The sequence below is a fragment of the Salibaculum halophilum genome, from assembly GCF_002094885.1.
GTDB classification, from domain to species: Bacteria; Pseudomonadota; Alphaproteobacteria; order Rhodobacterales; family Rhodobacteraceae; genus Salibaculum; species Salibaculum halophilum.
This window is the reverse complement of record NZ_MSIT01000017.1, coordinates 1-42739: the sequence shown is the minus strand read 5'-3', so window position 1 is coordinate 42739 and position 42739 is coordinate 1. Positions and strand designations below refer to the sequence as shown.

The window sequence follows — 42739 nt, the reverse complement described above, 5'->3', positions numbered from 1 at the left end:
GAGGGGTCCCGTTTTGGATGCTGCATAGACTGCCCCGATACGGGGACAAATTTTTTCACGGTTCACTGTTTTACCGTCTTTGCCGAGGGGCACCTGGACCGCCTTCCACCCGCTCTTGTAGACACGCAGGTAGAGTCCGTTCCTGTCCGACATGCGTTCCGGGTCAGCCCCTGGCCGTGCCGCCTCGATCTGTTTTGCCGTCGGTCCCATACCGGGTCCTCATGTGCCGAAGGCTGGCGGGACGGTAAGAACGGCGCTGAACTTCTCGAACCGCGCATCCGATCCCGTGGGGATGGCAGGAGGATGAAAGGTATAAATTCCGGTGCCTAACGGGGAGTCTGTGATGGTAACTAAGGGGGCGTAACATTCCGCTGTCTCTCCGCCATCAGTTTCCAACAGAAGTCGTGTTTCCTGCCCGGCGGCGGTCATCCGATAGCTCGGCTGGCGAGATGATCGTAGAGCGTCTCGGCCTCGCGGCGCAGCGCCGCGTCGAAGGGGCTGGCATCCGCCCGGTCGGGGGCGCTGTGAAACCGGCCCTCGAAGGCGGTATCGCCCGGATCGAGGTCCAGCGCGGTACAGAGCCGCGCCATCGTCCGGCCGGGGTTCGCACGCAGGTCGTCCTGCAGCACGATCTCGCAGGTCCCGGCGTGGTCGGCGACATGGCGGAACGCGGCGATCCAGTAGGCCAGCCAGTAATCCGGCGTCGCGGGGTCGCGCCCCGGCTCGTCCATGCCGGGAAACCGCAGCGGCTTGTGGATCTGGCCAAACTCGAAATGGCCGATGTCGCGCATGTAGCGGCGCACGAAGGGATCGCGGGCGTGCTGGTCGAGAAAATTGCGGTGCTGGCGCAACAACGATGTCGCATGGGCCACGGGCCGGCGCAGCGGCACGACAACGCGCGCGTCGGGGAAGGCCTGCGCAAGGAACGGCAGCCGGGCGATGTTGGCGTTGTTCTTGGAACAATAACGGCGGGCCGCGCCCCCTTGCAGGCGGCGGGCGCAGACGACCCGCGCCATGTGGTGGCGCAGCGCGGCCTCGGCGCGGGCGTCGCGATCCCCCGCATCCCAGAGCGCGATGCCGCTGTCCCCGTATTTTCCGGGCCAGTGCATCTGCCAGAGCACTTCTTCAAAGGCCTCTGGCGTGTCGAGGTCGATCTCCAGCCCGTCGCCGTGGGCGCGCTGGTGCCGGGTGACGCGACGGCGCTTGCCGCCCGAGAGCCTGTCCCAGAGGACAGGCGCCGTGAGAAACGGCATGTCGCGGTAGAGATGCGTGGCGATGCCGGGCACCGCGTGCAGGGCGCCCAGCAAGGCGGTGGTGCCGCCGCGCGCCAGCGAGGTCACGAGAATCGGCGCCTGCCCGTCGCCGGGGTCGGGTGCACGGACCAGCCGGTCCTCGGCCCGGCCCGCGGTGCGCAGGACAACGGGCGCGGAAAAAGCGAGGTTGTGAACGATCCTGTCGCCGGCGGAATAGCTGCGGGTCGTCGCCGGCCCCGTCGCCCCGTCCGCGGCCCGGCGGCGCAGGACCGCGCCGAGGCCGATCACGGCCAGGGATATCCCGACGATGAAGTCCCAGCGCACCATCAGGCCCAGCACCCTGTCCGCCGGGACCAGCCCCACGGCATCGGCCAGTAAGATCGGCACGGCAGCCGCACCGAGGGCCAGCGCGATGCGCCAGGCCAACCCGAAAGCCCCCATGATCAGCCGGACCCCGGCCCGGCGCACGGCGCGTTCCTTGGCGTCGTCGTCAAGCTCGCGATCGGTCATGGCCGCGACCCCGGCCTGGGTCTCCCCCAGCAGGGCGCGCGCGGCCGCGGCGATCCCGGTCTGCCAAAGCCCCGCCCCGAAGGCGAGGACGGCCAGGACCGAGATCGCCAGCGCCGGGATCATTTGCCGTTATCGGACCTGTCAGCGGCCCCGTGGGACCGGGCCTTGAACAGCCGCTTGAGCGGGAACCAGACCAGCCCCGCCAGCAACAACACGACGCCCAGGATAAGCGCAGCGGTGACCGCGATGGCCCCGAGGCCCGCCCCGGGGCCGATGTAGGCGGCCGCGGGCGAGGCCGTTGCCACCACCATGGCCATGCTCGCGGCGGCGATTTTCAAGTCGGGCAGTCGGGTCATTGCGTGCACTCCTGCTGTCGGTCGGTAAAGAAGGCGGCATCCATATTGGGCGGCAGGCGCCGGGCCGCGAATGTCCGGCCGTTGCGCCCCGGGCCGACGCGATTGTCATAGCTGAAGGCCAGCGCGCCGGACGGGGTGAATTCGAGGATCCGGCCCCGCGCGCTCTCGTTGACAAGGATGTTGCCGTTGGACAGGCGCTGATGCGTGCCCATGATGTTGGTGAAGAACTGCGTTTCGGGGGTGTCGCCCAGCACCGTGCGGCGGGCCCCGGTGGCTGCGTCGATCTCGACGATGCGGCTGGCGGGCGCGGGCTCGGGGCCGTCGAGTGTGAAATTCTGGTTGTCGAAGATCGAGATCACGTCGCCGGCCATGAAGTCCGGGTCGTGATGGCGCACCACGGCGCCGGTGGTGATGAACTTGACCTCCAGGCTTTGCGGATCGACCACGAGGACAGTGTTGATGTTGCGCAGCGACAGCATCAGGTCGCCCGGCGCGAAGACCGCGGACTCCAGCCCGTCCGGAAAGACCTCCACATCGTTGAGGTGGAGCGTGTCCCCCGACACCGGGAAGGGCGCCGCGTTGCGCAGCGAGGACAGGTAGAGCAGCCCCTCGAGGTCGTTGCGGATCAGGATGTCGATGACCGGAATGTCGCGCAGCACCTCGCCCCCGGGGGAAAGCTGCTGCGCCGTCCAGGAGCGCAGCGGCGCGTCATGCATGGGATACCTCGTTGGCGGCTCGGCGATGTATCGTTCCGCCGACACCCAGATGGTGTCATCCCCGGCCGAGTAATGGGCCGAGTGGTGGCCCAGGTTGTCGCGTTTCCAAACGAGGTTGCCGCAGACATCCATGCGAAAGGTGCTCAGGTGTTCGAAATTGGCAACCAGGTCGCCCCCGGGCAGCAGCGTGACCCCGTGCAGGTACATGCCTGCCTGAGGGCGACGGCCCTCGGGAAACTCGCCCTCGGCCTCGGGCCAGACCTCGGCCCAGGCCAGGTCCCATTGCTGGTGCACGGTGCCCTGTGCGTCAATGACCACGACCCGGGTATCGCGCCCCTGCGAGATGCCTGCGACCAGTGTCAGGCCCGGGGCCATCGCGTCGGGCCGGAGCGGCCGGGCGGCCGGGGCGTCAGGGTCGGGGGCCTCGGTCTCGAGGATGCGGTCCGAGGGGGTCAGGACCTCGGACACCATCTGGTAGAGCCCGGCAAGCGCCGGCACGGGCGGCAGCCGGTTGACACCGGCCGCAACGCCATAGCCAAAAAGTGCCATGGCCGCGACCAGCGCGACACTGACCTGGAAAAGGCGCCTTGCGCGCGCGTGTGGGTCCCTGCTCATGGCACCTGCTCTGCCCGTCTTTTGCAACATACTGGGCGATGCGACCCGATTTACAAGTGCTTTTTGGCCAGCCGCGGCCCCCGAGCCCGCCGGCGTTGCGCCGTTGCGACCCCGCGCGCTGAGATGACACCTCCCGTTGTATCCGTCACTCCGCCGTGGCGCGATAGCCAGTGGCGACGACGAATTTCTCGGAACTGTCCGCGCGCGACGCCGGCGGCTTGACGTTCACCACCCCGGTGAATTTCTGCTTGAGCAGTTTCTGCAAGTCGCCCTCGGCCCCGCCGGCCAGGACCTTGGCCACGAAGGTGCCCCCCTCGTCGAGCACATCGAAGGCAAACTCCGCGGCAAGCTCGCACAGCGCCATGATCCGCAGGTGATCGGTCTGCTTGTGGCCCGAGGCGGCCGCGGCCATGTCGGACATGACAACGTCCGCGGGGCCGTCCAGCCAGGCCTTGACCTGCGCGTCGGCCCCCTCGTCGGTGAAGTCCAGTTGATGCAACTCGGCGCCGGCGATCGGCTCGACCTCCTGCAGGTCGATGCCCAGAAGCCGGCCCTGCGGCTTGCCGGCCCGGTCGCCCAGGGCGTTGATGCGCGGCACGGCCACCTGGCACCAGCCGCCGGGCGCGCAGCCAAGGTCCACGACCCGCGCGCCGGGTTTCAGGAAGCCCAGCTTGTCGTCGAGTTCCATGATCTTGAACGCGGCCCGCCCGCGATAGCCCTCGGCCTGCGCCCGCTTGACGTAGGGATCGTTGAGCTGGCGCTGCAACCACCGGGTCGACGAGTTCTTGCGCCCGCGCGCGGACTTCACCTTGACGGTCAGGTCGCGCTGGCCGCGGCCGCTGGGGGTCCGGTTTCGGGGTGTTCGTGCCATAGCCTGTAGCGTTAGCGATGGCTTGCGCACGCGTAAAGCCGGCAATGCACCGGTCTCCGGGCCGCGCCCTCTTGCAACCGGGGGCGCGGGCGGCCTATCACCCCAGCGCCGAGGGTGCCGCGCTGGTCTGCCGTGCCCGCCCTGCCCTAGCCCGACCGAGGCCCGCATGACGCAAGCCCCTGACACCCTGTCGCTCGTCGCCGATATCGGCGGCACCAACACCCGGGTCGCCCTGGCCGATGGGCGCGCGATCCTGCCGGACACGGTGCGGCGGTATGCCAACGCCGATTACCCGGGGCTCGAAACCGTGCTGCGCCGGTTCATCGAGGACGCGGGCGACGTCGACACCCGCGCCGCCTGCGTTGCCGTGGCCGGGCCGGTGCACGACGGGCGCGCCGCGATGACCAACCTGGACTGGTCCATCGACACCGCCACCGTCGCGCGGGCGACGCGGGCCGAGACGGTCTCGGTACTCAACGACCTGCAGGCGCAGGGCCATGCCCTGGGGCACTTGCCGGCCGCAGCCGTGACCACCGTGATGGCCCGGACGGCCGAGGCGACCCCGGAGCCGGGGGCGCCCCGGCTGGTGGTCGGCGTCGGCACGGGCTTCAACGCGGCCCCGGTGCACGAGACCGGCGCGGCGCGGCTGGTACCGCCCTCGGAATGCGGCCACGCCAACCTGCCAATTCGCAACGAACAGGAGCTGCGCCTGTGCCGCCATGTCTCGACGGCGCATGGCTTTCCGGCGGTCGAGGACGTGCTCTCGGGGCGAGGGCTGGAAAGGGTCTATGCCTTTCTGGGCGAAGAGGCCGGCGCCCCGGCCGAGAGAACCGCCCGGGCCATCATGGAGGACTGCACGGCCGGGACGGACCCGCGGGCAGCCGAGGCGGCGCGGGTCTTCGCGCGGATGCTGGGCACCGTCTGCGGCAACCTGGCGCTGATCCAGTTGCCCTTCGGTGGCATTTATCTCGTGGGCGGTGTGGCGCGGGCCTTCGCGCCGCACCTCGGCGAGCTCGGTTTCGACGAGGCCTTTCGCGACAAGGGCCGGTTCGCGGGTTTCATGGGCAATTTCGCGGTTCATGTCGTTGAGGATGACTATGCCGCGCTGACCGGCTGCGCCGCGCATCTCGTCGATCTCGGCGCCGCCTGACCAGGCCCTTTACCCGTGTGGCCGGCGGCGGGGGCGGTCAGGCTCCGGTTATGCGACGCCCCCCGGGACGTCAGGGCGCGGTCGCCGCGCGCATCTGGTCGTCCACCGTGCGGGTCAGCGCGGTAAGCGAGAAGGGCTTGGGCAGAAAGACCGAATTGGCGATGCGTTTCTGGTCCTCGCCGAAGGTTTCCTCGGCGTAGCCCGAAACGAAGACCACCCGCGCCTCCGGGCGGGCCGTCAGGGCCTCGCGCACCCAGGTGGGGCCGTCCTTGCCCGGCATGATGACGTCCGTAACGAAGAGGTCGACCGAGACCTCGGGATCGTCCAGCAGTTCCAGCGCCGCCTCGGCGCTGTCGGCTTCCAGCACGGTGTAGCCGCGCATCTTCAGCGCCCGCGCCGCGAAGGCGCGCACCGGGGCTTCGTCCTCGACCAGAAGGACCACGCCCTCGGCCCGCTCAAGCGGAAGAACCGGGTCGGCCACACCTCCGGGCTCGGGCAGGTCGACGGGGCCGTCGTGCACGGGAATGTAGATGGAAAACCGCGTGCCCTGCCCAGGTTCGCTGTCCGCGAAGATGAAGCCGCCGGTCTGCTTTACGATGCCATAGGCGGTGGACAGGCCCAGCCCGGTGCCCTCGCCGGTCTTCTTGGTGGTCACGAAAGGCTCGAACATCTTGTCGCGGATCTCGGGCGGGATGCCGCCGCCGGTATCACTGACCGAGAGACAGACATAGCGGCCGGCCGGCACCCGGGCGCGGTCGCGCTCGAGCGGTTCGGACAGGGTGACATTCTCGGTGCGGATGCCGATGTCACCCCCATCGGGCATGGCGTCGCGCGCATTGACCACAAGGTTCATCAGCACCTGCTCCAATTGCTGCCGATCGACCTTCACCGGGTCGAGCCCCGGATCGTGGTCCAGCGTGAGGGTGATCGTCTCGCCGACCAGGCGATTGAGCAGATGCGTGGAGTCCGACAGCGTGTTGCGCAGGTCCAGCACCTCGGGTTGCAGGTTCTGCTTGCGCGAATAGGCCAGCAACTGCCCGACCAGCGCCGCGGCACGATTGGCGTTCTGGCTGATCTGCACGAGGTCGGCGTAATCCGTATCGCCCTGGTCGTGGCGCAGCAGCAGCAGGTCGCAGTGCCCCGAAATCGCCGTCAGCAGATTGTTGAAGTCATGCGCCACGCCGCCGGCGAGTTGCCCGATGGCCTGCATCTTCTGGCTCTGGACGAATTGCTGTTCCAGCGACTTGAACTCGGTCACGTCGTTGAGCACCGCCAGCAGGTAATCGCGATCGGCGTCGCCCGCGGGGTTCAGAGAGACCTGGATGAACTGCTCCTCGGCGCGGCCCTTGACCTGCAGGAATTCCGGCTTGAGCGTGCCCTTGCCGGAGGCCGCCTCCTCGAGCCAATCGACGATCGGCCGGCCCAGCCCCTCGAAGAGATCGGTGACGCGGGTCCGTTCCGCCACGGGCTGATCCAGCAGCAGGCGCGCCTCGCGGTTCGAGCCCAGAACCTCGCCCGAGGGCGCGATCCTGAGCAGCGGCACGGGCAATTCATCGATGGCGTCCCAGGCGCGGGCACTGCCGTCCATCTCGACCGGGGCCGCGCCGACACCTTCGCCGGGAAGAAGGTATATCTCGCGCCGGCCGCCGTGGCTCGGAATCTCGGCCACCAGGCTCTCGATCTCGCCGCGCGCGGCGGCGATCCGGTGCACCTGGCCCGAGACCAGCGGCAGATCATTGAACACGCCGTCAAGGTGCTTGGCCCGTCCGCCCAGCAGGCGGCGAAAGGCGTCGTTCATGTAAAGCACGGTGCCCGAGGGGCCGGCCGTGAGCATGGGCAGGCTGAGCGCATCGGCCGCACGGATGGCCCCGCCCCGGTCGCTCATGTCCTCGAGCCGCCAGAGGTAGCGGTCCTCGTGCAGCTGCGTGACGCAGATCCGCAGGTGTCCGCGCCGGGTGACCACGTCCTCGCGCGCGGCGCCGAGGGCATGGGCCTTGCCTTGCAGCCGGTAGATCACCGCGCCGGGATCGGCGAATAGCTCGCCAAGGGCGAGGCCCAGCGTGCCGGTTCCGGGGGTCGGGAAGCGGGAGTCGGCGGCGGCATTGCGGTTCAGGATACGCCCCTCGGGGTCGCTAATCAGGCTTGCGGCCTCGTCGTTCATGACGATCCGTTCGACTGCCGCGCCGGTAAGGCGCAGCCGCAACCTCCGCCAGGCCTGCCGCGCAGCCACCAGACCCGCGGCCCCGACCAGCGCCGTGCCGAAGACGAGCAAGGACAGCCGCAACGGCGTGTCCGGCTGGACCAGCCCGAGGCCGAGCGCCGCCAGCCCCGGCAGGGCGAGCACCCAGAGCGGCAAGGGCCGGGACCGCGCCGAGCGGGCCGCGCCGCCGGGGCGGGGGCCGGGGGTCTGTCCCGGGCGGACGTCGGGGGCCAGGTCTGTTTGGGTCACGCACCACACCTCTCGATTCGGTGCCCTCCACTTCATGCCAGAAGTCTTAAGGCGGCCTTAAATCCCGCGGCCAGCCTAGCGGTGCCTCGTTCAATTTCAATCTTAACGTGCTAAACGATACCGCTTATCATCGATAGGTAGAACCCATCATGCGACGTGGCAGGGTCCAGTCGCATCCGCTCGACACGCTGCGCGCCCGGCCAGTCGGCCAGCCGGGCCGACACCCTGTCTGCGTTCTCGCGCGTGAAGACGGAACAGGTGGCGTAAGCCAGCCGTCCGCCGGGGGCGAGCAGCCCGGCACCCTGCCGCAGCAGACTGTCCTGCAGGCTGGTCAGCTCGGCCAGCCTCTCCGGGGTCAGGGCCCACTTGGCCTCGGGCGCGCGGCGCCAGGTCCCGCTGCCCGAACAGGGCGCGTCGATCAGCACCAGGTCGAAGCGGCCGGTGATCCGGCCCGGCGCCAGCGTCTCGATCCGCACGCCGGCCCGGGCGGCGCGCGGGGCGATATCGGCCATCCGGCGCGGGGCGATGTCATGGGCCGCGACCTGCACATCGGCCGCGGCGGCCATGGCCAGCGCCTTGCCGCCGCCCCCCGCGCAGAGGTCGAGCACGCGTATCCCGTCGCGCAAGCCCAGCCGGGCGACGGCCATCTGCGAGGCGGGGTCCTGAACCTCGACCAGCCCGTCGGCGAAACTCTGGGTCGCAGTGACACGGCGCGGGTTGGTCCGGACCTCGAGCGCCAGCGGCGCGCCCGCCACCGGGGCAGTCTCGATCCCCTCGACGCGCAGACGCGCCTGCGCCGTTGGCAGGTCGGCCTTGCGCTTGTTGACCCGCAGAAAGACCCCGGCGCGGTGGCGCAGGGTTTCGAGCGCCGCGTCGGGGTCGGCGGGGCCGTCGTCCCAGAGCGGCAGTTGCCAGTCCGGGATGTCCAGCCGCACAGCCCGGGGGGCCGCGTCCAGTGGGGCGCCAACCTCGTGATCCGCGACCGGCGCCGGGCCGAAGCGGCTACCGTCGAAAACCGTCTCGGGCGCGGTCCCGGCGGCGCGGCAGGCCCCCAGCATCAGCCCGCGGCCCGTTTCGGCCCCGCCCAGCCAGGCGAAAGAGCGTTTGCAGCGCAGCGCGTCGAAGACATGGTCGCGGATCGCCGCGCGGTCCTTGGACCCGGCAAAGCGGTTGGCCCGCCCCCAGCGCGACAGCGCCACCTCGGCCGCCTGCCCGGCCAGCACGCTGTCGAGCACCGCGATGGCCGCCGCGACCCGCGCCGCCGGGGTCATCAGGCCATCCGGTAGTTCGGGCTTTCGCGGGTGATCTGGACGTCGTGCACGTGGCTTTCCTTGAGCCCGGCGCCGGTGATCCTCACGAAGTCGGCCTTGTCGCGCATGTCCTCGACCGTGGCGTTGCCGGTATAGCCCATGGCCGCGCGTAGCCCGCCGACCAGTTGATGGATCACCGCCGTCGCCGTGCCCTTGTAGGGGACCTGGCCCTCGATGCCTTCGGGGACCAGCTTGTCGCTGGCCGCATCGGACTGGAAATACCGGTCGGCCGAGCCGCGCGCCATGGCCCCCATTGACCCCATGCCGCGGTAGCTCTTGAAGCTGCGGCCCTGGTAGAGGATCACTTCGCCCGGGCTTTCGTCGGTGCCCGCCAGCATCGAGCCGACCATGGCACAGGAGGCCCCCGCGGCGATGGCCTTGGCGAAGTCGCCCGAGAACTTGATGCCGCCGTCGGCGATCACCGGCGTGTCGCCGGCCGCCTTCGCGCAGTCCATCACAGCCGTCAGCTGCGGCATGCCCACGCCGGCGACCATGCGCGTGGTGCAGATCGAGCCCGGCCCGATCCCCACCTTGACCGCATCCGCGCCGGCGTCGATCAGGGCGCGCGTCGCCTCCGGGGTGGCGACATTGCCGGCGATGATCTGGATCTCGTTGGACAGCGACTTGGCGCGGGTGACGGCCTCGAGCACGCCCTGCGAATGGCCATGCGCGGTATCCACCACGATGATGTCGCAGCCCGCGTCCACCAGCGCCTCGGAGCGCGCGAAGCCCGCCTCGCCCACCGCGGTGGCCGCCGCGACGCGCAAGCGGCCCAGGCGATCCTTGCAGGCCGTGGGATTGAGCACCGCCTGTTCGGTGTCCTTGAGCGTGAGAAGCCCGGTCAGCTTGCCGTTGCCGTCATGGACCAGCAGCTTCTCGATCCGGCGCGCCTGCATCAGCGACTTGGCCTCGGCCCGGTCGGCCGGTTCGGCCAGCATCGCCAGGTTGTCGCTGGTCATGACCGCGCTGACCGGCATGGCGTCGGAGGCCGCGAAGCGCATGTCGCGGTTGGTCAAGATGCCCACGATGCGGCCCGACCCGTCGACAACCGGAAAACCAGTGAAGTTGTAGCGCTCGACCAGGGCGCGGGCATCGGCGATGGTCTGGTCGGCGGTCAGGGTGACGGGGTTGTAAACGATGCCGGACTCGAAGCGCTTGACCCGGCGGACCTCGCGCGCCTGGGTGTCGATGTCCAGGTTCTTGTGGATCACACCGATGCCGCCGGCCTGGGCCATGGTGACGGCCATGCGCGACTCGGTCACCGTGTCCATGGCCGAACTGAGCAGCGGAATGTTCATGTCGATCTGCCGGGTCGCCCGGGTGCGCGTGTCGGCGGTGCTGGGCAGCACGTCGGACGCGGCGGGAACAAGCAGAACATCATCGAAGGTCAGGGCCTCACGAATCTCCATGGCGCACTCCATCGGCAGGCATCGTTTGGCGGGTCCCTATTTCACTTTTGCGGGGACATTGAAAGCCGCAATCTGTCGCGCACCCGGTTGCCACCCCGCCCGCAGATGCCCTGTCAGCAGTTGCGCCCCGGCGCCGGTGTCGTGATCGACGGGCCCGCGAGCCCAGCCCGCGCCGGGGTGATGCCGTTCTTCTCGGTCAAGGTGACGGGAACGGACCTGCCCTGATGCGTGGTGCCCGCTACAGTCGAGCCAGCATGACTGACGGAACCGCACATGACCTCCGATACCACCGATCCCCTGGTCATCTTCACCCCCTCGGGCAAGCGCGGGCGGTTTCCCGCGGGCACCCCGGTGCTGACGGCGGCGCGGCAGCTGGGGGTGGACCTTGACAGCGTCTGCGGCGGCCGGGGCATCTGTTCCAAGTGCCAGGTCACGCCGTCCTACGGGCAGTTCTCCAAGCATGGCGTCACCGTCGCGGACGACGCCCTGTCGGCGTGGAACAGCGTCGAGGACCGCTATGACCGCAAGCGCGGCTTGGCCGCGGGCCGCCGCCTGGGCTGTCAGGCCACGGTGCAGCGCGACGTGGTCATCGACGTGCCCGAGACCAGCCAGGTCCACCGCCAGGTGGTGCGCAAGGCCGCCAGCACGCGCGTCATGGTCATGGACCCGGCGACCAAGCTCTACTACGTGGAAGTGGCCGAGCCGGACATGCACGACCCCTCGGGCGATTTCGAACGCCTCGCCGCGGCACTGGCCGAGCAGTGGGACATCGCCCCGGTCACCGCGCCGCTGTCGGTCATGACCCGGCTGCAAACGGCCCTGCGCAAGGGCAATTGGGCCGTCACGGTGGCCCTGCACCGCGGCCACACCGATGAGCATTACCGCATCCTCGACCTCTACCCCGGCTTCAAAGAGCAGCGTCTGTTCGGACTGGCGATCGACCTTGGCTCGACCACCATCGCCGCGCATCTGACCGACCTGCGCGACGGCACGGTCGCGGCCTCGGCCGGGGTGATGAACCCGCAGATCCGCTTTGGCGAGGACCTGATGAGCCGGGTCAGCTATGCCATGATGAACCCAGGCGGCGACGCGGAAATGACCCGCGCGGTGCGCGCGGCCATCGACGGGCTGGCCGCATCGCTGGCCGAAGAGGCCGGCATCGCCCCCGTTCAGATCATGGAGGCGGTCTTCGTCTGCAACCCGGTGATGCACCACCTGCTTCTGGGCCTGGACCCGGTCGAACTGGGCCAGGCGCCCTTCGCGCTGGCGACCTCGCGCTCGGTTTCGGCCGAGGCGCGAGAGCTTGACCTGTCGGCGCTCAACGCCAACGCCCGGGCCTTCGTGCTGCCCTGCATCGCCGGGCACGTCGGCGCCGATGCCGCCGCCGTCGCCCTGACCGAGCAGCCGGGCGCGCAGGACAAGTTGACCCTGATCGTCGACGTGGGCACCAACGCCGAAATCCTGCTGGGCGACAGAAGCCGCGTGCTGGCCTGCTCCTCGCCCACCGGGCCGGCCTTCGAGGGCGCGCAGATCAGTTCCGGCCAACGCGCCGCCCCGGGCGCCATCGAGCGCGTCGAGATCGACCCGGCCACCAAGGAGCCGCGCTTTCGCGTCATCGGCATCGACCACTGGTCGGACGAACCGGGCTTTGCCGAGGCCGCCGCCGCGACCGGCATCACCGGCATCTGCGGCTCGGGCATCATCGAGGCCGTGGCCGAGATGCGCATGGCCGGCCTCGTGGATGCCTCGGGGCTGATCGGCTCGGCCGATCAGACCGGCACCGCGCGCTGCATCACCGAAGGGCGCACCCACGCCTATGTCCTCCACGACGGCACCGCCGCGGGCGGGCCGCTCATCAGCGTCACGCAGGGCGATATCCGCGCCATCCAGCTGGCCAAGTCGGCGCTTTACGCCGGCGCGCGCCTGTTGATGGACGAGCGCGGCACCGATACCGTAGACCGGGTCGTGCTGGCCGGGGCCTTCGGCGCCCATATCAGCCCCAAGCACGCCATGGTGCTGGGCATGATCCCAGACGCCGCGCTCGACAAGGTCACCGGCGCGGGCAACGCCGCCGGCACCGGGGCGCGAATCGCGCTGTGTTCCGTCGCCGCCCGGGCCGAGATCGAACAGACCGTGCGCGAGATCACCAAGGTCGAAACCGCCATCGCCCCGGCCTTTCAGGCGCATTTCGTCAATGCCAACGCCCTGCCCCACGCCACCGACCCCTTCCCGACGCTGCGTGGCATCGTGCCGCTGCCGGATGTCAGCTATAACACGAGGGGCCAGGACGAGGGCGGCAGCGGACGCAAGCGCCGGCGGCGCGCCTAGCTGTTCGAGGTCCAGGCGCAGCGGTCGAAATCGACGTAGCGCAGCAGGGCCTCGGTGCGGCCCGGGGCCACCAGCCGCGAACAGCCCTCGAGCGCGTCCGCGCCTTCATAGACCGACACGACACCGCGGCCGGAACCCGTACCTTCGGAACACAGCACCTCGCCCGGGCGCAGCGTTTCCACGACGCGGGTCCCGCCCGGGGCCTGGGCGGCGAAAAGAAACGGCTCGTCGGTGCGATTGCCGACGCAGACCTGGTCCGCCGCCGCCGTGGTATCGAGCGCTGCGCGCGTCTCGGCGGCCCCGATCTGCGGGGGTGCCGCCCCAAGCAGGGCGCAGATCAGGATCGGTCGTGGTGTCATGCGGCCCCTCCTCGCGGTGCGCTCTGCCGCAAGAAACCCCCGCGCCGGGCGAAACGCCAATCAAGTCGCGTCACGCGCGGTCAGCAAAAAGTGAGGCATCGTGACGCACCTTCTGAACCGATCTGTGTCAGGGCTGGGGTGTCAAAACAACCGCGAGGGAGAGACCCCATGAGACATCTGATCGCCACCACCGCCATCGTCCTTGCCGCCGGCAGTGCCGTCGCGCAGGACGCGCCCTTCGGCACCGAGGTCGACACCGACTACGCCGCCCAGCTCTGGTCGGTCATGGAAGAGATCGACATGGTCGGGGACGGCATGGTCCAGAGCTATCCCTACCCCGGCGTCGCGCCGCACGGCATGATGCTGGAAACCTTCTACACCGAGGCCACGGTCGAGGGGCACACCGGCGAGTTGATCGTCAAGCGCAACTACGGCCCCGAGGGCGTGACCGAAGGCGACGTCCTGGCCGACCCCGACACCCACCTCGCGGCGATCACCGTGATGTTCCGCCGCGAAGAGGGCTATGACGCCGACAACCAGGACTGGTTCTGGGCCAAGTACCTGCCAGATGGCAGCCTCGACAAGAACCCCAAGGGCATGGAACTGGCCGGCCGCGTTGCCAAGGGCGCCGACCAGGGCTGCATTGCCTGCCACTCGGGCAGCGAGAACTACCTCTTCACCAACGCCAGCATCGGCCAGTGACCGGACCGGGGCCGCGCCGCCGCAAACGGCGCGCGGCCCGCGCCGGCCATCCGTCGCGACCCCCTTGACCTGCCCCGCCGGCCGAGCGTAAACAGCGGCTCCTAAAGCGGGTATGGTGAAAAGGTATCACGCGAGCTTCCCAAGCTTAAGTTACGGGTTCGATTCCCGTTACCCGCTCCAAGTTTACCGACAGTCGGCTTCATAAGCCCGCAGCGTCGACGCTGCGGGACCACGCGATTGCGCAATCGCGTGCGCGCTCCGGTGACGGAGCGCGACCGCGGCCGGTCGACCGGCCGCGCGCCCGGTTACAGCCCGTTGCGCCGCAGAAAGTTCACGAGACCCGCGGTCGAGCCGTCTTTGCCGGCCGCATCGCCGCCCTCGACGACGGGTTGCAAGGCCGTGGCCAGGTCCTTGCCGAGCTCGACACCCCATTGATCGTAGGAGTTGATGCCCAGCACCGCGCCCTCGACGAAGACCCGGTGTTCGTAAAGCGCGATGATCTGGCCCAGCACCTCGGGCGTCAGCTGCGGATAGGCCAGCGTGGTCGAGGGGCGGTTGCCGGAAAACACCCGGTGGCGCGCCTGTCGCTCCAGCTCGTCCCCCTCGAATTTGCCCGCGACCCTGGCTCGCGCCGCGTCCAGGTCGCGGCCGCGCATCAGCGCCTCGGACTGGGCCAGGCAGTTGGCGACGAGCAGCTGATGCTGGTGATGCAACTCGTCCTCGTGCCCGCGCGCGGCCACCATGAATTCGCAGGGCACGACCCGCGTGCCCTGGTGGATCAACTGGTAGAAGGCGTGCTGGCCGTTGGTGCCCGGCTCGCCCCAGACGACAGGCCCGCTGTCGCCCGCCAGGTCGGCACCGTCCATGGTGACGCCCTTGCCGTTGCTCTCCATCTCCAGCTGCTGGAGATAAGCCGGCAGCCGCGCCAGGCGGTTGTCGTAGGGCAGCACGGCGCGCGTGGCATGGCCCAGCACCTGATTGTGCCACAGCCCCACCAGCGCCAGCATCGCCGGCATGTTCTCGGGCCAGTCGGCGGCGACGAAATGCCGGTCCATCGCCTGGCCGCCGCGCAGGAAAGCGCGAAAGGCCGCGGACCCCACGGCGATCATCAGCGACAGCCCGATCGGCCCCCAGACGGAATAGCGCCCGCCGACCCAGTCGGCAAAGCCGAAGACGCGCGCAGGGTCGATGCCGAAATCATCGGTCTTGTCGCGCGCCGTGCTGAGGGCTGCGAACTGGGCCGCCGGATCGGCCACCGCCTCGCCCATCCAGGCCCGGGCGGTGCGGGCGTTGGTCATGGTCTCGATGGTGGTGAAGGTCTTCGAGGCGACGATCACCAGCGTCGTCTCCGGGTCGCAGGCGCGCAGGGCATCGGCGATATCGGCCGGGTCCACGTTCGAGACGAAATGGCACCGAGGCCCGTCGTGGTAAGGGGCCAACGCCTTGACGGCCATGGCCGGACCGAGGTCCGAGCCGCCGATGCCGATGTTGATGACGTCGGTGATCGGCCCCCCCTGCCCGGCGAAACTGCCATCGCGCACCGCACGGGCAAAGTCCTCCATCCGGTCGAGTGTTTCCAGCACGCCCGGCATGACGTCGTCGCCGTCGACCAGAACCGGCCCGCCGTCGAGATTGCGCAGCGCCGTGTGCAGCACCGCGCGGCCCTCGGTTTCGTTGATGGCCTGGCCGTTGACCATCGCATCGCGCTTGACGGCCACATCCGCCCGGTCCAGCAGGTCGATCAGCAGGCCGCGGGCCGTGCTGTCGATGTTGGTCTTGGCATAGTCGAAAAGCAGGTCACCCAGCCGCACCGAGAAGTCCCCGGCCCGGTCGGGATCGTCGAACAGGCTTTCAACGGGGCGGTCGGCCACTTTCGCGGCATGGCGCTTGAGATCATCGAACATGGGTCAGCTTTCCGCCCAGTGCACCGTGGCCCCCGGCAGGACGGCCGCGATCGGGGCCTCCTCGGGGGGAAGGTTGCGGGCCTTTTCCAGGGCTTCGCGTTTCTCGTGGCCGGTGATGACCACGTGGCAATTCATGGCATCCTTGAGCACCCGCGCCGAGAGCGTGACGCGCGCCTCGGGCACGCCGGGCGCGCGCATGGCGTACAGTACCGCGTCACCGCTCAGCGCCGCCTCCAGTTGATCGGCCCCGGGAAAGAGCGAGGCCGTGTGCATGTCCGCCCCCATGCCCAGCAGGCAGACCGAGAGTGGCAGGCAACCGGCCACGCCCTGCGCCAGATCCTCCAGCCTGTCTTCGGGGGCGGCGGCCTCGGCATAGAGCGGCACGTGGCGGGCCGCGGCGGCCTTGTCGATCAGGAGCCGCTCGCGCAACAGCCGCGTGTTCGACCGCGCGTCCGTCTCGGGCACCCAGCGTTCGTCGGTCAGCATGACGTTGACCCGCGCCCAGTCGATCCGCCCGGCCGCGCAGAGCGAATCGAACACCGGCCCGGGTGTGGTGCCGCCGGGTACGGCGAGCGAGGCCGTGTCGTTCTGAAACAGCACGTTCTCAAGCTCGCCCGCGATCCGGTTGGCGAGGTTCATCATCATCATCTCGGAGTCGGGGTATTCAATGAGCTCCATGAGATTACTCCTTGATATCACGCCATTTCCGGCCGTCACGATGCAGCAGCATCAGGGCATCCTCGGGCCCCGAAGACCCTTGGTCATATAGCTTGGGAACATCGCCGCGCGCCACCCAGCCCGCGATGATCGGGTCGGTCCAGGCCCAGGCGGCCTCGACCTCGTCGCCGCGCATGAACAGCGTCTGGTTGCCCCGGATCACGTCCATGATGAGCCGCTCGTAGGCATCCGGCACGCCCTCGGCATCGGGGCCCAGCGCCTCGGCAAAGGTCATGTCCAGCGGCACGTCAACGAGACGCATGCCGCCCGGCCCCGGTTCCTTGATCGTCACTTGCAGCTTGATGCCCTCGTTGGGCTGCAACTGGATCGACAGGATGTTACGGTGGCGCGCCTCGTCGCCCGGAAAGATCGAGTGACCAAGGTCCTTGAAGACCACGGCGATCTCGGAGCTGCGCGCCTTGAGCTTCTTGCCGGTGCGCAGGTAGAAGGGCACGCCCGCCCAGCGCCAGTTGTTGATATGCGCCTTGAGCGCGACGAAGCTCTCGGTATGGCTACGCGGGTCCTCGGCATCGTCGCGATAGCCGGGGCTGGCCCCGGCGGCGTCATACTGGCCGCGCACGATGTGATGGTGATCTACGGGCTGTAGCGCGCGGATCACCTTGAGCTTCTCGTCGCGCACCGCGTCGGCGTCGAACATGCTGGGCGGTTCCATCGCGATCAGGCACAAAAGCTGCATCAGGTGGTTCTGCACCATGTCCCGCATCGCACCGGACTTGTCGTAATAGGCGCCGCGCCCCTCGACGCCCACGGTCTCGGCCACGGTGATCTGGATGTGATCGACGTAGTGATTGTTCCAGAGCGGCTCGAACAGGACATTGCCGAAGCGCACCGCCATGAGGTTCTGGACGGTTTCCTTGCCCAGGTAATGGTCGATCCGGTAGATCTGATCCTCGTTGAAATGCCGCGCCAGTGTGGCGTTGAGCGCGCGGGCCGATCCGAGGTCGCGGCCGAAGGGCTTTTCGACCACCACGCGGCTGTCGGCATCGGCGATCCCGTGGGTCAGCAGCCGCTCGGCAAGGTCACCGAACAGGCCCGGCCCGACCGAGAAATAGAAGGCCTTGATGACACCATCGCGCAACGTGTCGTGCAGCGCCTGCCAGCCGTCCTCGCCTCGGGCGTCCACGGGCACATAGTGCAACCGGGCCAGAAAACGCTCAACCGCCGTGTCGTCGTGCGCCTCGGGGCCGCCGAATTCGGCAATCGCCGCGCGGATCATCTGGCGATAGCCATCGGTATCGGTCTCTGACCGGGCCGCGGCCACGATTCGCGCGCCGTCGGGCACCTGCCCCGACATGCAGCGCCGGTAGAGCCCCGGCAGGATCTTGCGCCGGGCCAGGTCACCCGTACCGCCGAAAATCACGAGGTCGAAATCGTCGACCGGGATGACGCGCGAAACCATGGGCTCTCCTTCTTGGTCTGCGGCGGGGTGGGGTTAGCGCTAACGCTATCGTCCTATCCCCGGGCCGCCGGGAAGTCCAGCGCGGGCCTTACGGGGCGAGCCTGAGTCCGCTGCGGAAAAAACACAACCCCGTATCCCTGCCACGAACGCAAATCGGCTGCCGGGCGCGCGCCGCGGCAGCCGATGGGACGGTAAGAACCGTGGGGTGTTACGCCTCGTCCATCTTGACGGCGTTGACCTGCATATAGCCGGCCTCGCCCAGACGGTCGTAAAGCTCGATCTGGGTTTCGAGGAAGTCGATATGGCCTTCCTCGTCGGCCAGCAGCTCCTCGAAGAGCTTCATGGTCACGTAATCACCGGCGGCGTGGCAGTGTTCGCGCGCCTCCTTGTAAAGCGCGCGCGCCTCCTGCTCGGCGGCCAGGTCGCAATCGAGGGTCTCGCGCGGGGTCTGGCCGATGCGCAGCGGGTCGAGCTTTTGCAGGTTGGGGTGCCCGCCGAGAAAGATGATGCGGTCCACCAGCTTGTCGGCGTGGTGCATCTCCTCGATGCTTTCTTCGCGACTCTTGGCGGCCATGTGCGAGACGCCCCAGTCCTCCTGCAGGCGGTAGTGCAGCCAGTACTGGTTGATCGCTGTCAGCTCGCTCCGCAGGGCGCGGTTGAGATATTCGATGACTTTTTCGTCGCCCTTCATGGCGTGATCCTTTCCTTTCGATCCGCCCACAACTTAGTGAGTTGTCCCAAAGTTTCTAGCCGTCCACCGCGATTTCCCGGGGCGTGCCGTCGTCGTCTTCGCCCCTGCGCAGCCCGGTCAGTTCGACCGGCACCTCGAGGGCGGGGTTGCGGCGCATGGTGTCGAGAAACAGCGGCATGCAGCCACCGCAGTCGGCGGCCTTGCCCAAGGCGCGGTAGACCTTGCCCGGCGTGATCAGCGTCTCCGAATCCGAGCGGCGCATCCAGTCGATGGCAGCGTGGATATCCGTTTCGGTGATGTTCTGACACTGGCAGACGATCATGGCCGCCCCTTTCCCGACTCTTACGCTCAAGATATCGCCACGCCCGCGTGACGCAAGAGAAAACCTCGGACAGGCGACCTGCGGCCGCAGCGGCGGGGTCAGGCCTCCAACTCGCTGTCCCAGTAAAGGAAGTCGAGCCAGGTCTCGTGAAGGTGACCGGGCGGGAAGCGGCGGCCCATGTTGCGCAGTTCCTCGGCACCGGGGCGGCGGGGCGGCTTGCGCAGGGACAGCCCCGAGCGGCGCAGTGACTTGCTGCCCTTCTTGAGGTTGCAGCGCGAACAGGCGGCGACGACGTTTTCCCAGCTGGTCACGCCGCCCGCCGCGCGCGGCACCACGTGATCGAAGGTCAGATCCCCGCGCGAGCCGCAGTACTGGCAGCAGAATTCATCCCTCAGAAAAAGATTGAAGCGCGTGAAGGCCACGCGCTTCTGGGGTTTGACGTAATCCTTTAGGACGACGACCGAGGGTATCCGTATCCGCATCGAGGGACTGCGGGCGACCTCGTCGTATTCGGCGATGATGTCCACCCGGTCGAGAAAGGCCGCCTTGACCGCGTCCTGCCACGGCCAGAGCGACAGCGGGTAATATGACAGCGGCCGGTAATCGGCATTGAGCACCAGCGCCGGGTGCTGTTTCAGCGCCGCCGGTTCCCTGACAAATTCCGTCCTGAAATCGCCGTCCATGGGGGACTCCATCCTCGCCCTGCCTGCCTTGTTGTGTGGCACCAGAGCGGGAGCCCCGCCCCTGCCTGACCCTAACTATATATGGCGATTCCGACTAGGCAAGTCCCATATGTGGTCAAGGCCGCACGCCGGTTAGCTACGCCGATTCCGTAACGGTAGGGTGACAGGCCGGCAGGACCAGCTCACCGTGCTCAGGTGTAGCCCAGCCGATCGCGCATGAAGGCCAGCGCCACCGACAGCCCGTCGTTGGCGATGCCGTGGCCGGTGCCCTTCTGGATGTGGGCATAGACGTCTTGCCAACCGGCGGCCTCCAGCGCCTCGGCGGCGTCGGGCATGGACTGCGCCGGCACCACCTCGTCCTGATCGCCGTGCACCAGCAGGACCGGCGGGCGCACCACGACCTCGTCGGCCAGCAGCTCGGGTTCCAGAAGCCGCCCGGAAAAGGCGCAGAGACCCGCGATGGCATCCTCGCGCCGGGGGATCACGTGCAGCGCCAGCATGGTGCCTTGCGAAAAGCCGAAGACCAGCACCTGTTCGGGCATCAGGTCCTCGTCCACCATCAGCCCGTCGAGAAAGGCATCGAGATCGGCGGAGGCCCGGGCCATGCCCGCCCGCGCCTCTTCCTCGGACGACCCGTCGATCCAGGGGATCGGGAACCATTGCAGCCCTACGGGCGCGGCCGAACAGGTCTCGGGCGCGTCGGGGGCGAAAAATGCCGTGTCGGGCAGGTGTTCGCCCAGCGGCTCGGCCAGGCCCAGAAGATCCTGCCCGTTGGCCCCGTAGCCATGCAGGAAGACCACCGCCGAGCGCATCTCGCCCGAAACAGGTGCCACCCGCCCTGCCTGCAATACCCGTGTCATGCGATGCCCTCTCTGTCCTTGTGGACCCGGTAGTAGGCCCAGAGCAGCCGCGCCGCAACCGCCCGCCAGGGCGACCAGGCCTCGGCCATGCCCCGCAGTTGTCCATCTGTGGGCCGCTCGGGCAGGTCGTATAGCGCGCGCGCCGACTCCTGCAGCGCGAGATCGCCCGCGGCAAAGACATCCCTTCGGCCGAGGCTGAAGGTGGCGTAGATCTCGGCCGTCCAGCGGCCGATACCGGGCACGGCGACCAGCGTGGCGATCACCTGCTCGTCGGGCATGGCGCGCAGGCCGTCATAGTCGATCCCCGCTCCGGCCAGCGCCCGGGCGTAGCGCTGCTTGGGCCGCGACAGGCCAACGGCGCGCAATTCGTCGTCCGCTGCCGCCAGGACGGCCTCGGGCGTCGTCAGCCCCGCCGCTTCGACGCGGCCCCAGATGGCCTGCGCGCTGGCCACGCTGACCTGCTGGCTGACGATGGCCGCGAAAAGCTGCGCGAACCCGTCCGGCTTGCGCCGCAGCGGCAGCGGCCCGGTCTGGCGATAGGCCGCGGCCATGCGCGGGCAGCGGGCCGAAAGCGCGGTGATCCCCGCCTCGAGGTCGGCCGGCCCGTCGATGATCGGTGCTTCATTCATGACGTTTTTCTCATGCGTGCGACCATTCCGGCGCTGGACCTCGGCGGGCGGGGCGGCTACTCCGACGCAATGACCGATATCGCCGCCCCCAGTTCCGACGCGCCAGCCCCCAACGTGGATGACCGGGCCGCCCGGCGCAACGTGATCGTGCTGATCCTGGCCCAGGCCGTGCTGGGTGCGCAGATGCCGATGATCTTCGCCGTGGGCGGGCTGGCCGGGCAGATGCTGGCGCCCAATCCCTGCCTTGCGACGCTGCCGATCTCGCTGATCGTCTTCGGGTCCATGACCACGGCGCCCTGGATCTCGCCGCTGATGCAGGCGCGCGGGCGGCGTCTCGGCTTCCTGGTCGGGGCCTGCGCCGGGGCCGCGGGGGCGCTTGTCGCGGCCTGGGGTCTCTGGATCGGGCAATTCTGGCTGATGCTCGTGGGCTCCTATCTGACGGGCATCTACATGTCCGCGCAGGGCTTCTACCGCTTTGCCGCCAGCGACCGCGCCTCGGATACCTTCCGGCCCAAGGCGATTTCCTACGTCATGGCCGGGGGTCTGCTGGCGGCGATCATCGGGCCGCAGTTCAACAAGCTGGTGATGGACGCTAGCGTCGTGCCCTTTGTGGGCAGCTACCTGGCGGTGGCCGCGCTGAACCTGGCCGGCATGGGGCTGTTCTTCGGGCTGGACCTGTCCAAGGGCACCCGCGCCACCGGCCCCGAGAAACTGACAGGCCCGCCCCCGCGCAGCCGCCGCGCGCTGCTGACGGACCCGCATATCCTGGTAGCGATCGTCGTGGGCATGGTCGCCTATGCGCTGATGAACCTGGTGATGACCTCGACACCGCTGGCAGTGGTCGGCTGCGGCTATTCCGAGGCGCGCGCCAACGACGTCGTCTCGGCCCATGTGCTGGCCATGTATGTGCCCAGCTTCTTTACCGGGCACCTGATCGCGCGCTTCGGGGTGCGGCCAATCATGGCGCTGGGGCTGCTGATCCTCGCCGTTGCCGGGGGAGTCGCCCTGATCGGCGTGCAGCTGGAACATTTCTTCGTCGCGCTGATCCTGCTGGGCGTGGGCTGGAACTTCGGCTTCATCGGCGCCACGACGCTGCTGGCCGCCTCGCACGGACCGCAGGATCGCGGCATGGTGCAGGGCCTCAACGACACCATCGTCTTCGGCTGCGTGACACTGGCCTCGCTGGCCTCGGGCGGGCTGATGAACTGTTCGGGCGGTACGGCCGAGGCCGGCTGGACGGCCGTCAACCTGGCCATGGCGCCCTTCCTGGCCCTGGCAGGCGGGGCGCTGATCTGGCTGTGGCTGCGGCCCGAGGACGCGCGGACGGCCTGAGCGCGTCAGGCCCAGCGCATCAGGCGCAGTTTCTTGCGAAAGGGGCTAAGGGCGACGCGACCCTGGGCCACGCGGGTCGGGTCGGCAGCGATCTGGCGCAGAAGCACCGGCGCCTGCCAGGCCTCCAGCAGACCCGCGCGGGCCTGCCGGGGCACCTGGCGGCGCAGTCTGCGCCAGTCCGGCATGGCCCGAAGGGCGGCGCTGGCCAGCTCGCGGATCGCCGGCGCCCGGCCATCGACCAGCGGAATGCGCCCGCGCGCCTCAAGCTCGGGCACCGCCTGCAGAAACCGCACCAGTCCCGCGCCATAGCCCGTCGCACGCACCTCCGCCGCGATCCCGGCGCCGCCGCCCAGCAGCCGCACGGCCTGCCACGTCAGCTCGGCCGCCGTGGCATCCAGGTGTTCCGCGAAATGCGCGGAATCCTCGAAGGGCTCGCGGTAGATGTCCCAGCGCCGGGCGGCGACCGTCCGATCCAGCGCCCGCGCCGCCTGCGCGTCCAGCACCTCGGCCAGTTGCTGGGTGACCTCGTGGCTGCGCACCGGGCTGTCGGCGGCGATTTCCTCCAGCGCGTCGCGCCACCATTGCAGACGCATCTCGGCGATCATGGGCTCCTCGGTCACCCAGGGCGCGCGGCTGACCTCGATGTTGAAGGCGTAGAGCGGGAACAGCACCGCGCGCGCCGCGGGCGGGGCGGCCATGGTGGCGAGAAAGCGGTCGGGATCGCCGCGCTCGACGATTTCGGCGCAGGCCTGCAAACTCATGCGGCCCCCAAAATTCCAGAATTTTGGGGGCGCGACCGAATTTCTGGAAATTCGGTCATGCCACGGCCTCGTCGCGCAGCAGTTTCCAGACGATCCCCTCGTGCAGCGCGTCGAAGGCGGCATCGACGATATTGGCGCTCACGCCCACCGTGGCCCAGCGGTGCCCCGCGCCATCCTGGTAGTCGATGATCACGCGAGTCACCGCCTCGGTCCCGCCGTTGGTGATGCGCACCTTGAAGTCCACCAGTTTCATGTCGTCGATCATCGCCTGGTAAGGGCCGAGATCGGACTTGAGCGCCTGCCAGAGCGCGTTGACCGGCCCCTCGTCGGACATGTCCTGCGCGTGCTCGTTCTTGAAATAGCTGGTCCGCGCGGTGCCGCGGATGCTGACCGTCACCACGGCCTCGGATTCCACCACGATCTCGCCACGGGCATTGCGGCGGCGTTCGGAAATCACCCGGTAGCGTTCCACGTCGAAAAAGGCCGGCAGCGTGCCCAGTTCGTCGCGCGCCAGCAGTTCGAAACTGGCCTGCGCGGTGTCATAGGCAAAGCCGGCCGATTCCTGCCGCTTGATCCGCTCGAGGATGCGGGCCAGCGCCGGGTCGCCCTTGTCCACCTCGATGCCCGCCCCGGTCAGGCGTTCGCGCAGGTTGGACTGCCCGGCCTGGTTGGACATCGGCACGATGCGCGTGTTGCCCACCAGCGCGGGGTCGATGTGTTCATAGGTCGTGGGGTCCTTGGCGATGGCGCTGGCGTGCAGGCCTGCCTTGTGCGCGAAGGCCGATGTGCCGACATAGGCGGCCTGTTTCATCGGCACGCGGTTGAGGATGTCGTCGAGCAGCCGCGCGGCGCGGGTCAACCCGGTTAGGGCCTGCGCGGTCACGCCCGTCTCGTAGCGGCTGGCGTAGGGCTCCTTCAGCAGCAGCGTCGGGATCAGCGTCGTCAGGTTGGCATTGCCGCAGCGTTCGCCCAGCCCGTTGAGCGTGCCCTGCACCTGACGCGCGCCGGCGTCCACCGCCGCCAGCGTGTTGGCCACCGCGTTCTCGGTGTCGTTGTGGGTGTGGATGCCGACATGGTCGCCCGGCACGCCGGCCGCGATCACCGCTGCCGTGGCCGCGGCCACCTCGTGGGGCAGCGCGCCGCCGTTGGTATCGCAAAGCACCACCCAGCGCGCACCCGCCGCGTAGGCGGCGACGCAGGCCTCCAGCGCATAGGCCGGGTTGGCCTTCCAGCCGTCGAAGAAATGCTCCGCGTCGAACAGCGCCTCGCGCCCCTGCGCGGCGATATGGGCGATGCTGTCGTGGATATTGGCGCGGTTTTCGTCCAGCGTGATCCCCAGCGCCTTTTCCACGTGGAAATCATGCGTCTTGCCGACGATGCAGACGGCCGGTGTGTTCGCGTTCAGTACGGCGGCGAGCACGTCGTCGTTTTCGGCCGACCGCCCCGCGCGCTTGGTCATGCCGAAGGCCGCGAGCGTTGCACCGGTCCGCGGGGCGGCGGCGAAGAAGTCGTTGTCGGTGGGATTGGCGCCGGGCCAGCCGCCCTCAATGTAGTCGAGGCCCAGCTCGTCGAGCACCTCGGCGATGGCCTGCTTGTCGGCGGTGGAGAACTGCACGCCCTGCGTCTGCTGGCCGTCGCGCAGGGTGGTGTCGTAGAGGTAGAGGCGGTCCCGTGTCATGGCGCATCGCTCCCGCGGGGCACCGGGCCGGCACCGCCGGCCAGCGCCCGACCCGCCCCCCCACGGGGCGGGCGCTTCGGTGACGTCTTGCCGACCGGCACCGGGGCGCGCGGAAGTGATGAAAGTCTTTGCGGCAAGGCGCCCCGTGCGGGCCGGGCGCCGGCCTGGGTTTTGGTAACAGGCGTCATTCTAGGCCCTCCAGCTTGGCGGGGTCGAAATTGGGGCCAGGAACAAGCTTTACCCCATCTTTTGTCACCCGGACCTCAACTCCGGCATCCAGCAGATCGGCCTTCTTTTTATCAAAATCAAAAAAATCTCTTTCTTGGAGGGAAATCACCCTGACAACATTCAGTTTTGACTCTAGGATCTTAAGCTTTTCCGAGTGTATAATCGGCAACAGAGTCAGCATACCTGTGCGCCTCTCGAGGAGCCCGAGCAGGTGAGCAGACGCAAGAAACACACCTTTAGCCTCTTCCAGGCTGTCAAACTCTTCCATGTGGTCGATTAGCTTTGAGTCAAACAATAAGACACGCTTGTAGAGACCTCGAAGGGAAAAAAGCGCGTTGTAGGTGTGCAGATCATCCGAGAGCGCCTTGACCACCTCGGGATAGGGGGAAAGCGGCTCCACACCATCCACTAACTGATACCACTCTTGCAGCTCTTTCAGCGCGGCATTTGCCTTGGACTTTGTCCAGTCCATCGGCTTTCGGTAGTGCGTGGACAGCATGACAAACCGGATCACCTCGCCCGGCACGCCCTGGTCCAGCAGGTCGCGCACGGTGAAGAAATTGCCCAAGGACTTGGACATCTTCCGGCCCTCGACCTGCAGCATCTCGTTGTGCATCCAGACGCGGGCCATTTCCTCGGTCCCGTTGGCACAGCAGCTTTGGGCGATCTCGTTCTCGTGGTGGGGAAACATCAGGTCGTTGCCGCCGCCGTGGATGTCGAAGACCTCGCCCAGCAGGGCCTTGGCCATGGCCGAACACTCGATGTGCCAGCCTGGCCGCCCCAGCCCCCAGGGGCTGTCCCAGCCCGGCTCACCCGCCTGCGAGGGTTTCCAGAGCACGAAGTCCATCGGGTTGCGCTTGTAGGGGGCCACCTCGACCCGCGCGCCGGCGATCATGTCATCGACACTGCGCCCCGACAGCCGGCCATAGGCCTCTTTCCAGCTGTCGACGGAAAACAGGACGTGCCCCTCGGCCGCGTAGGCGTGGCCCCTGGCGACCAGGTCCTCGATCATCGCCACCATCTGCGCGATATAGGCCGTGGCGCGGGGCATCCGGTTGGGCTCCAGCACGCCGATCTCGGCCATGTCGTCGAGATACCACTGGCTCGTCTCGGCGGTGATGTCGGAGATGTCACGCCCGGTCTCGGCCGCCCGCGCGTTGATCTTGTCGTCCACATCCGTGAAATTGCGCACGTAGGTGACGTGATCGGCCCCGTATTCGTGCCGCAGCAGCCGGTAGAGCACGTCGAAGACGATCGCGGGCCGCGCGTTGCCCAGGTGCGCGCGGTCATAGACCGTCGGCCCGCAGACGTACATGCGCACGTTCTGCGGATCGAGCGGGACGAAGGGCGCCTTCGCCTTCGTCCGGGTGTTGTAGAGTTCGATTGTCACGATGCGGCCTCAAGGCGGTTTGCGCCCGCGGGCTTAGCGACTTTCTGGATCAAGGGAAACGTGAAAGAGCGGCCCGCGCGACTGGTGTCAGCAGGGAATAATGCAGCAAAGGGTGCAGATGCTCTTCATGGCATAGTGATAGACCGTCGCCACGGGCGGTGGCAACCCCGGACGGCGCCGCCCCGGCAGATTCGCGGGCCGCGGCCCGGCTGTAGCAGCCGGGAACGAAAGAAAAAGCGGCCCGCGCAGGGGCCGCTTTGACTGATCAGGTTCACGTCTGCCCACGGGCGATCAGAATTCGAAGGACACCCGGGCAGACACGGTCGTGACATCAAAGTCGTCGCCGCTGCTCGCGAAATCATCGAACTGGTGGTCCAGCACCTCTGCGCCGACCCGCATGTCGTTACCCAGGCGGTAATCGACACCCACGCCGTAAAACGACCCGGTGTCGCTGTCGTAACCCAAACCGCTCGTCGTCAACCGCGCCGCGCCTGCGGTCAGGTAAGGCAGCCAGTTGCCGGCGTCGTACCCCGCGCGCAATTTGGCCCGCAGAACGCTGTCGATCTTAAAAGGAACACCGTCAGCAGAAGCTTCAATGTCAAAGCCCGAAAGCTCCAGCTCGCCGCCGAGCACTGCGCTGCCGAAATCACGGTCATACCCGGCATGAACCCCGTAGGTCAGCCCGTCGAGTTGGTCAGCGAAATAGACCGTGGACTCCGTCGCATCGGCGTAGCCCAGCGACCCGCCGGCGTAAAAGCCGGTCCAGGCCGGTGCCGGGTCGACAGGATCAATCACGACCGGGTCAGGCTCGGGAACAGGCTCGCTCATGCCACCGGCCAAAGCGGAGCTTGCGGTGAGGCTGGCGGCAAGGGCCAGCACAATTTGCTGTTTCATTCTATTCTCCATCTCTTTAAAGTTTCAGCGATGGGCACGCTAAGATCGTCACTTGATCGACCAGCGACAATAGGCACGTTGCCCCCGGAATTCGCCGTATTAAACCCGCAAGGTCCACGCAACAGCCGGACGGTCAGCCTGTCGCGGCTGTTGCATCGCCGCCGCGCGTGATCACGGACCCGCTACCTTTCCCGCGCAACCTGTCGCGCAATCAAAGAACCGCACAGGTCCCTGACATGCCCCTGATCACCTGTCGCGGTGTCGCCAGCCCTGTATGCAAGATACGCCTCGCGACTCGTCAATGAGGTGATATCGACCCGGGCCGTGAGCTGTCACGGTTGACTGATCGTTCCTCCGCCCACCGGCGCGGCCACCCCGGTCGTGCCCGGGCACGAGGTCGGCAGCCCGCGCGCCACCCGCACCGCCAGGAAGGCGAAGGCCTGCGCCTCGAGCATGTCGCCGTCCAGCCCCACCGACTCGACCGGCGCGACGGGACAGTCACAGCCCGCCGCGATCATGGCCATCAGCGTGCGGTTGTGCCGCCCCCCGCCCGCGACGAGCACCCGCGCTGGCAGCATCGGGCACTGATCCAGCCCCCGCGCCACGGCGGCCGCGGCACAAGCCGTCAGGGTGGCCGCGGCGTCGGCATCGGCCAGCCCGGAGACGGCCTCTTCGAGCTTGGAAAATTCGTTTCGGTCTAGGGATTTCGGCGGCGGTCTTGAGAAAAAGGATGAAGCCAGGAAATCGCCGACTATCCCGGCGTCCGCCGTGCCCCGCGCGGCCAGCGCGCCGCCCTCGTCCCGGTCCAGCCCGTGCCGGGCCTGCATCAGGTCATTGATCGGGGCGTTGGCCGGCCCGGTATCGAAGGCCAGCAGCGCGCCTAGCGCCTCGGGCGCCGGCTGGCGCGGGTCGATCCAGGTCAGGTTGCCCACGCCGCCGAGGTTCAGGACCGCCAGCGGCGCCTCGGCCCCCAGCCAGCGGGCCAGCGCGAAATGGTAGAAGGGCGCCAGCGGCGCCCCCTCGCCGCCCATGCGCACGTCCGCCGACCGGAAATCCCAGACCACCGGCAGGCCCAGCACCGCGGCCAATACCGCCCCGTCGCCCAGTTGGTGCGTGCCGCGCCCGCGCGGATCATGCGCGAGGGTCTGGCCGTGAAACCCCGCCAGCGTCACCCCGTCCAGCCCGGACAGCGCTTGGGCATGAACCGTCTCGACGATCTCGGCGGCCCGGGCGAGATCGGCGCCCGGCCACTTGCCCAGCGCGGCGCGCAGCACCGCCCGCTGGGCGGTGTCGTAGGGGTGGAACCGCGTCTCGCCGATCCCCAGCAGCCGATCACCGTCACTTTCGATCACGGCCACGTCTACACCGTCGAGCGAGGTGCCGGACATGGCCCCGGCGACCAGAACCGCATCCCCAGTCAACATCCGCTTTTCCTCTGCCTGACTGCCCTCTATAGAGTGCGCCGACGCCATCACGGGGACAAGACATGACCTACCATCCCAAGTCCGAATTCATGGCCACGATCATGGAGCGCGGCTTTCTGGCCGATTGCACGGATTACCAGGGCCTGGACGAGGCGCTGAGCAAGGGGATGGTGACGGCCTATATCGGCTATGACGCAACCGCGCAGTCGCTGCACGTGGGGCACTTGCTCAACGTCATGCTGCTGCGCTGGTTCCAGAAGACCGGGCACCGCCCCGTCACGCTGATGGGCGGCGGCACCACCAAGGTCGGCGACCCGAGTTTCCGCGCCGAGGAACGCCCGCTGCTGACCCCCGACCAGATCGGCGCCAACATCGCCGGGATGCAGGCGGTGTTCGCGCGCTATCTCGACTACGGCACGGAAACGGCAGGCGGCAATGCCGCGCTGATGCTAGACAACGCCGAATGGCTGGACGGGCTGAACTACCTCGATTTCCTGCGCGACATCGGGCGGCATTTCTCGGTCAACCGGATGCTGTCCTTCGAGTCGGTCAAGTCACGACTGGACCGCGAACAGAGCCTGTCGTTTCTCGAATTCAACTACATGATCCTGCAGGCCTACGACTTCCTGGAACTGCACCGCCGCTACGATTGCCTGTTGCAGATGGGCGGGTCCGACCAGTGGGGCAACATCGTCAATGGCATCGACCTGACCCGCCGGGTGCTGGAGTCCGAGATCTACGGCCTGACAACGCCGCTCCTGACAACGTCGGACGGGCGCAAGATGGGCAAGTCGGCGGGCGGCGCGATCTGGCTGAATTCCGAGATGCTGAGCCCCTACGAGTTCTGGCAGTTCTGGCGCAACACGACTGATGCGGATACGGGCCGGTTCCTGAAGCTCTATACCGAGGTGCCGCTGAACGAATGCGCGCGGCTGGGCGCCCTCGGCGGGTCCGAGATCAACGAAGCCAAGATCGTGCTGGCCAACGAAGTGACGACGCTGTTGCACGGCGCGTCGGCGGCGCGCGCCGCCGAGGCCACCGCGCGCGAGGTCTTCGAGAAGGGCGGCGCGGGTGGTGACTTGCCCACCCTGACGCTGTCCGCCGACGAGATCGGCGCGGGGATTTCCGTGGTGCAGCTCATCGTGCGGTCCGGCCTTGCCGCCAGCGGCAAGGAAGCCAAGCGCCTGATCGCCGACAACGGCGCGCGGCTGGACGATGCACCACTGACCGACGCCGGCCGGATGATCACCGCGGGCGACCTTGCCACGCCGATCAAGCTGTCCGCGGGCCGGAAACGCCACGCCATGGTGGCGCTGGGCTGACCGCGGGGCGGCGGCGCGTCGACGCGCCGCCGCCTAGCAGATCAGCCAGCCGGCCAGGGCGATCAGCGCCCCGCCCGCCAGGGCGCACCCGGCCGCGACCAGCGCCGCGCACAGCGGTGTCGGGCGTGGTGCCCTGATGATGCGTCCGTGGACCCTGCGCATGGTCCCATTAACCCGGCCTTAGGTTTCGATCGGCCTAACGGCGCCATGGATACGGCGCTGCAACAATCCGAAGCCTTCGCGCGCGGCCTTGTGGCCTGCGGCCAGGCGCCCCGCCGCTGCGCCGCGGGCCTGCTGCTGCGCCGCCGCCTGCCCCTGGCCGGGTGGCAGGCCCTGCTGTCACGAGCCGAAGTGACTGACGTGGAGGGCCTGCGGGCGGCCCGACGCCTGGGCCTGCGGATCGTCAATGCGGAGCGGCCCGCTTAGGCCCCGCTGCGCGCGGCGGGCTTCCGCCAAATCCTGACCCCGGCGCATATCGCCGAGATGCCTTTGCAGGGCGACCTGCGCGCGGTGCTGCAGCCGAAATGGCGCAACCGCCTGCGCCGGGCCGAACGCACGGGGCTGACCCTGCGCCACAGGGCCTGGACCGGCACTCCGCACTGGCTGATCACGCGCGAGGCGCTGCAGCGGCGGCAGCGGCGCTATGCCGCCCTGCCCGCCCCGCTCGTCGCCGCCATTGCCCGCGAGACGCCGGGCTGCGCCCGCATCACAGAGGCCTGGTGCGGCGCAACGCCGGTGGCGGCCATGCTGTTTCTGCGGCACGGCGCGCGGGCCACCTACCAGGCCGGCTGGACCTCGGCGCGGGGGCGCGCGCTTAACGCCCATTGCCGGACATTGTTCGACGGCGCGCGCTGGCTGGCCGAGCACGGCCACAACACGTTGGACCTCGGCGCGCTCGACACCGAGCGTCAGCCAGGGCTGGCCCGCTTCAAGCTGGGCACCGGGGCGCGGGCGCGCGCCCTGGGCGGCACCTGGCTGGCCCTGCCCGGGCTGTGAGCCGAGCGCGGGAATCGGGGCTGGCGACGCCCGGCGCGATCTTCTAAGGATCGGGACCATGTCCAAGACGATCCTGGAGCGATGCGCGGCCCGCGGCCTGCGCCTGACCGACCAGCGCCGCACCATCGCGGGCGTGCTGGACGCGGCCGAGGATCACCCGGATGTCGAGGACCTGCACGCCCGCGCCATGCAGGCCGATCCGCGTATCTCGCTGGCCACGGTTTACCGCACGGTCAAGCTTTTCGAGGAGGAGGGCATCCTCGACCGGCTGGATTTCGGCGACGGGCGCGCCCGCTACGAGGCGGCCGACCAGGGCCACCACGACCACCTGATCGACCTTGAGACCGGCGCGGTGATCGAGTTCGTCGACGACGAGATCGAGGCGCTGCAGGAGCGCATCGCCCGGCGCCTGGGCTACCGGCTCAAGGGCCACCGGCTGGAGCTTTACGGCGTGCCGCTCAAGCGGGGCGGGGCCAAGTGAACAACCTCGTCGGTGCCCTCTGGATGATCATGGCCATGGCGTGTTTCGCCTTGGTCGATACCTGCATCAAGCTGGCCACCGCCAGCGTGCCGCGCGCGCAGGTGGTGGTGGTCATGGGGGCCGTGGGGCTGCTGGCCTTCGCGCTGGCCGCGCGGGCGCGGGGGCTGCGGCCCATGCCGCCCGCGATCTTCCGCGGGCCGTCGCTGCTGCGCGCCGCCGGCGAGGCCGGGGCGACCACCTGTTTCGTCTTTTCCCTGTCCGAGGTGGACCTGTCGCTCTTCACCACCATCGTGCAGGCCAACCCGCTGATCGTCGTGCTGGGCGCGGCGCTGTTTCTGGGCGAGCCCGTGGGCTGGCGCCGCTGGGCGGCCATCGTTCTGGGCATGGTCGGCGTGCTGATTGTGCTGCGCCCCACCGGCGCGGAGTTCAACGCCTTCGCGCTGCTGGTGTTCCTCGGCGTGCTGTCGCAGTCGATCCGCGACCTGGCCACCCGGCGCGTCGCGCCCGGCATCCACACGCTGCAACTCTCCTGCGGGTCCTTCCTTGCGCTGATCGCCGCCGGCTTCGTCATCGGCATCGTCCAGGACACGCCGCCGATACGGCCCGAGGGCCTGGCCTGGCTCTACCTCTTCGGGGCCGCGGGGCTCTTCATGCCGGCGATCTACGCCATGGTGGCGGCGATGCGCGTCGGCGAGATCGGCTTCGTCGCGCCCTTCCGCTACAGCCGCATCCTCTTCGGGCTGGGCCTCGGCGTGGTGATCTTCGGCGAGACGCTGGACGCCTACACCCTGACCGGCGCGGCGCTTATCGTGGGCACCGGGCTCTATTCCTTCTGGCGCGAGACCCGCTCGCGCCCCGCACAAGGCGCGCCGGGCTGATGGAGAACCTGCGCGGCGCCGCCTTCATGACCCTGTCGATGCTGGGCTTCGCCGTCGAGGACGCCCTGGTCAAGACCGTGTCCGCGCGCCTGCCTGCAGGGCAGATCATCGCCCTGCTGGGCCTGGCCGGCGCGGTGCTGTTCTGGACCTGGCTGGCGCTGCGGGGCCAGCGGCTCTTCGTGCGGGCACAGCTTGCCCCGAAGGTGCTGATGCGCACCGGCTGCGAGGCCCTGGGCACCGCCTTTTTCGTCACCTCGCTGACGCTGATCCCGCTGACGCTGGCCTCGGCGGTGATCCAGGCGACGCCGCTGGTGGTCGCCCTCGGCGCGGCGCTGTTTCTTGGCCAGCCCGTGGGCTGGCGGCGCTGGAGCGCGATCGGCGTCGGCTTTGCCGGGGTGCTGCTGATCCTGCGGCCCGGCAGCGCCGATTTCGACCCGCTGGTCCTGCTGACGGTGGCCGGGATGCTGGGGCTGGCCGGGCGCGACCTACTGACCCGGGCCATGAACTCTGACATCACCGGCCCGCACCTGTCGATCATGGCCTTCCTGTCGCTGGTGCCCACGGGGCTGCTGCTGACGACCGTGCAGGGTCAGCCGCTCCTGCTGCCCACCCCGACCGAGGCCGGGTTGCTGGGGGTCTGCGTGCTCATCGGGATGGCCGCCTACCTGGCCATCGTGGCCGCCACGCGGGCGGGCGATGCCGGCGTCATCTCGTCGTTTCGCTATTCGCGGATGGTCTTTGCCCTGGTCATCGGCTGGCTGGTCTTCCGCGAAACCCCCGATGCGCGCACGCTGATCGGGGTCAGCGTGGTCATCGCCGCGGGGCTTTTCACCCTGATCCGCGAGCATCGCCTGCACCGGGCTTCCCTCAGGGCCGGCAAGCCGTTATAGCACCGGCGAGCCATTTACCGTTTGCGCTAACAAGGCCGAAGGACAGCCCATGAGCACCATCATCGACATCCACGCCCGCGAAATCCTCGACAGCCGGGGCAACCCCACGGTCGAGGTCGACGTGACCCTCGAGGACGGCACCATGGGCCGCGCCGCCGTGCCCTCGGGCGCCTCCACCGGCGCCTACGAGGCCGTCGAGCGGCGCGACAACGACAAGTCCCGCTACCTCGGCAAGGGCGTGCTGGAGGCGGTCGAGGCCGTCAACGACGAGATCGTCGAGACGCTCATGGGGTTCGACGCAACCGAACAGGTCGCCATCGACCACGCCATGATCGAACTGGACGGCACCGACAACAAGGGCCGGCTGGGGGCCAATGCCATCCTCGGCGTCTCGCTCGCGGTGGCCAAGGCGGCCGCCGACGCCTCGATGCAGCCGCTGTTCCGCTACGTCGGCGGCACCTCGGCCCGGGTCCTGCCGGTGCCCATGATGAACATCATCAACGGCGGCGAACATGCCGACAACCCGATCGACATCCAGGAATTCATGATCATGCCGGTCAATGCGGACAGCATCCGCGACGCTGTGCGCATGGGGTCCGAGGTGTTCCATACCCTCAAGAAGGAACTGGTGGCCGCGGGCATGTCCACCGGGCTTGGCGACGAGGGCGGCTTTGCCCCGGAACTCGGCAGCACCCGCGCCGCACTGGATTTCATCCTCAAGTCCATCGAGAAGGCCGGCTACACCCCGGGCGAGGACATTTACCTGGCGCTGGATTGCGCGGCCACCGAGTACTTCAAGGACGGCGAGTATGTCCTTGCCGGCGAGGGACAAACCCTGACACCGCAGGAAAACGTCGCCTACCTGCAGGCGCTGGTGGCCGACTATCCCATCATCTCGATCGAGGACGGCATGTCCGAGGACGACTGGGAGGGCTGGGCCGCCCTGACGCAGGCGATCGGTGACAGGGTGCAGCTCGTGGGCGACGACCTTTTCGTGACCAACCCCGAGCGGCTCGCCACCGGCATCGAGAAAGGCGCCGCCAATTCGCTGCTGGTCAAGGTCAACCAGATCGGCAGCCTGACCGAGACGCTGCAGGCGGTCGAGATGGCCCACCGCGCGGGCATGACCAACGTGATGTCGCACCGCTCGGGCGAGACCGAGGACGCGACCATCGCCGACCTCGCCGTGGCGACCAACTGCGGCCAGATCAAGACCGGATCGCTGGCCCGGTCGGACCGGCTGGCGAAATACAACCAGTTGATCCGCATCGAGGAAGCCCTGGGCGCGGCCGCCACCTACGCGGGCCGGTCGATCCTGAAGTGACTCAGGCGCATCGGTGCCCCTTGGCGGGGCACCGCGGGCGGTCTGCCGTCCTACGGACAGGGTGCCTTGTAGTACGTGCCGTCACCGCGCGCGTAGGCGCAGGTCTGGCCGTTCTGGTTCTGGGCAACCACGGTGCCCGCGGCCGCCCCGCCGAGGGCGGCAATCATGCGCCAGTCATCATCGGCCTGCAGCACATCAGCCGCCACAAGCCCGGCCGCGGCCCCTCCCGTGAGGCCGACAACCGTGCGTTGCTGGTCGGTCATGTTTTGGCAGGCCGTCAGCACGGACAGCCCGAACAGGGCGAGGATCAATGATTTCATGTCAGTCTCCTTGCAGGTGGCACGCCGAAATCCGGCGCATCGCCCTGACCGTTTCAGCGGACCCGCGGATGCGGCGACAGGTAGCGGTCCAGCGCTCCATCAGCAGCAGAATTTCGCTGGTACTGGCTGTGGTTTCGGCGATTTTATGCCACCTTCCGGCGGAACAGCACCAAATCGGAGCCATCGAATGACAGCAGACGAGATCATCGCCCGCCTCGACCTCGCCCCGCACCCCGAAGGTGGACACTACCGCGAAACCTGGGTCGCCGCGGATCGCGTCGCGGGCCAGCCCGACCGGCCCACGGGCACCTGCATTCACTTCCTGTTGCAGGCTGGCGAGCGCAGCCACTGGCACCGGGTGGACGCGACCGAGATCTGGCACTTCCACGCCGGGGCGCCCCTTGTCCTCTCCATGGCCCAAAGCGATGCAGGCCCGCGGGCCGACCATCCCCTCGGCCCCGACCTGGCCGGGGGTGAGGCGCCACAACTGATCGTGCCGCCGCACTGGTGGCAGGCCGCGCACAGCACCGGCGCCTGGACGCTGGTCAGCTGTACCGTCAGCCCGGGCTTCCGGTTCGAGGGCTTCGAGCTGGCCCCGCCCGAGTTCGACATCGCCTAGTGGTCCGGCCGCCGGGGCCGGGCCACAGCAAAGCCCCCGAAAATGGTCCGGATCCGGCGGTGCAGACTGTCGCCGGCCCTGTGACCGGGTCTGTCACCGTTCCCGGCGTGGCACGGCGGCGCGGTCCGCATCCGGTCTCGGTCTGCAGGCGATCTGCCAAATCGGGCGCGCCGCGCGCCCTGCGCGCTTGCCGCCCCTGCCCCGCGCGCCTATCTCAAGCGCATGCTGCGCTTCGCCCCGATCCTGCTCGCCCTGCTCTACGGGGTACTGCTTTACCGGTTTTCCGTCTGGCGGACCACGCGCGAACTGGACGCGCGCTCGACCGAACTGGTGGACCCGCGCCTGAAGGGGCTGACCGATGACCTCGCCCGCGTCGTCGATGTGCCGCGCATCAAGGTGCACATCTACGAGGTCGAGGCCGTCAACGGGCTGGCCGCGCCGGACGGGCGCATCTTCATCACCCGCGGATTTTACAACAAGTACCGCGCGGGCGAGGTCACGGCGGGCGAAATGGCCAGCGTCATCGCGCATGAACTGGGGCACGTCGCCCTGGGGCACGCGCGGCGGCGGATGATCGACTTTTCCGGCCAGAACGCGCTGCGCACGGCGCTGGCCATGATCCTGTCGCGCTTTCTGCCCGGGATAGGGCCGATCATCGCGAATTCGGCCATGTCGCTCCTGATGGCGCGGCTGAGCCGGTCCGACGAATACGAGGCCGACAGCTATGCCTCGGCCCTGCTGATAAAGGCAGGGATAGGGACAGACCCGCAGAAATCGCTGTTCGAGAAGCTGGACGGCATGACCGGCGCCGGCGGGGCCAACATGCCGGCCTGGCTGATGAGCCATCCCAAGACCCCGCAGCGCATCGCGGCGATCGAGGCCAACGAAGCAAAGTGGCGCGGCTGACACCGCTAGCCGGCCAGCGCCTTGCCCAGCCGTGGCAGGCGCGCCTTGCGCAGCAGCGCGCGCATCTGCCAGTCCTCGCCCGACAGCCGCCGCGCTTCGGCCAGAACGTCGCCCCCGACCTGCGCGACCAGCGCCGGCTGCGCCTGCCAGACCCCCAAAAGGAAACTGTCCGGGTCAACCCGCGACAGGCCCTCTTCGGCTAGCACGTTGCGCGGAAAATCCCTGGCGTTCAGCGTCATGATCGCGTCGGCCGAGGCGACGACGGCGGCCGCCAGCACGTGGATGTCCGCCGGATCGGGCAACCAGAAGCGCCGCTCGGCCCCCTGCGGCACCGGCACCACCGCCTCGGGGAAACGCGAGCTCGCCGCGGCGATCTCGCCGCGGGCGAGGGTCTCGCCCCCGGGGCCGATCTTGCGTGCGGCGCGGGCCCATTCCTCGGCGATGCGCGCGGACCACAGCGGCGTGAAGGCGCCCGCCTCGGCCACGCCCAGCACCATCTGGCGCATCACCGTGGGATAGAGGACGCAGGCGTCGATAAGGACCTTCACGGCGCGATTCCCGGCGCCGTGAGATAGCGGATTGCGGGCGGTTGCGACAGCTGCGGGTGATGCGGCCCGGCAACGCCGGTGCTGATCAGGTCATCGTCATTACCCGGGGGGACACCGCGCCGGAGCGCCCGGGGTCTGGCCTTGGCAAGATGCCGGACACGCTGCAAGGAGGGCTGCACCATGGCGGCCCTCCTACCGAGTTCTCAGCAGCGCGGAAAGGGGTCAGCTGGCTGGCGTGGTGCCTGCCCCCGGCCCGCCGGTCAGCTTTTCGCGAAAGAGCGCCGACAGATGCGCCAGGATGCGCGCCTTCTGTGTCTCGCCGCGCTGTTCGGCCATGACCGCCGCCTGGCCGCCCAGGGCGGGCAGATCGGCATCGACGCGGCGGGTGGGTTCGAGGACCGCGCCGGTTTCGGCGTCACGGATTGTCAGGTCAAATTTGATCGAATGGGTCCCGCCAAAAGTATAGCGCGTGCGCTCGGTCAGCGAATGGAACCGCGCCAGCTCGATATCCGCGACAACGGGCGTTTCGCCCTCCAGACCGTCGGCGCCGCGGGTGATGGCCGTCTCGAAGATTTCACCAATCTGGGCCTTGCGGTCCCCCAGCGGGTCGCCGCGCCAGACGATGTCGGCCAGCGGGTAGAAGGAATTGGCCTCCGACACGGTCAGATCGGCCGGCGCCGCAAAGCGCACGGCCTCCAGCCGGTAGTCGCGCGGCTGGGCCTGCGGCGCCGCCGCCCCGAGCGTGGGGGCCTGCATCGGGGCGTTGCGGGTGGGACCCTCGAAGCTGGAACAGGCGGAGACCACCATGCCGAGCCCCAGGGCGATTGCGAGTTTGATCCGTTTCATATCTGCTCCTTCCGGGCTGCCTCGTGCCGGACTAGGTGATGGTTTCTTGGTTAGCTCTTGACGGGGAATTGTGTCGGCAATTGGAAACGGGCCGGACAATTCACGGGCATCTTTGCACCCCTCCGGCGCGGGTGATGCTTGTTAGCGCTAACTCGCTGTGCTATTTCTGTTATGCCACGATGGCGATTGATCGAGAGGTCCCACATGCGCGTTCACGAGTCCCTGCAGGCGGTCACCGACCGGATCATCGCGCGCAGCGAACCAACCCGCCGCGACTACCTCGATCGCATGGCGGCCGCGGCCGCCGAAGGCCCGCGCCGGGCGCATCTGTCCTGCGGCAACCAGGCCCATGCTTATGCCGCCATGGGCGATGACAAGACGTCCCTCACCGATGAGCGCCGCGCCAACCTGGGCATCGTCACCGCCTACAACGACATGCTCTCGGCTCACCAGCCGTTCGAGCATTTCCCCGACAAGATCCGCGCCGCCGCACGGGCGGCGGGGGGCACCGCGCAGGTCGCCGGCGGCGTGCCGGCAATGTGCGACGGCGTGACCCAGGGCCAAACGGGGATGGAACTGTCGCTGTTCTCGCGCGACGTGATCGCGCTGGCCGCGGCGGTGGGGCTGTCGCACAACACCTTCGACGGGGCGCTCTACCTCGGGGTCTGCGACAAGATCGTGCCGGGGCTCGTCATGGCCGCGGCCACCTTCGGCTACATCCCGGGGGTCTTCGTGCCCGCGGGCCCGATGACCAGCGGCCTGCCCAACGACGAGAAATCGAAGGTGCGCCAGAAGTTCGCCACCGGCGAAGTGGGCCGCGACGAGCTGATGAAGGCCGAGATGGAAAGCTATCACGGCCCGGGCACCTGCACCTTCTACGGCACCGCCAACACCAACCAGATGCTGATGGAGGTCATGGGCCTGCACCTGCCCGGCGCCAGCTTCGTCAACCCCGGCACGCCCATGCGCGACGCGCTGACAGCGGCGGCCACCGAACGCGCCATGCAGATCACCGCGCTGGGCAACGACTTCCGCCCCGTAAGCGAGATCCTCGACGAAAAGGCCTTCGTCAACGGCATGGTCGGGCTGATGGCCACGGGCGGGTCCACCAACCTGGTGCTGCACCTGCCGGCCATGGCGCGCGCCGCCGGCATCGTGCTGGACCTGCAGGATTTCGCGGATATCTCGGCGCTGACACCGCTGATGGCCAAGGTCTATCCCAACGGGCTGGCGGACGTGAACCATTTCCACGCCGCGGGCGGGCTGCAATACATGATCGGCCAGTTGCTAGACGCCGGCCTGCTGCACGAAGACGTCAAGACCGTGGCCGGCGACGGGCTGGCCCGCTACACGCGCGAACCCAAGCTTGACGGTGACGCCATTTCCTACGCGGACGGCCCCACTGAGACCGGCAACGACCGCATCCTGCGCCCCTGTTCCGACCCATTCCAGCCCACCGGCGGGCTGGTCCAGCTGGAGGGCGATCTGGGCCGCGCGGTCATCAAGGTTTCGGCGGTGGCCGAGGACCGCCAGGTGATCGAGGCCCCGGTGCGCGTCTTTCACGACCAGGCCCAGGTCAAGGCGGCCTTCAAGGCCGGCGAGATCACCGAGGACACCATCATCGTGGTCCGCTTCCAGGGGCCGCGGTCCAACGGCATGCCGGAACTGCACGGGCTGACCCCGGTGCTGTCGATCCTGCAGGATCGCGGGCTGCGCGTGGCGCTGGTGACCGATGGGCGCATGTCCGGGGCCTCGGGCAAGGTGCCCGCGGCCATCCACGTCGCCCCCGAGGCCGCGCGCGGCGGGTCGATCGCGCTGCTGCGCGACGGCGACAGGCTGCGGCTGGATGCCACCAATGGGCGGCTCGACTGCCTGACCAGCCTGGAGGGCCGCAGCCCGGCCGAGGCCGACCTGACCGGCAACGGCAACGGTGTCGGGCGCGAGCTGTTCGAAACCTTCCGCCAAACCTGCGGCCTGGCGACCGAGGGCGCCTCGGTCATCCTCTGACCCACTTGTGAAGGACACGCCATGACGCCCGACCACGCCTCAGAGCTTACCGCCAAGGTCTGCGAGCTGGCCCCCGTGGTGCCGGTGCTGGTGCTCGACGACGCCGGCCCGGCCGCCGACTTGGCCGCCGCGCTGATCGCGGGCGGGTTGCCCGCGCTGGAGGTGACGCTGCGCACGCCCGCCGCGCTAGACGTGATCCGCGAGATGGCGGGTGTCGAGGGCGGCGTCGTCGGCGCGGGCACCCTGCTGACCCCGGACGACGTGGAGGCCGCCAAGGCGGCCGGGGCGACCTTCGGCGTCTCCCCCGGCGCCACCGACCGCCTGCTGGAAGCCTGCGAGGCCAACGACCTGCCGCTGCTTCCCGGCACCGCCACGGCGTCCGAGGCGATGCGCCTGCTCGAACGCGGCTACAGCGTGCAGAAGTTCTTTCCCGCCGAGGCCAATGGCGGGGCGAAGGCGCTCAAGGCCATCGGCGCGCCGATCCCCCAGGTGCGGTTCTGCCCCACCGGCGGCGTCAGCCTGTCCAATGCAGCCGATTACCTGTCGCTTGCCAACACGCTCTGCGTCGGCGGCAGCTGGGTTGCCCCCGGCGAGTTGGTCAAGGCTCGCGACTGGGCCGGGATCACGGCGCTGGCCACTGAGGCCGCGGCGCTGCCGCGCGGCAGCTAGAGGTCGGTGAGGGTTCCAGCGTCGGCATTGCGCCGAGAGCAGAGTTTTCAGAAGCGCTGGTCGCGAACCACTCGGCCCGATGGTTGCACCATCCTCGCCGCCACTATGCGCGTTACCGCGATCCACAGACAAACTTAACGAAACAGGCGCGACAGGTCTGTCCGACTGGCTGAAGAACGCCGGTAAGGGCAAAGTATAACACCGTCGCTTGGCCTGAAACACCTACAACCGGACGTCTGCGGCAGTCCACGTGAGGTCCGGAGAGAGGAAATGCTTGACCGTACGGCCTCGATCGGCGAACTTTTCGTGGTGCCGCAGGCCACTTGGGGAACGCCGGCGTGTACGGGTGCTTGTCCGCTGTCAGTGTGCGCAGCAGGGCAGGGCGGCGGGTGTAAGGCGCTTTCAGTGCTTCTGCGCGGGTTGACAGCGCGGCAATGCTCTGTGCGGTTTTTCGAAGCAACAGAGGAGCGCGAGCGGATGAAATCAATGAAAATTATTGCACTTAGCGCTGCAGCGCTAGCATTAACTGCGGTAAACGCCGTTGCTCAGACTTGGATTTGCGACAGCAAGGCAGTTGTAGGTTTCGATAGAGAGCGCGGGTATGACGTTACTACTTATTCAGCAAATCGCAGCTACAGAATTGAAGCTGATATAGCCATATCGGATCTTTCAACCGGAGTGCTACGAAATTACGAAATATTTGAAAGAAAAAGCGACAACTTTATGCCAGCCAGCATACAGCGCTTAGGCGATGATTTTGTTGGGCTTTGTGTAAAAGTGTCTTTGCCGTCCAGCGAGTGGATAAATTGTGACGGCTTTTTGCCATTTGGTACCAGGTTTAACTTTCGGTTAGAAACTGGGCTTTTTTCGATGCTTGCTGGCGGTTACGAATCTGGTGGTAAAAGTTGGGTTGAGGTTGGTGAATGCCGGCGCATTAATTGAGCTAACTTGGTTGACGCGTTGCTTAAAATGTTGCGTTATGAAGGCCGGGCGATGATGTAGGACCAGCCTTTAATTAGCTTAATTCCGCATTTCCCAAGTCGTCCGCTGATTTCGCTGTCATGAGCTTGTTATTTCGTATGTAAATTATGGTATTAATAGCTGTGAGGGGCGTGTTTCATGGATCACCCAGAGGGTGCGGGCTTGCAGCGGGCAGATCGGGTGGATTTCGATTCTGATGTTTCGGGTGAGATTTATCCGGTCCGTTGTATCACCAAGGCGATCTCGCGCCGGGGTCGGTTCAAGGCCTTGGACGGACAAATGCCTCATCGCCCCTGCCCCGGCTCAATTCAACCGCGCCTTGCGGCCGCCGCGGCGCCGGGCGCGGTCGGGGCTGGCCAGCCCTTCGCGCAACACGTCGGTCATCGGGTGGCCCTCTTGGCCGTGGCGCGCCAGCAGCACGGGGATCGCCGCGCCCGCCTCGACGTCGCGCAGGCTCAGCGCCCAGTCGAGGAAGATGGTCCGGCATTCCTCGGCGCTGATCCCCTCGATGCGGTAGGCCTCATAGATCAGGCCCTTGGGGTCGTTCTCGTCAACCGGCCTCATGGCGCTCTCCCAGTATCTCGGTGATGGTGGCGGCGGCGGCCCCGGCCACGTCGTCCAGCCGATCGGCCAGCGCCCCGACGCTGTCCGCCCCGGTTTCGCGCAGGATCATGGCGCGGCCGCCCGCGCCCAGATCGCCGGGGTCCGTCGCGCCGCCGCCCAGCAGCTTGCCGCTGGCCTGCAGCGCCCAGAACAGGCTGGCGGAGCTTTCCAGGCCGGCGGCGCCGTCCGCCGCGATCACGCCCGCCGACACGGCGTCGGCCAACTGGTCCGCCGTCGCGTGGGCGGTGCTGCCGGCCAGCAGCGCCAGCGTCTGGGCGGCCAGTTCCACGTCCTGCAACCGGCCCGGGCCGATCTTGGCGTCCCACGGCCCCTCGGGCGGCTTGGCCGCGGCGATGCGCGCGCGCATGTGCGCCACCGCGCCGCGCAC

The 42739-nt window shown here is 68.3% G+C and carries 41 protein-coding genes, 1 tRNA gene and 2 pseudogenes; 17 read left to right on the top strand and 27 right to left on the bottom strand.

The window, feature by feature from the left end; all coding sequences use genetic code 11:
- From BU124_RS14935 to BU124_RS11365, 5 genes and pseudogenes are all read right to left on the bottom strand, one after another.
- Nucleotides 1-210 (bottom strand): annotated as a pseudogene (locus BU124_RS14935) (Arm DNA-binding domain-containing protein); the annotation flags it as partial.
- Between the two features lie 215 nt (nt 211-425).
- Nucleotides 426-1886: a sulfotransferase gene (locus BU124_RS11380; RefSeq protein WP_084863705.1), complete on the bottom strand. Its 1461-nt coding sequence runs from the start codon at nt 1884-1886 to the stop codon at nt 426-428.
- Nucleotides 1883-2119, bottom strand: coding sequence for a hypothetical protein (locus BU124_RS11375; RefSeq protein ID WP_245831678.1), 237 nt, complete (start codon nt 2117-2119; stop codon nt 1883-1885). Before BU124_RS11375 ends, BU124_RS11380 begins: the two co-directional genes overlap by 4 nt.
- A complete protein-coding gene (locus BU124_RS11370) occupies nt 2116-3450 on the bottom strand; it encodes an arylsulfotransferase family protein (protein WP_084863704.1) in 1335 nt (444 codons plus the stop codon). Before BU124_RS11370 ends, BU124_RS11375 begins: the two co-directional genes overlap by 4 nt.
- A gap of 145 nt (nt 3451-3595) precedes the next feature.
- Nucleotides 3596-4321, bottom strand: a complete 726-nt coding sequence (locus BU124_RS11365; protein WP_084863703.1) for an RlmE family RNA methyltransferase — start codon at nt 4319-4321, stop codon at nt 3596-3598.
- Between the two features lie 166 nt (nt 4322-4487).
- On the opposite strand from BU124_RS11365, the gene BU124_RS11360 reads away from it, so the two are divergent.
- Nucleotides 4488-5471 carry a glucokinase gene (locus tag BU124_RS11360; RefSeq protein WP_084863702.1) on the top strand — a complete coding sequence of 328 codons (984 nt, stop codon included), beginning with the start codon at nt 4488-4490 and terminating at the stop codon, nt 5469-5471.
- 70 nt (nt 5472-5541) lie between these two features.
- Here BU124_RS11360 and BU124_RS11355 read toward each other — a convergent pair whose 3' ends face one another.
- The 3 genes from BU124_RS11355 to guaB all read right to left on the bottom strand — a co-directional run bounded on the left by BU124_RS11355 (nt 5542) and on the right by guaB (nt 10639).
- The gene (locus tag BU124_RS11355; RefSeq protein WP_245831677.1) at nt 5542-7920 is read right to left on the bottom strand and encodes an ATP-binding protein; all 2379 of its coding nucleotides are present in this window, start codon (nt 7918-7920) and stop codon (nt 5542-5544) included.
- Between the two features lie 110 nt (nt 7921-8030).
- The gene (locus BU124_RS11350; RefSeq protein ID WP_084863700.1) at nt 8031-9191 is read right to left on the bottom strand and encodes an RsmB/NOP family class I SAM-dependent RNA methyltransferase; all 1161 of its coding nucleotides are present in this window, start codon (nt 9189-9191) and stop codon (nt 8031-8033) included.
- The gene (guaB, locus tag BU124_RS11345) at nt 9191-10639 is read right to left on the bottom strand and encodes an IMP dehydrogenase (RefSeq protein WP_084863707.1); all 1449 of its coding nucleotides are present in this window, start codon (nt 10637-10639) and stop codon (nt 9191-9193) included. Before guaB ends, BU124_RS11350 begins: the two co-directional genes overlap by 1 nt.
- Before the next feature lie 273 nt (nt 10640-10912).
- On the opposite strand from guaB, the gene BU124_RS11340 reads away from it, so the two are divergent.
- Nucleotides 10913-12967, top strand: a complete 2055-nt coding sequence (locus tag BU124_RS11340) for an ASKHA domain-containing protein (RefSeq protein ID WP_084863699.1) — start codon at nt 10913-10915, stop codon at nt 12965-12967.
- Here the strand turns inward: BU124_RS11340 and BU124_RS11335 are convergent.
- Nucleotides 12964-13326: a hypothetical protein gene (locus BU124_RS11335; protein ID WP_084863698.1), complete on the bottom strand. Its 363-nt coding sequence runs from the start codon at nt 13324-13326 to the stop codon at nt 12964-12966. The genes BU124_RS11340 and BU124_RS11335 overlap by 4 nt on opposite strands.
- Nucleotides 13327-13494: 168 nt before the next feature.
- Between BU124_RS11335 and BU124_RS11330 the strand changes: the two genes are divergently transcribed.
- Both BU124_RS11330 and BU124_RS11325 read left to right on the top strand, forming a co-directional pair.
- Nucleotides 13495-14028, top strand: a complete 534-nt coding sequence (locus BU124_RS11330) for a cytochrome P460 family protein (RefSeq protein WP_084863697.1) — start codon at nt 13495-13497, stop codon at nt 14026-14028.
- 106 nt (nt 14029-14134) lie between these two features.
- A tRNA-Gly gene (locus BU124_RS11325) sits at nt 14135-14208 on the top strand.
- 125 nt (nt 14209-14333) lie between these two features.
- Here the strand turns inward: BU124_RS11325 and pgi are convergent.
- The 8 genes from pgi to BU124_RS11285 form a co-directional block, all read right to left on the bottom strand.
- Nucleotides 14334-15932, bottom strand: coding sequence for a glucose-6-phosphate isomerase (gene pgi / locus BU124_RS11320; RefSeq protein WP_084863696.1), 1599 nt, complete (start codon nt 15930-15932; stop codon nt 14334-14336).
- A gap of 3 nt (nt 15933-15935) precedes the next feature.
- Nucleotides 15936-16610 (bottom strand): 6-phosphogluconolactonase, encoded by a 675-nt coding sequence (gene pgl, locus BU124_RS11315; RefSeq protein WP_084863695.1) that lies wholly within the window; start codon nt 16608-16610, stop codon nt 15936-15938.
- A 4-nt stretch (nt 16611-16614) separates the two neighbouring features.
- Nucleotides 16615-18069: a glucose-6-phosphate dehydrogenase gene (gene zwf / locus BU124_RS11310; protein ID WP_084863694.1), complete on the bottom strand. Its 1455-nt coding sequence runs from the start codon at nt 18067-18069 to the stop codon at nt 16615-16617.
- Between the two features lie 208 nt (nt 18070-18277).
- Entirely contained in the window at nt 18278-18760 is a 483-nt protein-coding gene (bfr, locus tag BU124_RS11305; RefSeq protein WP_084863693.1) for a bacterioferritin, read from the bottom strand.
- A gap of 55 nt (nt 18761-18815) precedes the next feature.
- Entirely contained in the window at nt 18816-19082 is a 267-nt protein-coding gene (locus BU124_RS11300; protein ID WP_084863692.1) for a (2Fe-2S)-binding protein, read from the bottom strand.
- A 98-nt stretch (nt 19083-19180) separates the two neighbouring features.
- Nucleotides 19181-19765, bottom strand: coding sequence for an HNH endonuclease (locus BU124_RS11295; RefSeq protein WP_084863691.1), 585 nt, complete (start codon nt 19763-19765; stop codon nt 19181-19183).
- Nucleotides 19766-19956: 191 nt separating this feature from the next.
- On the bottom strand, nt 19957-20625 hold the full coding sequence (locus BU124_RS11290; RefSeq protein WP_084863690.1) for an alpha/beta hydrolase: 669 nt from the start codon (nt 20623-20625) through the stop codon (nt 19957-19959).
- Nucleotides 20622-21254, bottom strand: a complete 633-nt coding sequence (locus BU124_RS11285; RefSeq protein ID WP_084863689.1) for a DNA-3-methyladenine glycosylase family protein — start codon at nt 21252-21254, stop codon at nt 20622-20624. The genes BU124_RS11290 and BU124_RS11285 overlap by 4 nt, the downstream gene beginning before the upstream one ends.
- A 69-nt stretch (nt 21255-21323) precedes the next feature.
- On the opposite strand from BU124_RS11285, the gene BU124_RS11280 reads away from it, so the two are divergent.
- Nucleotides 21324-22586 carry an MFS transporter gene (locus BU124_RS11280; RefSeq protein ID WP_084863706.1) on the top strand — a complete coding sequence of 421 codons (1263 nt, stop codon included), beginning with the start codon at nt 21324-21326 and terminating at the stop codon, nt 22584-22586.
- A gap of 5 nt (nt 22587-22591) precedes the next feature.
- On the opposite strand, the gene BU124_RS11275 is transcribed toward BU124_RS11280, so the two are convergent.
- The 5 genes from BU124_RS11275 to BU124_RS11255 all read right to left on the bottom strand — a co-directional run bounded on the left by BU124_RS11275 (nt 22592) and on the right by BU124_RS11255 (nt 28961).
- Nucleotides 22592-23347: a squalene/phytoene synthase family protein gene (locus tag BU124_RS11275; RefSeq protein ID WP_084863688.1), complete on the bottom strand. Its 756-nt coding sequence runs from the start codon at nt 23345-23347 to the stop codon at nt 22592-22594.
- A 55-nt stretch (nt 23348-23402) separates the two neighbouring features.
- Nucleotides 23403-25025: a citramalate synthase gene (cimA, locus tag BU124_RS11270; protein WP_084863687.1), complete on the bottom strand. Its 1623-nt coding sequence runs from the start codon at nt 25023-25025 to the stop codon at nt 23403-23405.
- Nucleotides 25026-25209: 184 nt separating this feature from the next.
- On the bottom strand, nt 25210-26646 hold the full coding sequence (cysS, locus tag BU124_RS11265) for a cysteine--tRNA ligase (protein ID WP_084863686.1): 1437 nt from the start codon (nt 26644-26646) through the stop codon (nt 25210-25212).
- A gap of 288 nt (nt 26647-26934) precedes the next feature.
- Nucleotides 26935-27537 carry an outer membrane protein gene (locus BU124_RS11260; RefSeq protein WP_143529961.1) on the bottom strand — a complete coding sequence of 201 codons (603 nt, stop codon included), beginning with the start codon at nt 27535-27537 and terminating at the stop codon, nt 26935-26937.
- Nucleotides 27538-27869: 332 nt separating this feature from the next.
- A complete protein-coding gene (locus BU124_RS11255) occupies nt 27870-28961 on the bottom strand; it encodes an anhydro-N-acetylmuramic acid kinase (RefSeq protein ID WP_084863684.1) in 1092 nt (363 codons plus the stop codon).
- Between the two features lie 62 nt (nt 28962-29023).
- Here BU124_RS11255 and tyrS point away from each other — a divergent pair, with 62 nt between their 5' ends.
- The 7 genes from tyrS to eno all read left to right on the top strand — a co-directional run bounded on the left by tyrS (nt 29024) and on the right by eno (nt 34852).
- A complete protein-coding gene (gene tyrS / locus BU124_RS11250; RefSeq protein WP_084863683.1) occupies nt 29024-30283 on the top strand; it encodes a tyrosine--tRNA ligase in 1260 nt (419 codons plus the stop codon).
- A 207-nt stretch (nt 30284-30490) separates the two neighbouring features.
- On the top strand, nt 30491-30709 hold the full coding sequence (locus tag BU124_RS11245) for a hypothetical protein (RefSeq protein WP_084863682.1): 219 nt from the start codon (nt 30491-30493) through the stop codon (nt 30707-30709).
- Between the two features lie 57 nt (nt 30710-30766).
- Complete coding sequence (locus BU124_RS11240; protein WP_084863681.1) at nt 30767-31279, top strand: GNAT family N-acetyltransferase; 513 nt, start codon at nt 30767-30769, stop codon at nt 31277-31279.
- A gap of 58 nt (nt 31280-31337) precedes the next feature.
- A complete protein-coding gene (locus tag BU124_RS11235) occupies nt 31338-31760 on the top strand; it encodes a Fur family transcriptional regulator (RefSeq protein ID WP_084863680.1) in 423 nt (140 codons plus the stop codon).
- The gene (locus BU124_RS11230) at nt 31757-32638 is read left to right on the top strand and encodes a DMT family transporter (protein WP_084863679.1); all 882 of its coding nucleotides are present in this window, start codon (nt 31757-31759) and stop codon (nt 32636-32638) included. The genes BU124_RS11235 and BU124_RS11230 overlap by 4 nt, the downstream gene beginning before the upstream one ends.
- Nucleotides 32638-33528: a DMT family transporter gene (locus BU124_RS11225; RefSeq protein ID WP_084863678.1), complete on the top strand. Its 891-nt coding sequence runs from the start codon at nt 32638-32640 to the stop codon at nt 33526-33528. The genes BU124_RS11230 and BU124_RS11225 overlap by 1 nt, the downstream gene beginning before the upstream one ends.
- Nucleotides 33529-33577: 49 nt before the next feature.
- Nucleotides 33578-34852: a phosphopyruvate hydratase gene (gene eno / locus BU124_RS11220; RefSeq protein ID WP_084863677.1), complete on the top strand. Its 1275-nt coding sequence runs from the start codon at nt 33578-33580 to the stop codon at nt 34850-34852.
- A 50-nt stretch (nt 34853-34902) separates the two neighbouring features.
- Here the strand turns inward: eno and BU124_RS11215 are convergent, their stop codons facing one another.
- Complete coding sequence (locus BU124_RS11215; RefSeq protein WP_084863676.1) at nt 34903-35172, bottom strand: glycine zipper 2TM domain-containing protein; 270 nt, start codon at nt 35170-35172, stop codon at nt 34903-34905.
- A gap of 187 nt (nt 35173-35359) precedes the next feature.
- On the opposite strand from BU124_RS11215, the gene BU124_RS11210 reads away from it, so the two are divergent.
- Together BU124_RS11210 and BU124_RS11205 are read left to right on the top strand one after the other, a co-directional pair.
- Nucleotides 35360-35791, top strand: coding sequence for a cupin domain-containing protein (locus BU124_RS11210; protein ID WP_084863675.1), 432 nt, complete (start codon nt 35360-35362; stop codon nt 35789-35791).
- Nucleotides 35792-36013: 222 nt separating this feature from the next.
- Nucleotides 36014-36697 (top strand): M48 family metallopeptidase, encoded by a 684-nt coding sequence (locus BU124_RS11205; RefSeq protein ID WP_084863674.1) that lies wholly within the window; start codon nt 36014-36016, stop codon nt 36695-36697.
- Between the two features lie 5 nt (nt 36698-36702).
- On the opposite strand, the gene BU124_RS11200 is transcribed toward BU124_RS11205, so the two are convergent.
- Together BU124_RS11200 and BU124_RS11195 are read right to left on the bottom strand one after the other, a co-directional pair.
- Nucleotides 36703-37245 carry an RSP_2648 family PIN domain-containing protein gene (locus BU124_RS11200; RefSeq protein WP_084863673.1) on the bottom strand — a complete coding sequence of 181 codons (543 nt, stop codon included), beginning with the start codon at nt 37243-37245 and terminating at the stop codon, nt 36703-36705.
- 222 nt (nt 37246-37467) lie between these two features.
- On the bottom strand, nt 37468-38091 hold the full coding sequence (locus BU124_RS11195; protein WP_084863672.1) for a DUF6778 family protein: 624 nt from the start codon (nt 38089-38091) through the stop codon (nt 37468-37470).
- A gap of 204 nt (nt 38092-38295) precedes the next feature.
- Here BU124_RS11195 and edd point away from each other — a divergent pair, with 204 nt between their 5' ends.
- From edd to BU124_RS14590, 3 genes are all read left to right on the top strand, one after another.
- The gene (edd, locus tag BU124_RS11190) at nt 38296-40098 is read left to right on the top strand and encodes a phosphogluconate dehydratase (RefSeq protein WP_084863671.1); all 1803 of its coding nucleotides are present in this window, start codon (nt 38296-38298) and stop codon (nt 40096-40098) included.
- A gap of 21 nt (nt 40099-40119) precedes the next feature.
- Nucleotides 40120-40767, top strand: coding sequence for a bifunctional 4-hydroxy-2-oxoglutarate aldolase/2-dehydro-3-deoxy-phosphogluconate aldolase (eda, locus tag BU124_RS11185; RefSeq protein ID WP_084863670.1), 648 nt, complete (start codon nt 40120-40122; stop codon nt 40765-40767).
- A 270-nt stretch (nt 40768-41037) separates the two neighbouring features.
- Nucleotides 41038-41709 (top strand): hypothetical protein, encoded by a 672-nt coding sequence (locus BU124_RS14590; RefSeq protein ID WP_143529960.1) that lies wholly within the window; start codon nt 41038-41040, stop codon nt 41707-41709.
- 342 nt (nt 41710-42051) lie between these two features.
- Here the strand turns inward: BU124_RS14590 and BU124_RS11180 are convergent, their stop codons facing one another.
- Nucleotides 42052-42312, bottom strand: a complete 261-nt coding sequence (locus BU124_RS11180) for a hypothetical protein (RefSeq protein WP_084863669.1) — start codon at nt 42310-42312, stop codon at nt 42052-42054.
- Nucleotides 42299-42739: pseudogene (locus tag BU124_RS11175) on the bottom strand (glutamine-synthetase adenylyltransferase); the annotation flags it as partial. The pseudogene BU124_RS11175 and the gene BU124_RS11180, both read right to left, overlap by 14 nt.

Coding starts and splice junctions, on each gene's coding strand:
- BU124_RS11380 (WP_084863705.1), bottom strand. CDS start 1,886: ATGATCCCGGCGCTGGCGATCTCGGTCCTGGCCGTCCTCGCCTTCGGG.
- BU124_RS11375 (WP_245831678.1), bottom strand. CDS start 2,119: ATGACCCGACTGCCCGACTTGAAAATCGCCGCCGCGAGCATGGCCATG.
- BU124_RS11370 (WP_084863704.1), bottom strand. CDS start 3,450: ATGAGCAGGGACCCACACGCGCGCGCAAGGCGCCTTTTCCAGGTCAGT.
- BU124_RS11365 (WP_084863703.1), bottom strand. CDS start 4,321: ATGGCACGAACACCCCGAAACCGGACCCCCAGCGGCCGCGGCCAGCGC.
- BU124_RS11360 (WP_084863702.1), top strand. CDS start 4,488: ATGACGCAAGCCCCTGACACCCTGTCGCTCGTCGCCGATATCGGCGGC.
- BU124_RS11350 (WP_084863700.1), bottom strand. CDS start 9,191: ATGACCCCGGCGGCGCGGGTCGCGGCGGCCATCGCGGTGCTCGACAGC.
- guaB (WP_084863707.1), bottom strand. CDS start 10,639: ATGGAGATTCGTGAGGCCCTGACCTTCGATGATGTTCTGCTTGTTCCC.
- BU124_RS11340 (WP_084863699.1), top strand. CDS start 10,913: ATGACCTCCGATACCACCGATCCCCTGGTCATCTTCACCCCCTCGGGC.
- BU124_RS11335 (WP_084863698.1), bottom strand. CDS start 13,326: ATGACACCACGACCGATCCTGATCTGCGCCCTGCTTGGGGCGGCACCC.
- BU124_RS11330 (WP_084863697.1), top strand. CDS start 13,495: ATGAGACATCTGATCGCCACCACCGCCATCGTCCTTGCCGCCGGCAGT.
- pgi (WP_084863696.1), bottom strand. CDS start 15,932: ATGTTCGATGATCTCAAGCGCCATGCCGCGAAAGTGGCCGACCGCCCC.
- pgl (WP_084863695.1), bottom strand. CDS start 16,610: ATGGAGCTCATTGAATACCCCGACTCCGAGATGATGATGATGAACCTC.
- zwf (WP_084863694.1), bottom strand. CDS start 18,069: ATGGTTTCGCGCGTCATCCCGGTCGACGATTTCGACCTCGTGATTTTC.
- bfr (WP_084863693.1), bottom strand. CDS start 18,760: ATGAAGGGCGACGAAAAAGTCATCGAATATCTCAACCGCGCCCTGCGG.
- BU124_RS11300 (WP_084863692.1), bottom strand. CDS start 19,082: ATGATCGTCTGCCAGTGTCAGAACATCACCGAAACGGATATCCACGCT.
- BU124_RS11295 (WP_084863691.1), bottom strand. CDS start 19,765: ATGGACGGCGATTTCAGGACGGAATTTGTCAGGGAACCGGCGGCGCTG.
- BU124_RS11290 (WP_084863690.1), bottom strand. CDS start 20,625: ATGACACGGGTATTGCAGGCAGGGCGGGTGGCACCTGTTTCGGGCGAG.
- BU124_RS11285 (WP_084863689.1), bottom strand. CDS start 21,254: ATGAATGAAGCACCGATCATCGACGGGCCGGCCGACCTCGAGGCGGGG.
- BU124_RS11280 (WP_084863706.1), top strand. CDS start 21,324: ATGACCGATATCGCCGCCCCCAGTTCCGACGCGCCAGCCCCCAACGTG.
- BU124_RS11275 (WP_084863688.1), bottom strand. CDS start 23,347: ATGAGTTTGCAGGCCTGCGCCGAAATCGTCGAGCGCGGCGATCCCGAC.
- cimA (WP_084863687.1), bottom strand. CDS start 25,025: ATGACACGGGACCGCCTCTACCTCTACGACACCACCCTGCGCGACGGC.
- BU124_RS11260 (WP_143529961.1), bottom strand. CDS start 27,537: ATGAAACAGCAAATTGTGCTGGCCCTTGCCGCCAGCCTCACCGCAAGC.
- BU124_RS11255 (WP_084863684.1), bottom strand. CDS start 28,961: ATGTTGACTGGGGATGCGGTTCTGGTCGCCGGGGCCATGTCCGGCACC.
- tyrS (WP_084863683.1), top strand. CDS start 29,024: ATGACCTACCATCCCAAGTCCGAATTCATGGCCACGATCATGGAGCGC.
- BU124_RS11245 (WP_084863682.1), top strand. CDS start 30,491: ATGGATACGGCGCTGCAACAATCCGAAGCCTTCGCGCGCGGCCTTGTG.
- BU124_RS11240 (WP_084863681.1), top strand. CDS start 30,767: ATGCCTTTGCAGGGCGACCTGCGCGCGGTGCTGCAGCCGAAATGGCGC.
- BU124_RS11235 (WP_084863680.1), top strand. CDS start 31,338: ATGTCCAAGACGATCCTGGAGCGATGCGCGGCCCGCGGCCTGCGCCTG.
- BU124_RS11225 (WP_084863678.1), top strand. CDS start 32,638: ATGGAGAACCTGCGCGGCGCCGCCTTCATGACCCTGTCGATGCTGGGC.
- eno (WP_084863677.1), top strand. CDS start 33,578: ATGAGCACCATCATCGACATCCACGCCCGCGAAATCCTCGACAGCCGG.
- BU124_RS11215 (WP_084863676.1), bottom strand. CDS start 35,172: ATGAAATCATTGATCCTCGCCCTGTTCGGGCTGTCCGTGCTGACGGCC.
- BU124_RS11210 (WP_084863675.1), top strand. CDS start 35,360: ATGACAGCAGACGAGATCATCGCCCGCCTCGACCTCGCCCCGCACCCC.
- BU124_RS11205 (WP_084863674.1), top strand. CDS start 36,014: ATGCTGCGCTTCGCCCCGATCCTGCTCGCCCTGCTCTACGGGGTACTG.
- BU124_RS11195 (WP_084863672.1), bottom strand. CDS start 38,091: ATGAAACGGATCAAACTCGCAATCGCCCTGGGGCTCGGCATGGTGGTC.
- edd (WP_084863671.1), top strand. CDS start 38,296: ATGCGCGTTCACGAGTCCCTGCAGGCGGTCACCGACCGGATCATCGCG.
- eda (WP_084863670.1), top strand. CDS start 40,120: ATGACGCCCGACCACGCCTCAGAGCTTACCGCCAAGGTCTGCGAGCTG.
- BU124_RS14590 (WP_143529960.1), top strand. CDS start 41,038: ATGCTTGACCGTACGGCCTCGATCGGCGAACTTTTCGTGGTGCCGCAG.
- BU124_RS11180 (WP_084863669.1), bottom strand. CDS start 42,312: ATGAGGCCGGTTGACGAGAACGACCCCAAGGGCCTGATCTATGAGGCC.